Consider the following 57,671-nt stretch of genomic DNA (forward strand, 5'->3'; position numbering starts at 1 on the left):
AAAGAGACAGTAGCTTTGTTAGGAAAACAATAGAAGGTTTTGATGCTATCGAATTACAATTTTGGGATGGGTATGATCTGAAAAGAGATTGTAGATCACTGGTAATTAAGCCGTTGTATATGAAAAGATTCAATGTTCTTCATCGGTGGTTTGAAGCTTACAGCTTCAAATCACTGTCTGATCAGAGAGATAATTATAGTATTGGATTTGACGGAGGGATGATTGATGGTACTCTTCAGTTTTATTTTAGATTAGACGGACTTGATTTTGATCGTGATTTTTGCTTTTTCCGAGATGAGGTTATCATAGAATCAAAAGAGGTTTTCGAAAACTTTAATTCACTGAATAAGCTTTACGATTTTCAGATCAAACCAATTTTAGAAGAAGAAAAAGAACTACCTAATGTCGGAGCAGATTGGGTGTTTCTATATCTAAAGCTTTCCAGTATTGTTTGTCCTGAAAAGTATGATGAGCTAAAGTCTAGGATTTTAATTCAAGTAGAGATCATGAATAATCGAGGTGAGCCAAACATAATCGAATACTACAATGATTTGAAACAAATATTGACCAATATAGAAACATCGATTTGAGAATAGAGCCGAGTTATAGACATAACTGGGAAATTGACAGGCTGACAAAGACTAAATATGGGCATAAATAGGAAGAGTGTCAATTTTATATCTCAAAGTGATTTAATTTTCACTGTATGGGGTTCTACTTTAAACTTTATCCGTATTAGGTTTAAACTATCAGAGCTTATTCACAACGAGTAGGTATTTTTCAATTTGACTTTAACTTATAATTTATGGTATAGGGGCTAAATGATCTATATCGATTCAGTTCTAGTGTATATATGAGACGCTATCGGCGTCTGTCGGAATGTCTTAGTTTTCAATGATAGTGACCTTAAGTCGTCAATAATGATTTCATCTTCTTGGAAATCAGTGATTATTTCTTCTTGAATGTTTGCATAATCCAAAGAATCAATTATTTCACCAGAGGGGATATCGAAAATATATAGCGTACCCCCGGCGTACGCAGTTTGGTCACTCGAAGGCATAAATCCGTGAATACACGCCAAATTGCTCTCAGTAGTTATGATATTGTAACAGCAAATTCTATTATCTTTTTTAAGTTTCGAAAAATTTGTTGTCCATATTGGTTTGACAAAGTTGTCGTGTGTAAAGCAGTGTAATGAATTTTTTTTGTCACTTACCAATAAGTAGGTTTGGGTATTATCAAATTTGATCCAACTCATACCGCCTACATTTTCAAGTTTTATTTCATCGAAATAATGATCGTCAAAATGATATCTCAGAATAGATTTTTTTTCTGTTGGGATATAAACAATGTTGCTTTTAAGATGTAAATCTGCATTGTAAAGATTTTTGTCAATTTTATCTTTTTTGAAAACCACCTCACCGTTTTTAATATTTACACAACATAATCCAGAATAATATTCGAGTAAAAAATAGTTAGATGACTTATCAATTATGCTTCTATATCCCAGAAATTTGTCAGTAGAAAAGAGGTGTTGTTTAGTTTCAATGTCAAAAGCTGTAATTGTCGTTTTATTTGCATTACGTATTGTTAACCAATTTTTGGATTTCAAAAGTATAATGTGGCCATTAGGGGCAAAATCTAAGAGACGGAATTCTTCGAAACCAAGATTATTTAAAAGATTTAGGTTAGAATCTGTTAAGATTAAGCCTTTTTTATCATCCTCTACAATAGCCTTATTAAACTGTCTTCTATTAACAACTCTTCTATTTTCGATTCTCATATTGTAATGGGGCTAAGATCCGGTGTTGTTATATTTTTAATACTTGGAATTTTTATACTAGATGTTCGTCATTTCCTGATTTGAGCTTATTAGTTTGGAATAACTAGCTTAGCTTGGGAAAAGTCAATGGCTTTGTACCTATCTTTCATTTTCTTGTCGAGTATGACTTTGTCATCCGTGAATGAAACAGGAGGGGTTTTAAAATGCCAGGTTCCCAGATAGTTTAATGAGTTTTCTGTGACCTTAAAAGTAAAGCGTTCTAATTCATCTATATTTATCTGACCAGCGTTTACCTTATCTTCAAAACCATCCGTTGTATCCGTATTCTTAAAAATATATTCTGTAAACATTTTGCCACCATACCACTTACCATGGGTCCACCAATAATTTAGAATAGCGTAGTTACCCGGCTCGATGGTATATATGAAGATATTTTCCTTTGATGATTTGAATGTTGGTTTCACTCTAAATGCACAAACCTCCTTTGTATCTGTATTGATCAAACGTATGTCCTGCGGAAAACCGCCACTGCTGAATCCTAATCGTTGTATGAAGTTGCCATAGATAATAGCTTTCCCTTTCGGTATACCTTCGTTACTTGCGACATCATTGAGGTTTTTAAGATCTTGAGCAATAATCTGTATTGATAAAAAAACTAAGCATACTGTTATTATACGTTTCATTTCTATAGGAGATATTGGCTGACAAATATTCTTTGCAGACTGTATTAAGATTAACTAGCTGGAGATAAATCTACAATAAATAACTCATATTGTATATATCAATTATGAATTCTACGAATGATGACATCGGGAAATTTGATTCCTAGGCTTTATCACGAAAAATTTGCCATTAGCTGATAAGTCAATTTGACATGCCATTTATCTAAGTTTTTTGGGTAAATTGGATTTTTCTCAAAATCCCGATTTTAAAGCAACAAAAATTTTTCTTTATGATGTACACGAAACGTAATCTTAGCTACTTCTTAACCCTTATTTTGTTTTTTTGTATCGTGACTTTAGGAAAGGCTCAGGTGCTACCATTCTATAACGTTACACCCTTGGATGACGATGATTATTTTACAAAAACTGTTTTTTCATTCAATCCTACTTTTATGAAAAGCAATAAAGTAAAAAGCATTCTACTGCAGAGTGAAGAGAAGGTTGGTATGAAATATATTTACAATTTTAACACCGACGGCATGGTGGTAAGTATGACGAGTATACGATATAATAACGAAAAACCTGATACTGCTTTTTATACCAGATATTATTATAATTTAAACGGACTCATCGATAAAAAAGCAAGGATAGATTATTCCAATGGCATCGTAAAAGTGAGTAGCTTCCAATACAATAAGAATAATAAAATTGATATCATCAGAATCTTCACATTGAATGCTCAGATGCCAAATAGGCCACAAAACAATGATTGGCAGGGAGCGCAATTTCCCGGAGTGGACAACATGATTTTAGAAGGTGCTTTACCGGACGAAAGCCTTTGGAAGAAAATGACAGCGAATAATGATTTTTCTTCCATGCAATATCGTTACTATACCTTAAACGAATTCGAGGCAGAAGAACGTACCGAATATTTCAATTTTAGTAAAAATAGCGGCAGTTCAGATACGTGTTATCAAAAAAAGACGTATTACTATTTGAAAGGGCATCCGGTAGTGTTGTTTCTACATAATGGCTGTGCTGTCGAGAAAACACCATCTGAATTGTATCAATTCAAAGACGGACTTTTGGTACAGCTCACTGATGCACCTTCTTCCCCTGATCCCAAAACCGAAAAGTATGTCTACGACCAAAACCGAAACCTGAAACTAATGGAAGATAGTTGGAACGGACGAAAAGTAAGTGAGCTGGGAATGAGTTATGATGAAAAAGGCTTTTTGCTTTACATACAGCGAAAGTCGGATGCTGCTAAGGCTCATTATTTTGAAGATCATATTTTAAAGGCAATTTATAGTTTTTACTAACTCAATAACCATTGCTTCTTTTCCATATTCCATTTTCATCGAGAATTTTTAAATAACTTTTAGGTGACTCGTCTGATTGAAAACATTGAACCAGTTGATCGGTTAAGGCAGTCAAAAAGTCAAAGCAAACAGAAAAGTAAGAAATAGGCGATTGAAAAGATATCTTATCATGCAAATTTTTCACGGATTTAGGCTGGTGTTTTCGGGGGTCATCTCTATGGCTAGCCGTATCGTTGCAGGCAGTTTTAGTTTATTTCCCATTTGCAAAATCTACGCTATGGTTAACAGACAATATGCATCTGTTGTTCAGTAATATTCATAATAATTGCTTTGAAAATATTGCGCTCTCCTCAGCGATAAATTATCCGTAATGAGCTGATTTATGTTATCTATTACTTTGTTAAGCCGTTTGATTTGACTTAATTTCCATTGAGGTTCAATACCGTTATTATTTGCTGTTTCATCAGCGACAAGTTGTCTTAGCCCCTGAATATACAGTTGTTTTTGTTTATTGATAGCATATTTTTTTCGAAACTCGCTCTTATCTTTTGGCATTAGGTAAATCGCATATTCTACTTCCGCCAGGAGCCTTTTATGCTGATGTCCAAAGTACGTACCTCCTTGTTCAATTAATGCAAATAATTCATTTATTTTTGAAAATAGCTGAAATAACCTTTTACGCTGTGCGGCATATTTTTGCTCACCATTTACCTGCATTAAGAAGTAGGAATAGAGCATACAATAATTATCCTGTCCAGCCTCACTACTAAACTCCATATCGCTTTGGAGATGATAGCTCAATGTAGGATCAAATGTCTCTTCAAATAGAAATTCAGGATGATTACTTAAGATAGTGTCAAAATCCTCCCGACTGTATACCAGCGAGTCATTTGTCTGAAAATGCAATACGATTAATGAATCTGTTGCCAGTGGTATTGCAATAGCTTTTGCCAATGCCCCGTCTTGATATCCCAACAAAAGTAATATAACAATACAGACCTGAAATATTTTCACAACTAGCTTCACGATATGGCTTTACTGGTTTTTGAATTTACAAAACTGGATGTAAAAAAGCAAAATAAATAGCTCAATAATTATAATTTCCATCTCCATTTTTTATCTTGGTACCACATAGCCCAGCTATAGCTAAAGTGTAAGATTTTAATGAGCTTTTGTAGAAGAAGATGGTACAATGAAATTAAATATTATTTATGTTATGCTGGTTATTATGATAACAAGCTGCACAAAACAACAGTGTGGTTATTATCAAAATAATAAATCAATTGCATATATTCAAAGAATTATAGCTAATAATCCACAACAATTCTTTAATAATTCTAATATACCAAAGTCTTATTTCACAAATAAATACAAGGACCGGTATGCAAATATGGATGAAGATTTTAAAAAGAGATTGAGTGAAAGAGATTTCAACAGTTTGAAAAATTACTTTAACCAATTATCTATTGATGAAATTCTTTTTTTTAACTCAGATAATATGCTATTTAAGGTTGGGCAAAATGAGGGCTACTTAAATACACATGTATACTATTTGGGATTTCTTAAAAATATAAAGGAACAGGATCTTGCTAAATATTACGAAGTTGAAGATTTTAGGAATTGCAATGGAAATTGGTATTCAGCTACTGTTATTCATTCACCAGCCCAGTAAGTCTCCAATACTTTTTAATCCTAATCAGGTCAGTAAAGGAATTGGTCAATTAGAAAGATATAGGGCTGTTTTGGAAAAACATTTTGGGGAAAGTTTTAATATGTTTTTAGCGTTTTATTAATTATGAATAAGATTAAATTTAAGCAAGCAATAGATCAAATTCTTTTACCACACAAGTTTGTTAGAAATAAAAATACTTGGATATTAAAAAGCCCTGAAATAAATAAAGTAATCTCAGTATATCAATCAAATTACGCTAATACCTATTATATTGACTATGGATTTATTATTAACAATCTTGAATTGAACGATCTTAACATGCACGTTTTTAAACGCCTAGGATCGTCAGATTATAATGAGCAAATTTTTATTAACAGCGTATTAAGTTTAAACAGCTCTATGTCAGAGCACGAAAGAGTTAGTCAATTAAAAGTCATTATTGAGGATAGAGCCTTGTCAGTTTTAGAAAAGATAAATACAGCATCTGATTTATCGGAGTATATTCAGGGATTTTCCAATTTAAATATGATTCCTCTTGTGGTTAAGAATTATTTCCATTTAACCAATCGTAAAAATGTTAAAATATGGGTTGCTAAAATTTTATCAATTTTCGGTTTCAATAAAGTATAAAAGTCGAAATACAAATCAGATCATAAAGATCTTATCAGTTCAGGAGTCAGGGTAATAGGTCTCAGACATCTACCCTGAGCATGGCATCAGTCAGGTACCATTCTATTCATGGAAAAGTATTATCTTTCGTCTCTAAAATCTATTTGAAAATATGGGAACTTCGATCATTTTTGTCTTTATTTTATTATATATCTTGGCCATCTATTATTTTTTTTTACGGAAGAAAATGATCCGGATTGCAGTAGATGAATATATAGATTTTGATTTAGAGCAGCATAAATTCGAGTTAATATCCTATCAGGTACTACCGTCAATGTCTATCGGTAATTTTGCGAAACTATATAGCACTACTTTGGGCTATATGTTCGCCCTTACGAAGCTTCATGATCCTCTTCAGATTTATTTAAATCTTAAAGTAAAGAACAAGTTCAATGAAATCCGTGTTATTACAGCTAAGGTATCTTATGGTCTTTTTGATGGCATACATGACATCCAATATGAGCCGGCTCTACTGTAAATTTGTCGAACCAATTTTAACTCTATTAGCCCAAATCAAGCATTAAAGAGATGGTAGAATTTGGATAATGACATTCTTATATTGTTGCAAAAATTGATATCTTTATTTCCCATAGACCATTTCATATTTTTATTTAAATGCAAAAGTTGAATCAAGATCCCTTTTTATGGACTGAATTGCGGTATGCAATTGTATTCGATCGAGACCAGCTTGCATTTAAAACTTTATTTAAAAAGTTTTATCCTGATTTATATGACTTTGGCCATGCAATTATTAAGTCACCAGTTCCAGTTGAGGATATTATTTCGGAAATTTTTATGAAATTGTGGCTATTGGAAGATAAGTTAATGGAAATTGAAAACATCAAAACTTATCTTTTTAGGTCTGTAAGAAATAATGCCATAAAATACCTTGAAAGACAGCATACCCATGTGGATATTTCAGAAATTATTGACTTTAACTATCAATATCCAAGTGTAGAGCAAGAATATATTTCCAGCGAAAATCTGAAAATTATACAGCAGATCATAGACGAATTGCCTTCCAAGTGCAAAATGGCTTTTACTTTAGTCAAGGAGCTTGGCTTTACCTATCATGAAACGGCCGCCATTATGGAAATTTCTACGAATACCGTTGACCGACACATTCAGCTGGCGCTCCGTCGTTTAAGAGATTCTATTACTTGTAGAAAAATAAACAGCTAGAAATTAGTGTTTTAAAATTATTTTAAACTTATATTGGTGAGATTCGTCTGTAATTGGCTCTTATATTAAAGACTCAAGCGTAAGATGGATCAAGATCAACTTCTAGCATTATTGAACAAAGAAATTCAGGGAAAACTAACACCTGAGGAGAAGTTACTGTTTGAGAAGCTGCTCATTGATAATCCAGATCACCAACTCCTTTATCATTTTATTAAAAATCAGCAACGAACTCCGTCATCAACCATCGAAAAAACTGAAATGGCATTTGATCAGCTATGGAAGAAATTGGAAGACAGTACCCCCGAAAACATTCCAATAAGGAGTAGGGTAAAAAAACGTTACCTTTTTTATCTAGTAGCGGCTAGTATTGCAATCTTCTTTTTTGTTGGTATGTGGAGGTATTTGTCTCAACAAGAAGTTGTTGAGTATAGAATGAGTTATAGCAGCAATAAGGGCGAGAAACGGATAATTAGCCTGCCTGATGGGAGTACCGTTTGGTTAAATGGTGACAGCAAACTCTATCTGGCTACAGATTTCAATAAAAAAGAACGTCGGGTAAAATTGGTGGGAGAGGGCTTTTTTGCTGTTGCCAAAGATAAAAAACACCCATTTATTGTCTCATGTAAGGATTCCGAGGTAAAAGTATTAGGAACAAAATTCAATATCAGGGCCTATCAGGACGAGAATAAAACACAGACTTCACTTGTGGAAGGGGCTATCGAATTGAAAAGCCAAAATAGTGGCGAAACGTATAAGATGGTACCCGGAGAAAAGCTAATTATAGCCCACAACTCAATAGGATCCAAATTCAGTGATGAGAGCAGCGTAAATGGGGTAAAACGGACAGCACTTATTGTTCAGGACGGAGAAAAAATGCCCTCCGAAGCATTGTGGCTTGAGAATAAACTTTCTTTTGAGGCCGATCCGATGAATATTGTTGCGTCCAAAATAGGCAAATGGTATAACAGAAATATCGTAATCGACAATACCGAACTAGAAAAAACCACTTTTACCGGGACGATGGAGAATTATAGCCTCGAGATGGTTTTAAAGACTATTTTATTGGCCAATCCAAAGCTACATATCAGAGAAGAAAACGAATCAATTATTTTATATTAACCCTAAATAAACGATAATGAAAGACTATACATAAAGTTTCAAAAAAAGGATACACCCAATGATGTATCCTTCATGTTCATGAAATAAGAGTGCGAAGTCCCTGAGAAAGATAAAGCACTCTATGGTTCCATAATCAATTTAAAACTATGAAAAAAAATTTACATGGTCAGGTATTTTTTGCACGAAAATCTAGCACCATTAAATATGCATTAATGACAAAATTAACATTAGCGCTCACTTTTGCATTTACCGTAAAGGTCTTCGGAATAAGTACCAAAGCACAGGAAAAGGTATCCCTAAAAATAAAGAACACCGATCTTAAGACTGTTTTAAAAACCATTGAAAAGCAGACTAAAGTCAAATTTATATATTTTGACAACGTGATCGCCAATAAAAGCCTTCCCCTTATTTCTGTCGAGAACCAAAATTGGACCAACGCTTTAGCGCCATTGCTGAATAAATTTCAGCTCCGAATGGAGAATATGAATGAAAACACCTATGTGATCACTGTCAACAATAAAGAAGTCCAAGGGCTTGATATCAAAGGAAAGGTTTTGGATCGGCAGGGCTTACCTTTATCGGGGGTCACCGTAGTCGAAAAGGATAAGGATCGCGGTACTAGTACAAACGATAAAGGCGAATTTAATCTAAAAGTAAGCGGGCCAAATGCCATTTTACTTGTCAGTAATGTAGGCTTTATCAGCCAGGAGATTCCGGTTAGCCAATCATTTATGAATGTTGTCCTCCAAGAAGATCTGACCTCCTTAGAGGAAGTTGTTGTTGTTGGTTATGGTACACAACGGAAAGCAAATCTTACAGGGGCCGTTGCCTCAGTTGATATGGAAAAAGTGTTGGGAGATCGACCTGTAAGCAGCAGCTCTCAAGCATTACAGGGGGCTTTACCTGGTTTACAAGTTACTTTTGGTGGAGGACGTCCCGGAACATCGACAGAACTAAATATTCGGGGCGTTACTTCCATAAATGGTGGTAGCCCCTTGGTATTGGTCGACAACGTTCCTATGAATATGGACGATATAAACCCCAAGGATATCTTAAATGTCACCGTATTGAAAGATGCGGCCGCATCTTCTATTTATGGCGCTAGAGCAGCCTTTGGAGTTATTCTGATCACCACAAAGAAAGGATCCAGAAATCAGCCGACCAGCATTAATTACTCAAGTAATCTGACTTGGAGCCGTCCTTCAACGCTCCCTGAGAAAGCGACTCCACTTGAATTTGTGCAGGCGTTAAAAGACTTTGGAAATACTTCGAATTGGGCCGGACAAAATGTCGATACCTGGCTTGATTTATTAAAAGACTATCAAACGGATCCAACAAAATATCCTGATGGAATAGCCGAGGTAAATAACACAAAATATCCCCTAAAGGAATACGATTTATACAATGAGGTATTCCAGACTGGATTTGAACACTTGCATAATCTTTCTATCAGAGGTGGTTCGGAAAAGATTGCGTATAGGCTTTCTGGTATGTATAGCAACGAAGACGGTATTATGATTACCAAAAAAGATAGTTATAGCAGATATAATTTCAATGCTTATGTAAACGCCGAATTGTTCAAGAATTTTAATGCGAGCGTCAATGTCTTTTATAAAAAGGACAATCGCCTTACCCCGGCCAATATGGGGGAGATGTTTTATCGGGCTCTGACATTCGGGTCGTATCTTAATCCCGGCGAGACGATAGATAGCGATGGGAAAGCTATACCCTACGGTACACCCAACAATTATCTAAAATATGAAGATCCTTCGCGCAGATATGAAGAGAATCTTAGACTCTTTGGTAAACTGGAGTATAATCCTTTACCGGGCTGGAATATCACAGCTGAATACACCTTCAGTAAAAATAATCTGAACAATAAAAATGCGCAGAACCGAAATAGGTATATGAACCCGAATAATTTTAATACGGAATACCTGTTCAATCAAGATTTTTATACCCGTTCTAATTCCCTGACAGACTATAATGCCTTAAATCTCTATACGAGTTACAGCCGTGCATTGGATGACCATAATGTGAAAGTTTTGGTGGGAACAAATTATGAGAAAAGTTATAACGAATCATTTTCAGCAACAAGATATGGGATTTTAAGTCCTGATTCACCATCATTGGGGACAAGTACAGGGACACAAAATACATCCGACAGTTTTAGTCAGTATGCTATCTTAGGTTATTTTGGTAGAATTAACTATGATTATAAGAATCGTTATCTATTGGAACTGAACGGTCGACTAGATGGTTCCTCCCGTTTCCTCAAAGGTAGTAGGTTTGGCTTTTTTCCATCCGTTTCTGCCGGTTGGAATGTTGCTGAAGAACAATTTATGACGGGGTTAAAAAATAGTATCCCAATGTTGAAGTTCAGGGCTTCTTATGGGGAAATCGGTAACCAGGTCGTATTTGATACCAATAAAAATCAAGTTTATTTTCCTGCAATACCTCAGATGGGGACAGGCAATGCAAATTGGATTGATCCAAATACTGGCATCCGCTACCTGACGATAAATCCACCAAATTTAATCAGTTCTACTTTTTCCTGGGAAAAGGCGCGTACTTTAAATTTCGGTGTTGACATTGCTTTGTTCAATAGCAAATTGAACGGAAGTTTTGACTGGTTTAGACGTCAGACAATAGGCATGCTTTATCAGGGGGCCGACTTACCTGCAGTTCTGGGGTCACAACCTCCATTCCAGAATATTACGGATCTTGAGTCAAAGGGATGGGAGCTGGAACTTTCCTGGAAAGATAAGATTAAAGATTTTAAATATTCATTTACATTCAATCTTTCAGATAATAGAGGTTTCATTACCAAAATCAATAACAGTGCTGGCTTGATCGATGGCTTCTACAAAGGAAAAGAACTCGGTGAAATATGGGGATATGTTACAGACCGTTATTATACGGTAGATGATTTTCAGGAAAATAGTTTAAATGCCAGTTTGTTAAATGGGAAGCTAAGAGAGGGAATTCCATATTTCAAAGGTGTTGCTCAGAATCCCGGAGATATTAAATATGCTGATTTAAATGGTGATGGTATCATCTTCAGTGGTACAGGCACTGTCTCCGATCCTGGTGATATGAAGGTTATAGGCAATAATAACAGGCGGTTTCAATTCGGTCTGAACAGTAATTTCTCCTACAGGAATATTGATTTGAGCGTATTTATACAGGGCGTAGGAAAGCGGGATCTATGGTTGAGCAATTTCTTGATGTGGCCATATAATAACGAATTCGGTACGCTCTATAAGGATAATCTAGATTATTGGACGCCGGACAATACTGATGCGACCTATGCGCGCGTCTATGCAAATGCAGGTTTAAATACATCAGCGAATCGAAGAACACAGACCAAATATCTTTCGGATGGCTCCTATCTTCGGGTGCGAAATATTACACTTGGCTATACCCTCGACAGAAAGACTTTACGGAGCAAAGTGATCGACAATATCAAGGTATTTGTTTCGGGCGAAAATTTATTTAAAGCTGATCACATGCCAAAAGGGATGGAGGCCGATGGTGAAAACATAGGGTCGGGAGGTATTTATCCATTCCTGAAAAAGTACAGTTTCGGTGTTAATGTCACGTTTTAAATCTTCAAAAACCGCAGAATATCATGAAAAAGAAATTTATCCACTATATCCTTTGTCTGGGGCTAGCCACATCGTTAACAAGCTGCAGCAATTTACTGGATCTCGATCCGGAAGGTACATTGACAGAGCAAAGTACTTTCACAAACTATAACAATTTTATTTCCTATGCTTGGCAATTCTATGGCACGTTTCCTGGCTATAGCAATGCTGTGCCCGATGCTGAGGTCAATGGCGACCTTTTTGCCAAAGCTCAGGCAAACGCCACTTCTGATTGGGCTTGGCAGCGAATGGTCGTCCCATCAACAAGTAACGATTACAGTAATCCATTTGTGCAGATACGATCTATCAATGTTCTTTTGGATAATATTGAGCAAGCAAGCCAGCTATCTGAACCGGAAAAGAAGCATATCCGTAGTATTGGCTACTTTTTCAAGGCTTACCAATATATGGATCTTCTTAACAAATTCGGTCAGGCGATCTGGGTAGAGCGTACGATTAACGACGGCGATACCGATGTTCTGTACGGTACCCCTGGAACTCGTGATGAAATTGCTGCCCACATCGTTGAAATGCTCAGCTATGCCGGAGAAAATATCAAAGAAAATGGAGATGGACCCAATACCATCAATCGTAAGGTTGTCATGGCACTGACAGCACGCTTTGGCCTAAGGGAGGGGACTTGGAGGAAATACCATCAACTTAAAGACGCTGAGAAATACCTAAAATTGTCAACTGCAGCAGCCGAAAAAATTCTATCCAGTACGATACCGCTACTGAGCAATTACGACCTGCTGTTCAACAGTGAATCATTGGCGAATGTCGCTGAGGTTTTTCTTTATAAGCAGTATGAGTTGAATCAGATTACCCATGGTCTAGCATCGCTGGCGCGTAATTCCTCAGGCAGATGGGATCTTACCAAGAAAGCTGTGGATATGTATTTGATGAAAGATGGGAAAACACGCTGGGTGAGTCCAACATTTGCTGGTGATGAAAGTGCATATACTGAATTCCGGAATCGTGATACCCGTCTATACTTTACCATTCCACCTCCTTATAAAGTTAAAATGGGGAAAACAAATATGCTTTGGGAGTATTCGGATGATCCGAAGGACCGGGAGTATATCGATTTGATGGCCACATTATCAGACGACAAACATAAAACTTTACCCTGGATGAACTGGGAAGGTCTCATATTGAAAGAGGAGCCGCATTATGTTGATTTCACCAATGGACAGCCTTATAGTGTAAGCTATACCGGATATCGGTTTTACAAATTCAGTAACAAGATCAATAGGATCCAGAATGTTGATATCAACGATGCTCCTATATTTAGGCTCGGGGAATTGTTGGTCGGATATGCCGAAGCAAAATATGAATTGGGAGAAATCAACCAGCAAATTATCGATCAAACCATAAATAAATTAAGGTCACGTGCAGGAGTGGCCTCTCTGGAGTTAACGGCAATTCCAACCGACCCCAAACGCGATGAGACGGTAAGCCCGGCGCTGTGGGAAATACGTCGCGAGCGTGCTGTTGAACTGATGGGTGAAGGGTTTCGTTTTGACGATCTCAGACGATGGAAAAAAATGGATTATGCCATTACCCAAAAATTAGGACGATATATAACCAAGGGAGTCGATGTACCTGCTAATACGCCTATTCCAGTTGAAAACGGACAGACAAAAGGCTATATCGCCTACGAAGGTAAAGCACCATCTCCTTTTCCTGAATACTATTATTTATATCCGATACCTGCTGCAGAACTGGTACAGAATAAAAACTTAAAACAGAACGAAGGCTGGTAAAATAATTTATAACACATGAAAGTATTAACATTGATCGCGCTAAAGAAGACGTTCCTAGTTGTCTTAATCGTGACGTTCACAAGCAGCATTTTCGCGCAAAGTGGTAACAAAAGACCGAATATTGTATTTATTATGGCCGATGATCTTGGTTACGGCGATTTGGGGGCCTATGGCCAAGTTAAGATTGAAACCAAACATATCGACTCATTGGCCCAATCGGGGATGAAGTTTGATAACTTTTATGCCGGTACTTCCGTATGTGCACCCTCGCGTTCATCCTTGATGACAGGACAGCATACAGGACACACTTACGTCAGGGGCAATAAGGAAATTGAACCGGAGGGGCAAGAGCCATTGGCCGATTCAGTGCAGACCATTGCGATGTTACTGCAAAAGGCAGGTTATACCACTGGTGCCTTTGGTAAATGGGGATTGGGTATGGTAGGTACAACGGGTGCACCTGACCAGAAGGGATTTGACGAGTTTTATGGGTACAATTGTCAGCGTCAATCACATCGTTATTATCCTACCCATCTTTGGCATAATAAGCAGCGTATTGAACTTGAGGGCAATGGCTTGATGGCAGAGGGCCAGTATGCACCGGCATTGATTCAGGAAAGAACCCTTGCTTTTATCGATGCCAACAAAGATAAACCCTTCTTTCTTTTTGTTCCCACTGTGCTACCTCACGCCGAACTTGCAGGACCTGCAGACGAGTACTACAAGCAATATGCCGATAAGTTTGATGAGAAGCCTTACCGAGGCAACGATTATGGTCCCAAAGCAACAGTTCCGGGGTATAACAGTGTCGAAAAGCCGCATGCGATGTACGCTAGTATGGTAAGTCGGATGGATGCGTATGTAGGACAAATCGTTGAAAGATTACGTCAAAATAATCTGCTAGATAACACAATTATTATATTCACCAGTGATAATGGGGCACATAAAGAGGGCGGAGCGGATCCTAATTTTTTCAATAGTTCGGGCGGATTACGGGGTACAAAACGCGATCTTTATGAGGGCGGCATAAAGACGCCGTTCATTGCTTACTGGCGAGGTAAAATTGCGGCGGGAAAAACATCAGATTATTTAGGCGCTTTTTGGGATATTATGCCAACGATGGTCGAATTAGCCAAAGCAGATAAGCCAAGATATACCGATGGAATTTCTATAGTTCCGACATTGTTGGGTGAACGTAAAAAGCAAAAGCAGCACGGCTATCTATATTGGGAATTCCATGAGGACGGAGGACGTCAGGCTGTCCGTAAAGGTAATTGGAAACTTATTTTACAGAAAGTTATGAGCGGTTCGCCAATCATGGAATTGTTTAATCTTAAGCAAGATCCAAAAGAGCAAAATAACATTGCTGCCGATAATCCCAAAAAAGTAACGGAATTACGTCGTCTGATAGAAAAAGCGCATGTTGAAAGCACTATTTTCCCTTTGATTAAAAAGGTCCAATAAGTCAAGATCTTTTAATATGAAATTAGCCCGATCTTTTTATAAAAAGATCGGGCTAATTTTCTTTGTAAAATTCATCGATCAATTTTTCAATTACGGATACGTTTTGTTCCTCAATTTTCAGTCCGCGCCATTCATATTCTTTGAGATATCTACAGTTAGTCCATTCAATTTCAAATGCTGCTTCTGTGATAGTTTTAGTGTTTTGCCCCGTCTGTGGCTTGTTACTATAAAAGCATAATTTGTTTTCGATCACATCCAGTATTAATATAGGTTTACGTTTTAAATAGAAAATCCGAATGCCTAAATCCGAATTTTCTTTCATTCTGATATACTTTTTATTCAAAATATATTGCGCTAGGTTATCGAATTTAGGCACGACCGGTGTTTTAATTTATGAGAGATACTATGAATGCTATTAATACAAATTGACTTCGGCTAAGGTTGCGAATGTTTTGCCTTCATAATCATTGAAAGACGTTATTTTAAAATATTGGAAAGTTTTTGGGCTGTCGAAGGTGAAGTACTGTCTTCCATTGATAACCATTGTACCTGTATACGCCTGAGTCCAATTGGCTCCGTCGTTACTGATTTCAATTTTAAAATCTTTGATTTTTCCGCCATTTCCAGTATTATCAAGTCTTGTGTCTATTGCTAAACCCGCTGCCGTCACAGCATTTGCGCCCGTTTTTACAGCAATAAAATGGGGATGTGGGGTCGCGTTTGACCAAGACGTGTGCCAGTAAGAATTTTTGTTTCCATCTAAAGCATTGGCTGCAGCATAGCCGCTCTGTTCAGATGAAACTCCCACAATGGACCAGCCTGTACGTGTAAGTAGGTCGCGATCTCCAAAATCTACTATAGGTTGATCATTTACAAATTTATAGGCATAGTTGTTCCAGGTATTGGTTCCATTTTCATGATGAAAGAATATCTGCAAGGTATATTTCATGCTTCCTTTAACGTTAAATTCCGAAACGGGCATGCGCACACTAAAGCTATTGTTGCCGCTGGGCAATGTCGTGAAGGTGACGGATTGATAACCTGCAGCGTCGGTGTCTAGGATATTTCTAAAGGTGATATGTTTTGCAGGTACTGAGGATGTGTAGGTACCGGATACGACGATTTCATTGTTTTCCACTTTCGCTAGAATGGAATTGATTGTTGTTGTCACAGCACCATAAAATGTTTTGTTTACTTTACTGAATACCTGGCAATTGTTTAATGTTGCAGCATCGTAGAAGCTCAGGAAAGTTGGTGATTTGCCATAGGTATAGTTTCCACTGCCCATTAACGTCATTCCAAATTGTGGATTGTTTTTTTGCGATGCACTAGGACCGTTGTGCGGCAAATTAATTCCATGCCCCATTTCATGGAGCAAGCCACCGATATAAATTGTCGCTTTATCCCCGACGAGTCCAGGATTTCCAAGGTTTTCATATTTTAAACCTGGATAATCTACCGCATAGCACCATCGACCAACGCCATAGTATGGGATGGGATGATCGTCGGTTTCGCCTTGGTCATACTTTTTATTGGAAGCTGTGATGATTAGATAATGATCACTTGTTTTTTCTTGTGGATTCTGTTGAAAATAAGCATCTACCAGTGCTTTTATTGGTGCGTCTGTCGAATAATCACTTGAATTTCCTGGTCCATGTATCGTGTGGATTTTAATTTTCGTATTGGCGGCATTTTTCAGAAGGCCGAAAGTTGTTTCACCAAATCCCCAATAGTTCATCCACTGTTTGTAAAAATTCTGTCCTTCGATCATGATTTTGCTTAATCGTTGTTCATAGTCGGCGTTTGGCGTAATGTTGTTCGGTACAAAATAGATAACGTTTAGATTGTAGGCGTAATCGGAAGCTAAAATTGTATCTGCCACTGGATCTGTTGGCTCTGCGGTGGTAAGGGAAATTGGTTTGGAACATGCCCCCAAAAATAAGAGCATAGAAAACCAGAACATCCTTTGGATGTTAAAAATTAAATTTCTCATAATAAAAAGTTTTAGTGGTTTAAGGAGGGGTAGCCTTTCGACTACCCCCGATGTTTAAAGATTACCAACCTGGGTTTTGTACCAGATTTGGATTGATTTTGATGTAATTTACATTGATTGGAACCAAATATTGTTTTGCTTCGAAGATTAGTGGGCGGCCACTCAATGTTATTGGTTTGTAAAAGTCTGTAGCGGTCTTCCCCACTGAAGTAAGCCCTTTCATCCCTTGTCGGTCGGGCGAATAGTCAGAAACAGCCGTCTTCCACCGTTTCCTATCGTATAAGGAGTGGCCTTCAAACATAAATTCAATTAACCTTTCTCGATGGATTGCTTCAATCAAAACTGCTCCTGTCGGTAGGCCTCCATAGGAAACTTCGAGGCCAGGAATTCCGGCGCGTGTTCTGATTTTATTGAGATAGCCCAGCGATGTTGCATCCAATGTCCCATAGTAATTGGCATAAGCCTCAGCATAGTTTAAATACAGCTCACCTAAACGGATAATCGGAAAGGGGTATGCAGTCACTGTAAATGCGTTAGTAGCCACGTTTGTGCTCGGGTGAATTCCCTTTTTGATAGCATATCCCGTATAGAGATGGTCCACATTTAAATTCGGCGTTCCGTTTGTTAAGGTGGTACCGTTTAATTCTCCGGCTCTCAATTTAAGGATACGAGTCTGATCATTGATTTCATATTCTCCTCGGTCAAACCCGATGTAGGCATAGAAACGTGGCTCGCGGTTGCGGTGAAATTGTATGGTAGAATCACCATTGGCGATGGTAAATCGATTCGAATAGTTATACGCAGGATCCTTATCCGTTGGAACACCGTTTTTAGAATAGAAAAGTTCTACGGCATCCAATGTAGCTCCAACACCTCCCACAGGACTTCCCGAACGCCATCCACGAGGAACAGCAAGCGTTTGAAAAGAATATTGTGCATTATTGTCTTCTTTATAGCCTGAATAGCCCCAAATAAGTTCAGAGTTCCACGCATCGACCATTTGCCAGCGTGTATTGAGTACAGCTTTTTTAAATGGGTCGGTTACAGTAGTTTTATTATATTCATATAATTTATACCCCGCACCCTCTGCTTGATCTATAGCCTTTTTAGTTTCGTCTAAAGCTTTTTTCCATTTTTCTTTGTCATATGATTGCGCTGTGAGCTGTTTGCCATCGGGGTTTTTAAAGTTAGTGTAATCAACATTGCCATTAAACAATGGACTTGCAGCATACAGAAACATACGTGATTTCAACGACTGAGCGGCTATCCTGGTCACCCGGCCTAGATCTCCATTATTTACAATGGTATTGGGCAGGTCTGCCGAAGCTTCATCAAATTTATTAGCAATAAAGGTCACACACTCGTCGTACGGACTTCTGGGTTTAAAAAATTCTGTTCCCGTTGCATCTGTAGGTATAAGCTTGTCCACTAAAACAATAGGACCATAGTTTTGCAACAGTACATAGTGAAAATATGCAATCAAGTATTTAGCCTCGGCACGCCAGACCTTTTTCTTTGCCTCCAGTTCTTCTGCAGAAATGGTAATAGGTTTAGTTTTATCTACGTTATCAAGGAAAAGATAACATTGTCTGATTCCCTTGTAACAGTTTTGCCATATATCCAATACAGGATTGTCGGCGCTATACTGCGCTTGTTGTATCTGTAAAAAGGTGAAATATTGTGATCCCCAATGGTAAGATGCTGCGGTTTCATTGGACATGATCCATGAAAAATTAGTTCTTGCATCATTATAGCGGGGGATATAAGAATAACAGGTATATAAAAATCCTTCCGCTGTGGATTCGTTTTTAAATGCATCATTCATATTAGGTGTGGCATCAGGGACAATGTCCATGTACTTACAAGATCCTAGTGTTAATGTGAATGCGGTTATATAGATTAAAAATTTCTTTTTCATAATTCCATTAAAAGTTAAATTGGGCACCAACTGAGACAATACGGTTGTTTGGATATTTCAAACCATTTCCACCCCCTAATTCGACATCCCAGTATTTAAATTTGGAGAAGGTTAACAGATTTTGGCCCGCTACAAAAATCCGCGCAAATTTGTGTGTAAATCCAATCTCCGCATTTTTTAAACGTATAAAACTTGCATCGCGCATCCAATGGGTAGAGGTTTCAAAGTTACTATGGTAGGCGACATTGGTGATCATACGAGGGTACATAGCAGTTGTATTGTTTTCGGTCCAGTAATCGTCTGCAATGTATTGCAGCAAGGCTGAGCTTTCAGGGCTGAAAGGATGTATTCCCGATACGAACAAACTTACTTTTGCTGTACCCTGGAAAAACAACGAGAAATCCACCTTTTTATATTTTGCCGACGCTCCAAATCCATAAACAATCTGGGGTACCGTAGGATTGCCGATATAGGATTTGTCGAATGCATCAATTTTGCCATCATTGTTTAGATCCATATACTTGATGTCTCCTGGTTTAAGATCTTTACTCAGCGTATTTTCGGGACTGTTGGCGATATCAGCATCATCCTGGTAATAACCAATTGCTGTGTAACCATACCCTACGTTTAACGGCCTTCCTATAGCGGATTGATAGGAGAATAATTGAGTAGGTTCGTCCCTGTCAAGCAGCTTATTTTTGGAGTAAGTGAAAGTACCGCGAAGATTAACATATAGATCTGGTGTCAATTGTTGTTGGTAACTTAAATTACCATCGACACCACTGCTTTTTACCTTACCGATATTAGCATATGGGGTCAGCCCAACAACTCCGACTTCGGCAGGTACAACCTGACGCTGCATAAAAATATTGCTTCTTGTTTCGGTAAACCAGTCTGCTGTTAACGATAGCTTATCGTTGAACATGGATAGATCCAAACCGGCATTTATTTTTGTTCCTTTTTCCCAAGTTGCGCCGGGATAGCCTAGCTTGGAGATAACAGCGCCAGACTGTGTCGTCTGCCAGTTGTTTCCGAAGGTATAACTGGCACCGTTGAGGTTAACCTCCTCTAGGTAAGGAAACCTAACTGCAGCACCGCTGCTGTTATAGACGCTGGCATTTCCGACGATACCCCATGATCCACGGAATTTCAAACTGTTGATCGTTGCTTTTAATGGTTCCCAAAAACGTTCATTTGAGATCATATATCCGGCTGCCAATGAAGGGAAAAATCCAAAGCGCTTTCCTTCTGCAAAGGCTTCGGATCCATTGTATCCGAAATTTCCCTCGAAGAAATAAGTGTCTTTGTATCCGTAGGTCAATCGACCTGCAATTCCTTGATTTCTCGTTGGTAAGGAAGCGACGAAGCTTGAAGGATTATTTGGGCTGTAATCGCGACTTAAGTAAGCCAGCATCGCACCCACTTTGTGTTCTTTAAACTGTTTCGCATAATCAACAACAAAGTTGATGTTCATCAGTCTGTCTCCTTCTGAACTTAAACTAGTTGACAACGCCGTTGTTCCTCTTGTAACATTCCGGTAAGTATAGTCGTACTTACCATCGGTTTCCTTAAAGTCACTGACTTCATAGTAAAATGGAGAACTAGTTCTAAGATTATTAGATTTCGAAACGTTCGTGAATGATAAAAGCCCCTTAATATTTAACCCATCCAATAGGAATTTCATATCTTGGTTGAGCTCAATGGCTCCCATATTCGTAGCTGTGAAAGAGGAACGGTATCCACTGACCATATTTGCATAGGGATTGTAATAGATGTTATTACCCGTACCGGATGGAATGGGGCCACCATTTAAGTTCCCGAACATGATGTGGTCAGTAGCGCCTGCATTGGGAGGTAATACAGGTGTAAATAGGGCTGGGGGAGCCAGAAACAAGCGGCTATATAATTCTCCTGAGGTCACTGCTGAACCATTGTAGTCATCCAGTCTGGAATTGACACGTATAACTGCTTTTGTTGTGTTTGATAAACTCACACCAACGTTTGCAATCAAATTATACTTTCTAATTTTAATGTTGTTGTCGAAACTGTTAAATGGATCTTTCTTCAAGAAACCATTATCGTTGTTGAAGTTGGCACTTACGAAATAATCTGCTTTTTTCCCTCCACCGGCAACATTGAAGTTGGCATATTGATTCATGGACATATCTTTAAATAAGGTAGAATACCAGTCTACATCCGGATAAGCTATCGGATCAAGATGATTTTGGGTATTCGTTATTTTTTCGTCCGAAAAACGTGGTGCCAATCCTCTGTTGCTTAATGCGTAATTAAATGCATTCATGTAATCTACAGCGTTAGAAAATTTGACCGGGCGAGTAGGCGAGGCAAAGGTATTTTCAATTCTAAAATTTACTCTTGCTTTATCAAAGTCACCACCACGTTTTGTTGTAATCATCAAAACACCATTGGCACCCCGTGCACCGTATAGTGCTGTCGCTGAGGCATCTTTCAGTAATGAGAAATTATCTATTGCTTCCGGTGGAAGATTGTTCATGTCCGTAATAGAAGATTCTATTCCGTCAATAAAAATCAATGGATTGCTTGGTCCTGCAAAAGTCGATATCCCACGTACCCAAAAGTTCGATCCGTCTGCCCCGGGTTCAGCTCCGCGCTGTACGGCGATAATACCCGCTACACGGCCAGCAAAAGCATTACTTAAAGTAGATGTCGGTACTTTAAGGTCCTTGGCTGATACCGAAGATATTGCCCCTACCACAGATTCCTTTTTTTGCTTTCCAAAACCGACTACCACAACTTCATCCATTTGGTTTGAAGTAGTGTTCATTACGACCGACACAAGCGAATTTGAATAAGCAATTGTTTGGGTATCATATCCCACAATATTGATTCGAACTTTTGATAAGGTGCTGGAGACTCTCAGCGTGAACTTTCCGTCTGAATCCGTCTGTGTATTGCGATTGCTGCCAATTTCAGCTATTGTTACATTGGCGAGAGGCTTCCCTTCACTATCGTGGACGACACCCTTTAAAGTTAGTTCCTGTTGAGCAATAACGACATTGTTGTTGCCATTGCTTTTAATGACTACGGTAGTACCGTGGACAATATAGCTGTATTTGCTATTCGAAAAGATCTTATTTAGGGAGACTTCGAGCGGTGCATTTTTGAGCACTACGCTTGTCCTCAAGTTTTTCAGAAGACCTTCCTCATAGATAAAGCGTACACCGGTTTGCCCAGTGATGTTCTTTAGGACGCCTTCAACTTTTGCATTATTTACATTTACAGTTACTTGAGCTGAAGTGGATGCGTATACTCCTAAGCTTGATGCAGCAAGTATAAATCCTGTTAATTTCATCTTGATGAAGTTGTTCAATAGCCTTTCCTTGTTTTTAGGGCATAAAAAGGCTTTTGAATAAAAAAATTTATTCATAAATTGGTAGAGAATTAATGGTTTGCAATAATTTTTAATTCATAGACTTTGCAGGGGTACGCCAATACTCCTGCTTTTTTTTGAAAAGTAATCTGTGTAAATTTAAATCATAACTTTTTGGGTTTAAATGTTTTGGTTATTTTTTGTTTTCGATTAATAATTTGTTGCCTTCTATTTTGAAGCTATAGTCGGTGAGGTCGTTAAGCGCACTACAGACCTGTGCCAATGTCGAATTTTTATTTATTCCTCCCTCATATCGTTTTTGACTAAGTGTACCGTTATAAACGACATCTATTCCGTACCATCTGGTCAGTTCGTCGAGAATCTGTGCAACACCCTTACCGTCGAAGGAGAAGAAACCATCTTTCCAGGCTGTAGCTTCTTCGGGATTATCAAGCTTGGAAGTTTCCAGTTGACCATGTTTCGATAGTACTTCATTTCCTGCTGAAATTTCGATTTCTTGCCCATTTTTTCTTACCTTAATTTTTCCTTCCGTAAGCTGCACCTTGGGTTCGGCATCGTAAGATTTTACGTTAAATGCTGTTCCCACGGCCTGAATATCCATTCCATGTGTTTCTACGATAAATGGACGGGAGGGATCTTTTGCTACTTCGAAGAATGCTTCACCTTCTAATTTTATTCTCCGTTCATTTTTGCTGAAATGTGCCAGATAGAATAATTTCGAATCCGGATTGACCCATACTTTAGTTCCGTCGCTTAAAGTAATGGTATAGGTCGATCTTTTAGGGACCGATAAGATGTGGGTTTCGTTATCTTTTGCAGCTGATATAAGTTCTGTGTATTTAGCGTCGTTTTTTAATTCAATCCTATTTTGATTTCCAATAGCAAGTTCAGCATAAGGTACACCGGGGAGTACATCGTTTTTTTGTCCAAATTTTGTGTCAGCAACAATATAGTCTGGTTTCGTGTTTTTTTGATTCCAGGTCCATAATGCTCCAGCCAATAAGAATACAACAATCGCTGCGGCGGCATAACGAGCGAAAACTATATTTCTTACATTGGATCGATTGCGGTTTAGTTTAGCTGTAAACTTGTTGAGTTCATGATCTGTATCAATATGTCTAATATCAAATGGGGTCTGAATTTCTCCTTTTTCAAAGAGCGAGGAGATCAAAGATTCTGCTTCAGGATATCTGTTGACTAATCTATTCCAGTCTTCCAGTTGCTGCGGAGAAAGCAATGAGCCCTTCGCTTTGAGCGCGACCAATTCTGCCAATAATATTTTATCAGATTCTATCATAATTTAAAACTAAGTAACTTGAGAGGGTAAAAAGGGTGGGTGAAAAGTTTATTTTTTTTTAAAAAATTACTAAATAACTTAAAATGAGTGTAATAATTGATGTTAAAAAGAAGAATGATGTTAATTTTTTTCTTAAGATCCGGAGCGCAAGTATTCTTTGGGATTTAACGGTATTAACCGAAATCTGCATTTCAGAAGCAACTTCTTCATATTTTTTACCCTCCATGTATATCAAACGGCAAACATGTTGACATCTTTCAGGCAGTGCATCTAATTCTCTGTGCAATGTACCAATTACTTCAGATTCGATAAGACCTTTCATAAGGTCGACATCAGCTAAGTCATAATTCCCCAATGAGTTGGTGTATTTCTCTTCCAGTCGATTTTTTCTTTGGTGGTTCATGGACAGATTCTTTACGGTTGTGTAGAGGTAACTTTTTTGCACCAAAGGATCTTTTTCCAGTAATAGTGGATTGTCGATGAAAACCATATAAGCATCATGTACAATATCCTTAGCAATCTCCTCCGACTTAACGAAAGGATATGCAAAAGTACATAACTGTACAAAGTAAGATTTAAATATGTCATCAAATGTTGTCACTCAACTATATGTAGATGATGTTAAAGAAATAAAATGAGCCTATTGTTCAACAGCTAAATATATGCAATAAAAAACAATAGTAACAAATCTGTCACTGACCTCTTCCCGAATTTAGACGTGTTTTCCTTTAAGCCTGCCCGACCTCTTCCACACGCGTACCTGTCTCAGACTGTTTGATCGCAAAGTCTATCTGTGCTTCGGAAAACCTTGATTTTTTTATTGGTTTTCCACCTTTTAAAATTAGTAAATCAAGCACAAATTCTCTACTTTTAAATGCTCCAGTTTTTGGGGAAGAGGTCAAAAAGTGAATACTGATTTACCGAGATCTTTAATATTTAGAAGAAATGATAAATAGATGTTTTGTGATGCTATTTCTAACATTTTTATTTGTGAGATGCGACTTTGAGACTAATATCGTAGATCCTCAAGCTTCACATGCTATACAAGAATCTGCAAAATCAAAAGTGCTGGTATCAATCGGACGCCCCACAAATCATGATAGCAGGTTAATTAAAGAAATATGGGTCGAAAAAGCATGGAAAAATTCTATAAAGCATGGTAAACATTATAAGGAAATTTTTGATTCTAATCAAATTGTGTTATCCATCAATGAAAATCCAAAATACAAAATAGAGGATTATGGTTTACTTTGGAAAATGTATAATTCCAAGGGCGATGTTTTTGGAAGTGGAAACGGGGCTTTGATTTTGGATGACGTTGGAACAAGTGATTCAGTTAATCTTACTTTGTTTAATATAAGCGATTCAACAAGGACTGAAATAGGAAGCTTTAAGTTTTATAAAAATCAATAATGACTTTTGTGTCTAATCCATGTAAATAGGAATGAAAATGGTTCTAATAAATAGCTATCGTTTTACGCCTTTTAAGCCATTTGGAAATCCGAGTTTTACCGTCTTAGTCGGAGTAGAGGTAATGGATAAAAATAAATCGGCAAGATATTTTGAAGTTAGCGTAAAGTTTTTGTTCAATAGCGTGCAAAAAATAGAATTCTTCGAATAAGGAATAGGTCGGATAGACTACAAATAAATCTTGGGAGATAGTACGATTCGAGGGCAAAATGCGGTGTAGTTGTTCAAAAAAGCTTAGTTGCTAAAAGAAATGAATAAAATGAGAAAACTATATATACTATTTTGTTTAATATTGGTCAACTTATTTGCATGTGATAATTTGATAAATAGTTCTTTTTCTAATCAGAATGCCTCTCTTAATGATACAATCAAAGGTGGTGTTTTGATTATTAATGCTCTGTCTATTTTTGAGAATCATGATGTAGTCAAATTACTGAATGAAGATGGAAGTGTTTTTACTGAAATAAAGAGAGTAGATAATCAGGAACCATCTTCAGATAAGTTGAATGAAAACAATATACTGGCTTGTTATCCGGAGTATTATGTTATTCATTTAAATAGTGCTATAATATCGGATTCTCTCTATTCGGTTAATATCGGAGGGGAAACTAAGTTTGTAAATAGAGATCGTAATACTGAGTACCTATCATGGCCAGATTATCTGATGCGATATTATATCACATCAGATAAAAATAATCCGCTCAGACTTAGCCCGTCAGATGTAGCAAAACGGGTGGAAAATATTGATTATTCGGACTTAAGTTTTGTAGGTATAGAAATATTGGGTGATTGGATAAAGGTGCAATGTAATAAGGAATGTGAAGGTTGTGGCAAAGGGCCTATAGTTTCAGGTTGGATAAGATGGAGGCTGAAAGGAAAAGTTATAATTAAGCAATATTATGTTTGCTAACACTGTTTCATAAAGTTGTAGGCTATAATAATGTGATGTTTGAATAGACTTCACATTTTCTATTTATTTAATTAATTCAAGATCGAATTCTCTACTTTTAAAATGTCCTGTTTTGCGGAGGGGAGTCAGTTCTAGATGAATTTTAAAGTTATTGTTGCATAAGAATCGGGGTTGAAACCTAAATTGAATTATTATAAAAATTATCAAACAGGACGATGAAAAAGATTCTTTTGTTTATCATACTGGTATTTTTTCTTAGCGGTTGCTTTCAAAAGCCTGGCCTTGAAAAATCACGAATTGATTATAGAATAGGAAATAGTTTTATTCGGCTTTATATTGATCATTCAGGCCACGCTACCGCTCAATCCGGACGGTTAATTTAAAAGGGCGATAATAGCTTTGTCATAGATCGTATTTTAGATAGCACAAAGTTTACTGTTAAAGCTGGTGGTGAATTTATAAGTAGGTTGAGAAAAATTAATAAACCTGTAGTTGAAGCCGGGAATGGTTACAGTCGAACCCAAATATCTCTCGGTGACTCTTTGTGTTATGATACTAAGGTGTATAGTTCGAATTTTTGGGAATTATATTCCATAATTTCTGAAGACATACCCAATGAATTTAATCCAATTAAAACACATCAATTTGATTAGTTTTTTCAATTAGACTATTGGTATGAATGATCTAATTAGTAAAAATGCAAATTAAAATAATTTTTCCTGTACCGTATTTTTTTAGAATGGATCGATTTGTTTATATTTCTTTATTTAAATGGCCGAGTAAAAATTGTATATGCAAAATATTAAAAGATGAGATCAAAAATTTTTAGACCTATTTTATTTGTTGCCGTCAGTAGTATGCTGTTGCTGGCATGCCAATCACCATCCATAAAAGATAAAATTGAAAATGATGATGTTATTGGTTTCCGCTCTGATGATGAGGCAATGAACGCAGCTATAGTAAAGGCGAAAAACTCACTCAATCTGTTTGTACAGGCTGTTGAAAAACCGCAAGAAGGGTATGAAGCATTTGCACTTAAAATAGCATATGATACTCCTGATAAAAGTCTCGAGCATATTTGGGTCGGCGATATCACCTACCAAAATGGTCAATTTACTGGCATTGTCTCTAACAGCCCGGTCTCTACGAAAGAGGTCGCCCTTGGTGATACCGTAAGCATTGATAACCAAAAAATATCAGATTGGATGTATTTAGAGAAGGGAGTATTACGAGGAGGTTATACGATCCGTGCCATGCGTGATCAACTGTCAGGATCAGAAAAGGAAGAATTTAATAAATCGATCGATTTTGTTATAGAAGATTAGGTGTTTTTTTACTACATAACAAATAAAGTCACATACTGTGCAGAAGCATATATGTAGCAGATATATGAAGTGAAAGTGACTGTTTTTTTTACTAAGTTAGCTGCCGTGGAAACATATACGTCGGGTTCTCGCTCCGGGTTCTCGCTCAATTTAACCTTTTATTTAATTTATCCAACGTTTTCGTTGATGTATTGTTTCTCTGTAACTAATTATAAAACAATATGTAAAGAATAATAGCTATGGCATTCGGATTTACACCTAAGCACGTTGAAAACTTTCCACTTAATGACTTGACACAACAGCAATTCCTTATTCTTGCAAACGAATCAGCGAGAAAAGTAGGTTGGCAGATTAGTTACTTGAGTGACAACGGACTTATTGGATATACAGATAACGGCATGTTTTCTATAGATGCGGAAATCAAAATTAAAATAGAAGACGGGATTGCAACGATTCGGAGTGCATCCATTGGGAGTGAGCTGATGGATTGGGGGCGGAATAAGAAAAACATTACCAATTTTATTTCTACTTTCGAAGCATTAAAGCCCACGTTAACAAAAGAAGAGCTCAATGTTAAATATCTAGCACTAACGGAACAGCTTGTCTCGCCGGAAGATGATTTATTAAAGTTAAATCAAGGAACTACACAAGAGGAAGTTAGCGGTTTTTTCTCTATTTTCAAGCCAACTCAAGGATTTTTTGTTACGCCGATCCTTTTAGATATCAATGTTTTAATTTTCATTTTAATGGCAATGAGCGGTGTAAATATCCTGCAGCCAACGAGTGAAAGCCTATTAAATTGGGGGGCAAATTTTAAGCCTATGACATTAGATGGTGAATGGTGGCGGCTTATAGCAAACTGCTTTTTACATATCGGGATTTTCCATCTCTTAATGAATATGTATGCTCTTCTTTATATTGGTGTATTATTGGAGCCACATCTGGGGAGGACACGGTTTATTGTCGCTTATCTACTCACAGGAATTACCGCAAGTATAGCAAGTTTGTGGTGGAACGACCTCACTATTAGTGCTGGTGCATCGGGCGCTATATTTGGAATGTACGGCGTTTTTCTCGCCATGCTAACAACTAATCTCATCGAGAAAACAGCACGAAAGGCGTTAATGATGAGTATCGCGGTGTTCGTTGGTTACAATTTAGTCTATGGAGTTAAAGAAGGCATAGACAATGCCGCTCATATTGGGGGACTAATAGGCGGCCTTGTTATCGGTTATGCATTCATTCCTAGTCTAAGGAAGCCTGAAGAAGAGAAACTGAAATTTGGAACAATTGGTTTGTTGTCAATTGTGATTCTTGTTTTTTCTTTTATTGTTTACAAAAAGCTACCGAACGATATTGGAATATATGATGCGAAAATCAAAGACTTTGTTTCCATGGAAGAAATGGCACTGGAGGTGTTTAATTTGCCATCGAGTACGCCCAACGATAAGATACTTTACGGGATTAAAGACAAAGGAATTCATTATTGGAACGAAAACATAAAGCTTCTTGAGAGTTTTAACGACTTGGAGCTACCTGTTGAAATCAGAACCAGAAATAAGCTTTTAAAAGAATATTGTGAATTGAGAATTAAGAGCTATGAATTACTTTACAAAGCAATATCCGAGGATACAAATCAATACCAGTCACAACTGGAAAATTATAATAAGCTCATTGAAACAAAAGTTAAAGAGCTCGGTGCTGGACAACAGGGCGAATAAATGTGTGTCGTCGTGAAATGGCTTTACACTAAATCTGTAAAGAATGCTGATCTTCTTTAACCCGTATTTATTATTTAGACAATTATGCTTGTGTTTACATTTTTTGTCCTGAGTCATTTATTAAAAACTACTAATAATAAATAACCGCGCATAATAAAGATGGAAAAAAATGCTATCTAAGTCATCACAGAGATCAAAGCAGGAGGAAGATCTTATGAAAAGAGGAATCACACAAATGTTAAAGGGTAAGTCCAGTTTTTTTAAGTATTGCTTTTCTTGCATCCTTTATTGCCTGCTTGCCTTATTGCTTGTTAGCTTTATGGGAGGTATAATTGCCATTTTGCTAATTTGTTCGTAGTAAGAAAGCAAATTCAGACTTTCGATTGCCGTCATATGAAATGTCTTTCGTTAATTATTGAATTAAAAAAGATAAAGTACTTCTTGGATAAATTTTGATGCTCTCGCTACAAGTCAATAATTGAAGTATACACTTGAAAGATGTAAATGATACAAAAAAAAGAAACAATCGCAACGCTCAGTAAAAAGTTATCGTTGCCTTATACAGGTACGGAGCAGGGCTGGGATATTGAGATGGCAGACTCCAATTGCATCAATGAATTTATCGATTGGTATCATCAATATGATTTACGTTTTGAGGAAAAAGTGGCATTAATGTATCTAATCATTGCATCTTATGATGATTTTCTAAATGCAAATAATGTAGAGATAGATTACAGATGGGATATCATTAAGGCGATGTTAGCAAAGGATAGAATACACTTTGTGGAGTTGATAAATTATTGGTCACTGCGTATTCAAACGGATATTTTCAGGATAACACCTCTTATGAGAACTGTTTGATTTTAATGACTTATAAAAGCAAAAAAATGGATCTTAAATGTCAATTCAAAAAATGATAAAAAGTAAATAGAGAAATGAACTGTGGTCAATTGTATTTTCATCTTGAAAGGAAAGAGAGTCCTTATGAAGAAGAGTTGCCTCCCAATGAAGTTTGGGGTATAATTCAACTATGTTATGAATCTGATAACAAGGTTGAATATATTCTAGACTGGCAGTGGGATATTATTGAAATTGTAGAATGGTTTGATGAATCTAAAGATTTATTGGCTGTCAAAAATATAGATGTCTTAAATGATGAAAATAAATCCATTGCTGAATTAGAGGCTCTCGGTTATGAACGTTCGTTTTTCTTCACTGAAGATGAAATGTTTTCCTATTACGATGAGTTAGATAAGTGCTTTTCCAGTTTTAAATTTCATTTGAGGGGGACACCTACTCCTATGTATTATATTGGCCTGAATAATGGCAATGGGGAAATATCGTATTATTCTAGTGAACAAGAAGTATATAAACGTTACTGTTTCAGTATGGAAGAATTTCTAAACAATACTAATAAGGTATTGATGGGTTTTCGACAAACTTAGTTGGCACATAGTCCGTTTGGTGCCACTGCCAGTATTTCCATCGTTGCCCGTTTTCTGTATTTTTGTAACAACCGTAGACTGCCGATCCTCTTGCCTTGTTGTCAACTTTTCATCACTAGAGTACTAAGCCCGTAAATCCTATTTAAAAGTGATTCATACATATTTTTTCAATTATTTGAATTCATTCTAAATAGCGTTATCTTTGAAGACTGAAAACAAAGAGACGATGGTGAGCAAAAAAAACATATCAATTCTTACACTGGATGAATCCAGTTTTGAAGAACTGTATAAAACCTATGCTCCCAAAATGTATCGCATAGCATACAGCCAGATAAATGATCAAGATATTGCCGGAAATATAGTTCATAATGTTTTTCTTTCTATTTGGGAGAGGCGTGATACGTTGATTATAGAAAAGCCCGAGCATTTTCTTACCCACGCAACGAAACTCCAAATTATTAAGAACTTTAGAGATGCCGCCAACCAAAAGCAGCATCTCCAAAGTTCTTTACTTGGCTATAACGAGGCCGATTATAGCACACAACATGAAATATACTACAACGATCTCTCCGATCGAATACAAACGCTTATCAATAAGCTGCCACCACAATGCCGCCGGGTTTATATGATGCGGGATCAGCAGGGATTGGATAATTCGCAAATCGCTTTTCAACTAGGTATCTCGCTCAGTGCCGTTAAGCAGCATATTGGTAATGCCCTCTCTTTCCTTCGCGCCAATTTGAATGATATAGATTCTGAATAATCTTTTTTTATTGATATACAGTTCGTTGTGTTTTTTTTGTAGAAAGCAGCTGTACTTTTAGCTGCGTTATGGAACTGTTATTATAGAGTGTATTATTTAGACTGAATAAATTTGTGTAAGGCTGCTCTTAGGTAATCATAATGAAAATTACGGAAGAAGAAATAAAAAGGTATGCAAGCGGTCATTCTTCTTTGGAGGAAAGAAGACGCGTTGAGACTTGGTTAAAAGAGAATGACCAAATGGCTGAGCCAGCACCCGGAGAAGCGGAGCAACTGCAGTCAGAGTGGAATAGGCTTTCAATTAACATGATAAAGGACGTAAAACTTGTCGATACTCCTATTAGAAGAGTTAACTCCAAATTATTGTCTTCTATTGGAGCGATTGCAGCAAGTCTGGTTATGCTTATTGGTTTAGGCTGGCTGGCCTACCAATATGTAACTCCCGTTCCGACCCTGAAAAATGCGGTGTTAAAAAAGGTACATACAGAGGCGGGACAACGTTTGACAGTAACACTATCTGACGGTTCGATTATTGTGCTGAACGGGATGAGTGAACTTGAGTATCCAGAAAAATTTGATGGTCAGCAACGATTGGTGAAATTGCGAGGAGAGGGATTTTTTAATATTGCACATGACGAAAGTAAGCCATTTATTGTTAACACGGACTCTTCTTTCACCCAGGTACTTGGAACGCGATTTAATTTAAAGGCTTATGCCGATGACGAGCAAGTTGTGATGACGGTAGAAAGAGGGAAGGTACGTTTTGGTCGATATGATCAAAGAGATCAGGTCGTGCTTACAAAAGGTATGCAAGGAATTATGGACTTTCACAAAGCAGTACGAAGTAATCAGGTACTGCCTGAGGACGCCATAGACTGGACAGAAGACTCATTTGTGATAAAGAATGAGCCATTGGCCAACGTCGCTAAACGTTTAGAAAGACGTTATGCTGTAAAGGTCAATATTGAATCTCAATCCTTACGTTCACTGACAGTGACAGGGACATTCAAAAATGCTGAACTTGAAGAAATCTTGCATAGTCTAGCCTTTAGTACCGGAATAAATTATACGATGAAAAATAAAACAATCACAATTAGAAAATAGATGAGGAAGTAAAAAATAAATAAAAAAAACCGGTATGCTGTCGACCAAAACTACATACCGGACTATGAAAAATCCTAACAGTATTTATCCATAATTTTTGCAAAATATGAAAATATTTTTAGCGCAGCAACCTTATGCTTTTTTGTTGCGCATAATTTCCTGTGCACTACTGTATACATTATGTTTACCAACCTTTACATTAGGCCAACAAAGTTCGCTTCTAGAGAAAAAAGTGACTATTGATTTTGACGATGTAAAAATATCCCAGGCACTTCAGCAGATTGAGGAACATATACAATGCACATTTGTATACAGCCCTCAGCTTTTGAATACTGATCGCAGGATCTCAAAAAAGTATAGACATGAAGAGTTGGATCGCCTACTTACAGATTTATTTTCAGGTAAGAAACTCAAGTTAAAACAGAACGGTAATCAAGTCTTTATTGGTTTGTCAAGTGAAAAGAAACAACGAGTTTATGGGCGAATAATTTCAGCTGAGGGGCCACTTGCAGGTGTATCGGTTTCGCTAGGAACAATGAATACTACCACAGATCATCATGGACAGTATAGTCTCTCTGTTTTGGTAGATCAGGACTATGTTCTGCGTGTCAGTAATGTAGGGTATAAGGCGATTTACCGCTCATTTTTTTTAAAGGAATCGTCTCCGATGCTTATTAATCTAGAATTGCAGCCCGATCAACAAATATTGGAACAGGTCGATGTTGCCGCAAAGACTGCGAGTCAGGCGGTCAAAGAAACAGGATTTAATGTCAATGCGATTGAAGTTAGTAAATTCAATAACAGCACGCGTGATGTCAATCAGATTCTTAATACCACGACCGGGGTCCGAATTAGGGAGTATGGAGGACTAGGGTCCGATTTTAATTTTTCACTGAATGGTCTCTCCGGTAAGGCGATACGTTTTTTTATCGATGGAATACCTATGGAAAACTTTGGTATCGGTATGAATTTTAATAATATTCCCGTTAATCTGGCTGATAGACTCGAAGTGTACAAAGGAGTAGTGCCTATTGAATTAGGTTCCGATGCGCTGGGAGGTGGTATCAATATGGTCACCAATAAGGGCGCGAAGAGTTATCTAGATGCGAGTTATAGCCTGGGATCTTTCAATACACATCGTCTTTCGTTGAATGCACAGTCCGTCAACGATACAACCGGGTTATTGCTAAAGTTGACCGGATTCTACAATTATTCGGACAATAACTATTGGATGCACAGCAATCCAAAGTATGATGCGGCAATCTTGGTGCCCGATGGACCCGATAGTTTTGTTGAGAAGAGCGTTAGGCGTTTTCATGATCAGTATAAGTCGGCTATGTTACAGGGAGAGGTTGGCTATGTAAACCGCAAATGGGCCGATGCATTTGTTCTCGGTATGTTATATAATAACCATTACAAGGAGTTTCAGACTGGTCAGAGCCAAAATATTGTTTATGGTAAAGTCAATCGTCACGGTGACTATTTTATGCCTACCCTACGTTATAAAAAAGATAATTTGTTTTTAAAGGGCTTAAATGTATCTGCTTTTGCAAGCTATGCAGTAGATAAATATACTGTCGTGGATACATCTAGAACAACCTATTGGTGGGACGGTTCGGTACGGAGCAGCCAAAATAATTATGGCGAGTTTGGAGCCTCCATTAACAGATCGTATACAAATTATCAAAATTCATTTTTATTGACCCGCTTAAATCTGAACTATCGTTTCGACGACAATAATCAGCTTGTATTCAATCAAAATTACAACGACGCCAGACAGAAATCCGATGAAGAGCTGAGCCAAAAGGTGTTTAGCCCCTCTGGCCAATCCAAATCAGTGTCGGGGCTATCGTGGCAGAATAAAGCTCTTGGAAATGCACTACATACTACTGTTTTTGCAAAACTTTTTCATTTTAGAGTAGAATTGGGCGAGGTGACCGGGGGAAAAAATCCCAGGGAGGCACAGAAACGGGGCTATGATAATTTTGGGTATGGTTTGGCAAGTCGCTACCGTATTGATAAAAATACAGGATTAAAGTTTTCTTATGAACATGCCTACCGTCTGCCTGAGCTCGTCGAAGTACTTGGGGACGGTGTAAATATTATTGCTAATCCAGATATTAAGCCCGAAAGTAGCCATAATCTAAATCTTAGCACTGACTATATCTTCAGAAATGGTGCGCATTTCTACAGTGTCGATATCGGTGGTTTTTTCCGTAATGCCAAAGATTTTATTTATACCATTCCGGCCGGTAATAACACCTCCCAATTTCTAAATGAAGGTAAGGTGGTTGTGTTTGGAGGGGAGGCCGAGCTACAATATAAATATGCGCGGATTTTAGAATTTACATTAAACGCCAGTTATCAAAAGTCTAAGCAGAATCAAAGGTATGTCTATGGAACACAAACGCCTAGAGCCAACTATGGTAATATGATCCCCAATCAGCCTTGGCTATATGGTAATCTCTATTTGTCTGTAGGCAAAAGTGATTGGTTGGGAAAAGGTACAAGGTTACAGTTTGATTGGTCAAGCCAATATTACCATAGTTTCTATCTGACATGGGAAGCTTGGGGCAGTACGCAATCCTTAAATGTAATTCCAACACAGCTGCTTCATCATGCTGGTATTACTTATTCTTTAAGAGATGGCCGTTATAATATTTCTGCCGAATGCAGAAATCTCGGGAATGAACTCGCCTATGATAATTTTCGCCTGCAAAAACCGGGGCGCTCTTTCAATCTCAAACTACGCTATTTTATCCAATAATATTCACATTTAACATAATTAATTATCACATATGAACATGACCAAATTTACTATACTGGCGCTAGCTGCGCTTTTTATAGGCACTTCAGTCCAATCTTGTAAAAAAAGTAACACCACAGACAATCCTGATCCTGAACCCGAAACCGAAAAAACATTTGCTGTAGGTGGGCTTGTGATGGATCCGGACGGAACTTATCTTTTTCAAAATAGTACACTTTCTACGGGGGAAATCTCTTTTTTGGGAAAGGGTGCAAATGTAACTAGTCAGGAACCCGGATTCTTGGCCTTCATGGCAAAAGACGGTTATTATTATTCCTATAAATCTGCTGAAAATACGTTGACAAAATACAAATATACCAATCAGAAATTGGAGACCGTGAAAGTAATTCCTTTTGTTTTAGCGGAAGGCTACCGCTATAATCATCAGTGGATTGACAATACAAACTTGTTGGTATATGGTTATCAGGGGGCTTATAAAATTCTTAATGTCGAAAGTATGACAGTGACCAAAGAAGGTAAGTTCGATCTTCCAACAAAAGCTGGATTAACTGGTCCTATCGTTGGATTTGCTGAAGTTAAAGATGGCAAAATGCATGTGGGGTACTGGTATGGTGACGAGAAATATCCGGTTGCTGTAAAACCTGGTAAAACCAATTATGCGACAGGTACAGCCTATTTTGCAGTATTTGACTACCCGGCGATGAACAATCCTGTATATAGCGAAGATAATCGATCGACGAGCCCAGGAAATGATCGAAATGGCGTATTGAAGACATTTCGATACAATGATGATTTGTACATTCTTACATCTCCTTTTGAAATGGTTGCCCAAAATTGGGACAAGCCTCATGGTATCTATCGGATAAAAAAGGGAACAGCTGTGGTAGATCCGAATTATTTCTTTAATCTATCTGAAAAATTAAATGGTGATCCTGTATTAGGTGGAGGCTATGCCGGAAATGGAAAACTCTTGATCCGTAGAATACGTATGGATAAGGCGCTGACTTGGGGTTCTTATGGATTTGGTAACGTACAGGAATTTCATGTGCTAGATATGGCTACAGGAACACTAAGTAAATTGGATTTACCTTTGGCAAAAAGTCAGCCTACAGCTCCAAATATTTTGGCAGATGATGGTAAGGTTTATTTTCCTGTAAATACAAAAGATATCGATGGGAATTTTTATATCTATAGCTACGATAGCGCAAAAGGAAAGCTGGAAAGAGGAATCAAAGTGAATGATGTGGATGGTGTAAATGGTCTTTTTAGAACAAAATAAATAGCATATAGTCGCTATGTTACCAAATGGTAGTATAGCGACTATTTTATGAAAAATATGGCACAATCTAAGAAGTCTCTATTCAGAAGGATCAGCAACTGGTTTCATCTCTGGCTAGGGCTTATTTCGGGAATCGTCGTTTTTGTGGTTTGTCTTACTGCAGCAATATGGACCTTTAGGGATGAAATTGTACTTGTTTTTACGCCGGGACAAAAAGTTGAAAAGATGGACAATGTGTTTTTGCAGCCATCTGAATTAAAACGAGCCGTGGGAAAATTTGAGAAAGAGATTGCTCCAAAAGGTCTGGGAAAACTCTATTCTCTGGATTACAGGGATAAGGATAAAAGTTGTTTACTGACTTACGGACCCGACCCAGATGGCAATTACCACGATCTATACCTTAATCCTTACAACGGTCAACTTCTTTATCATCGGCTAAATGAGGATAAAATAACCAAATTTAATGATTTTCTTCGTGCCGGACATCGCTTCTTTTGGCTGCCAAGGCCCTTTGGAAGCTATTTTGTAGGGACCAACTGCCTGCTATTTCTTATTACTTTGATTACTGGTTTTATTTGGTGGTATCCTACTAAATGGACTAAGTCTACCAGAGATAAGAGTTTTAAAATCAAATGGAAAGCAAATTGGAAACGTGTTAATATTGATCTTCATAATGTATTGGGATTTTACACCCTAATTATAACTGTTATTCTAACCGTAACTGGAGTTGTATTTACTTTTCGATGGTTTGACGACGGCTATCATTGGTTGATTACAGGTGGAGAGACTAGATTGCACCATCCTGAGAAAGGAATTTCCGACACCACATTGCTCAGTACATCCTTTCGCTATCCTGACGATGAAATTTGGCGAAGATTCATACAGCACCAAAATGTGAGAATTAAATACCCCAAAGAAGCAAAAGATGTATATACTGTTTATATCAACCCGACAACAGGGCATAATGATTTGACGACATGGTATGAATTGGATCAAAACAGTCTGGCAATTGTGGGAGAATCTAAATGTGCAAAAATGTCATTGGGGCAGAAAATTTATCGGGCCAATTTTGATATCCATGTAGGTACTATTGGTGGAATGCCGACGAAAGTTTTGGCTTCTTTTGCCTCTTTAGTGGGAGCTTCATTACCCATTACTGGATGTGTTATTTGGTATAATCGTAAATGGGGTAAAAAGCGAAAACGGTGAAATTTGACGGATTGTTTATTGATCTTATTGATTGTATTTTTATAGGTTCTTATATTTAGCTAGAGGCTTGCATAATAGCATATGCTTTCGCAAAATAGTAATTTTTGCGAAAGCATAACTAGGGGTACAAATTAGATTTTTGTGATTTTTTGAACCGTGTCGCCATTTTCTAGACCTTCTTCGGCTTTGCGAGGACTTTTATTGGTCACATAGACACTGCCATCCTTTTCATTTATAACCAGTGTATTCGGTAAGCCTTTTGTTGCAACGCGCTCAATTACTTGATAATCTTTCATGTTGACAATAGCTACTTCTTTTTTGTTCCTATTAGCAACATAAACCAGGTCATTTTTGCTGTCGTAGACTAAACCGATAGGGGAGGCATCATAACCAAGATAGATCTTATTGATAATATTGCCTGTCTTGCCATCTAGTATGGTAATGTTGTTGTCATTAGACTGGCTTACAAAGAGACGATTATTGGATTTGTCCACGGCGATATTCAAGGGACAGTAAGACCAGGTTTTCCATTTACCAACAAGTTTGTGATCTTTTGTATCGTATACCAATATATTGCCTTCCATTGTTTGGCTGTCACTACTGTAAAGCCTGCCACGTTGTTGATCTACATTTAAGCCCAGAAGAGAGGTGCCAGGTGCTGTAATGGTTTTTTTATAGGTGTTGGTCGCACCATCGACAACCCAAATTGATGGATCACCATGATCTGAAACATAGACCATATTGTTTTTCTCATCAACAGCGATCTCTCTGATCTTAGATTTCTCGCGACCGCTTGGAATTAGCGTTTGTTTCTTTGTTTTTAGATCAATGGCACTGATACTTTGCTGAAGGCTATGACCTACATACAGGGTCTGTGTCGTATTGTTGATGGCAAGGCCAAATGGGGTATTTTTACCGATGTTGATCGAATCGACAACAGCGAGATTCTGACCTGATAATACATACACATATTGGTCACTTTCAGCCTTAAATCCTCCCTTAGGACCTACGACGTAAATTTGGTCACTAGCTGTATTGAAAGCTAATTGGTATAAGCTTGCATTGATTTTTTGATTGGATGCGATCTTATATTTCGGTGCAGGACTTTCTTTCTTGTCTTGCGCAAATGCACTGCCCGCTACGAGCAATGAAAAAAATAGTACGGATGATTTTAATTTCATATCGAGTGATATTTAGGGGAGTACTGAATTGTACTCCCGCAGGTGAATTAATATTGGGCTATAAATTATTGTACTTAACTATTTAATAGTAATTTTATGCAGACCTGAAACAGATCCACCGGCGGTGACGTTAAATAGGGCGCTTGCCTGGGTACCCTTAAGCTCATAGTAACCATTGATATCTCCCTTTTTAGTGGTTGCCCGAAGTAAGATTCTACCATCGATTTCGAGTGCACAAAAGGCTGCACCGGGGTTAGTGACGGGCGGGATCCCGGTGATTTTCGTGCGCTGGCGGGTAGCAATATCAATGTTGTAAAATTCCCAGACATCTTCAAAGTTGATATTACCTGTAGGACCACCTGTCAGTGCAGTATTAGGAATAACAGTAATGATTTTACCGTCTTTTGCAAAAACGGAGACAAATTTTCCACCAGGTGTTATATCGTCCATATTTAATGACCAGCTTTTGTCAATATCAGTTTCACCAGACTTGATACGTACAATCTTAGATTTTCCACCGGTTGCACTGCGACCTTGCGTTACGATGTAAAGATCACCGTTGCTGTCAAAATCATACATTGTATTGTCGTTTATATAAGCGATTGATCCTGTATCTTCGATTTTGATCGTCTTTTCATACTTACTACTAGCAATATCAATTACTGCAATATAGACATCCGGGAAAAAGTCATCAAAAAAACCTTTTTGGGTACCATCTGTCTTGGCATAGGTGACGTTGGCATAGAGTTTACCTTGCTTAACGGCCAAGAATTTCTGCCCGATAGACCTGTATTTTATGGCCGATTCATTTTGACCTCTTTCGTTGATAATGGAACTCAGATCAATGTCTCCGGTGCGGCCCATCGTACCTGGATTGAAAGTCTGTATTTTTAGTGGTGCAGCTGCATCCCAATAAAAGCCCTTATTTTCATCTAAGATTACAAAGTTTCCGGTACCATTGGTTGTATTGTCGCCCGCAATAAATTTTCCGTTCGTTATTTTCCCCGATGCATCCACAGTCAGCTGTTGGATCCCATAGGCATTAGACTCCGTATTAAACATTTTTAAAAGCCAATTGCCATATGGACGCCAGCCACCAAAGCCAAATCCTTGTAAGCTATTTGCTCCATTGTTGATGATATTGCCGCTCGGTAATGCATCAAATGCAGTTGCAAATCCGGGTTTGTTAAGCGTGTTTTCGCTCATACTTATCAATACATATTTCGTGGTCTCTGTTGATGGTGTAGGCTCAGGTACGACGCTGTCTTTATTGCTGCAGCTCGCGGTTATTATTCCGATTGCAGAAAATAATACTAATTTTTTTACTTGTTTTAATGCATTCATGATACTTATGGTATTTGATAACTAAGTTTTAAATAAAAGCTTCTGCCGGCACGTTGGATCCGGTAGTAGTCATAAAGATTTTTATTGAGCACATTACGCACTTCAGCTCCAATCGTAAAACCGCGGTAGGAAGGATTGTAAGTAAACCCACCATTCAACAAATGTTGATTAGGTATGATCAAGTTGGAGTTTATGTTAGTATTACCTGATAGCCCCAAAAATCCGTTTGGTTCCCATGATTTGGGAATGGTTTCCAGGTAAAACTCCCGCATAAAATTGTAGTTGAAAAACAGGTCCAGTTTGTCCGAACCCCGGAACAAATTTTCATAGCTGCCCTGTAGACCAACATTAGCAAAAAAGTATGGCGTATTGCGCAAGCGCGCATCGTTCATCCATTGGTCTTTTTCAGATGTAATGCCATAAAGGCGCAGGTTGGTCCAAGTCGCGTTGGTATTAAATCGATAGTTTTTCCAAAAGCGGTAATTTAAGTCGATGTCGAAACCATACCCCCTAACATTTTCCTGATTTTTGTATTGCGCATTTGGTGCATCTATGGTCACCAATAAGATCTGATTCTTGGTACGGCGATAAAAGACGTTCGCTTCAATATCGAGTGAGGAAAATAGCGTTTGTTGGTACCCAAGATTAACATTGAGACTTTGCTCAGGTTTCAATTCAAAGTTTGGAACAATGAAAATATTGTTGCCAAAAAGTTCTTCGCGCTCAGGAAGACGATAAGTATATTCGCCCCCTAACCGGAATAGTGATGTGGTGCTCAGACGATAACGTATGGCATCGGCTAGACTCCAGTAGTTTCCTCTGACGGTCCGTCTGTCTTTTTCACCGACGTTAGCCGATAGCCAGGTATTTTGTATGCCCGATGCGTTATAGTTGTAGTATTTGGCCATCAACTGGTTTTGGAGCTTTTCATCAAACCAGTAGTTATCAAGACTAAGTCCCAAAACCTGCTTTTTGTAAGTTGATTTGAGCTGTAGCACATCGAGTCCCGTTTCTTCAAGTTTAGGACCGTAGGGGTCTGCTCCGCGTCTGTTCACTTGGGTGAAAACATAATTGAGTCCCAATTGTGTATGTGCATTGATGCGGTAGGAAAGGTTGCTGCGTGATACAACCTGATGTTCGTTGATATGCGATTGGGATGGTAGCCGAGTTTCACCGATAGTTGTTTTTGGTGTAAAATCTCCGTACCAGTCATAGCTACCGCGTAGCGTATCGATGCGCTCGGTCTGTAGATTATTGTATGATACAAATTGATCAAAATGGAGTTTGTCATTCAGCAAGGCTTTCTTATAACGTAAACTCGGAGCCAAGGTATATTGCTTGGAACGGACTGCACCATACGCATCGGTCATCATGGCGGGATGCTGTTGCTCGCGGGCGAGGTCAAAACCGATTAGGCTGATGCGTAACTCGTCTGCCCAGATTCGATTTTGCAGCTGAGCGAATATTTCCCCATAAAGATGTTTGCTGCCGTTATGAAAGAAAGGTAAACGGACCAGTTCAGGATTTTTCGTCAGCGGGTCAGGTACCTCTACTGTTGCCTTGTAATTGTTTTTGGCGTAATTATAATACATTTCGCCACCAAATAACCAACGATTATCTTTGCTCGACTTGCTGCTCTTCACACCAAGCCGATGACTATTGAACGAGCCTATTTCGTAATAGGCATTTGTCTGTGTTCCATTGGTTTTGCGCGGGACGAGATTGATTGCTCCCCCAAGCGCGTCGGAGCCGAGATAAATTGGAAGTATGCCTCTGTAAACTTCGATATGATCAATTGCTTCAAGGGGCATAGTTGCAATAGAGTAGCCATCGCTAAGATAATCCAAAGGGATACCGTCTTTAAAATATTTGATCGCTTTCCCCTGAAAGCCGTTTACCGAAACATCTGGATTACTGCCTGTGCCACCACTCTGGCGAATACGGATTCCTGGTGCCCGATTCATTAGCTCGGTTAAACTTGTAGCCTGTGTCGAAACGGCCCTTGCATCAATCAATGTGGTTTTAATGGGTTGTAAGCGTTGACGCTGGTGCGCACGTCCTTCCACCTGCGCCTCATCAAGCGTAGTTGACGTTTCAATTAATAACACCTCAATGGTAATTTGCTGACCATTTTTTCTCTCCAGTTGTTTCTCCTGAGTTACATAACCTAATGCAGAGACCTTTAATTGGTATTTTCCTGAAGGTGATTTGGCAAATGAAAAATAGCCTTGTTGATCACTCTGTGTTTCTAGCTCCCCAAGGCGTATTGTGGCTGAAACCACCGGCTGCTTGTTTGCATCATAGATGTGTCCGCTCACAGTACTGTGCTCTTGAGCAAATAGGACTGTTGTGTGAAGTGCAAATATGGAAATGCCGGTAAGCAGTGTGGATCTTATCATGTTATTTTTAAAGAATTTCTCGGAATATTTTACATTAACCCTGATTGCAAATATATACTTATTTAGATTCATTAAAAATAATATTTGAATTTTATTTAGAATATGTCTAAATTGCGACAGCTTTTAGGAAGCCTAGTTAGTAAAAGGGAGGTTGATGATGCAGTCTGTAAAAGATGAAAAAAAATATGAAGTTACTGTTGAAGTGCATAACACAAATCCCGATCATATCGGTAAGGAATGCTATTTAACGGGCAATTTTAATGGTTGGGCTATGCCAGGATACAAACTTGGAAATATCCCCAGTGTTGGAGAGAATTTGCATGCAGTCATCGCTGATGTTGCTGCCGGCACGCTGGAGGTTAAACTAAATCGTGGCGACTGGAAGTCCTGTCTTGCTTATGGTGATGGTCGTATCGCAGAAGCAATTTCTATCGAAGTGCCCGAAAAAAAACACCTGCGCATCCGGGCTAATCACTGGCGTGACGAATTCCCCAAATCAACAGCAAGTCCACAGGTACACTTACTTGATCCAGCTTTCTATCTGCCAAATCTTGCCGTCCATAGACGGCTCTGGATCTATATTCCGAAGGGTTATGAAAATACCGATAAAATGTATCCGGTCATCTATATGCATGATGGCCAGCAACTGTTTGACGAAGCAATTTCAATAGGTCGTGCAGGACCGGTAGAATGGAAAGTAGATGAAACGATCGATGCGGCGGAAGTGAAGGCGATCGTGGTGGGGATAGATCATGCGGATTCGTACAATGAGCGACTGGATGAATATCTGGTGAAACCTTTTGATACCGTGGAAGCTCCTCGGGGACTTTTATACCTTCGGGATATCATCGAAGTCATTAAACCATTTATCGATCGGGAATATCGGACGTTGGCAACAGCAAGGTATACGGCTGTGGCAGGAAGTTCTGCTGGAGGGCTTATTACGCTCTATGCCGGTCTTTGCTATCCTGAAATTTTTGGGACTGTAGCCGCTTTTTCTCCTTCCCTATGGATGGGCAACGACCTACTGGAACGCTACGAGGCCATGCCCACTGATATGAAAGCGCATGTGGCTCAACAGGCTTATTATTTCTATGCTGGCCGAAGGGAGATACGTCAAGATAAATATTTGGGAAAGATAGACCTAGCTGCGGATATGGAGAAGTTTGTGTCGTTTTTCGCTAAACAAGATACTGCATCGCTCAAAACTGATATAGATCCACACGGAAAACATGGAGCCCTCTATTGGCAACGTGCCTTTGTTCGGTTTTACGATTGGTGGACAAAGAAATATATAGTTATTTAATATTTATTCATTTCTAATCTTTTGTTTTATGAACAAAAACAATAATAATCTTAGCCGTAAAATGCTGCTTAGTATGGCTTTACTTGGACTATTAGCTACGCCTGCGGCTCAAGTTTTGGCACAGCAGGTCGACAAATCTGCTCCAGCAGGAACGGGTATATATGAGGCTGTGATCAGCAATAATGATGGTCATATCTATGTGACAGCTGCAGGATCCCGAAATACACCTGGGGGAGCAATATACAAGTTAGACCCAACGAGTCTATCCGTCGTCGATAGCATTAGTTTAAAGGACAATCCGCCATTTGGTATAGCCATTAACAACAAAACCCAGACAGTTTATACGACGAATACGCGTAGCAACTCGGTAAGCGCAGTAGACATCCGCTCCGGAAAGCTGTTGGCAACCATTACTCACGGTGGCGAAAAGTCCCATACGCGTGAAGTATTGGTTGATGAAAAAAATAACCTGATTTATGTTTCCGATGTGGGCGATCCGAGCAGTATCTGGGTCATCGACGGTAAAACGAATAAATACCTGCATACCTTAGAAAATATTGGAAAGACTGTTACTGGGATGGTGTTCGCGCCCGGCAATAACAATGTGCTTTACGTAACAGTCATGAGTGATAATGCGATTGCCAAAGTAAATACCAAAACACGTAAGGTGGAGAAAACGTTCCCATCCGGTGGTGAGGCACCCGTAAACATAGTGAGCGACGGAAAGTATCTGTTTGTAGCCAATCAAAAATCAGGAACAATAACTGTATTGGATGATAACGGTAATTTGATACACAGCATCCCGACAGGAGCCGGAGCTATCGGTATTGCATACGATGCTGTAAAAAGTAGAATTTACTCGGCAAATCGCCAGACAGGTACTACGTCTATTATCGACGCAAATACTTTTAAGGTGATCGCTGATCTGCCGACAGGTTCCCACCCGAACAACGTAAAAGTTGATTCTAAAACGGGTATAGCCTATGTTGTCAATAAAGCAAAAGGCGGCCGCCCGGTTGAAGGCCAAGCTGTGGTCAAAGATATAAATGGTGATACGGTAACACGTATTGTGGATTAATAATAAGATATTTCCCTTACAGTCTTTGGGATGATCTCTGATGAGGAAATCCCGAAGACTTTGTTATTAAATGGACTGCGCTGAACGAATAAAAATGAATAGAAATGTGATTGGGGAGAGACCTCGGCGCGGATTAATGACCCTTTCCGCGGTTGTTGTTGTGCTGATCTTGGCTTGGATCTCACTTTTTACTGGGGCTCGCCATATTAACTTTTTGACCCTATGGGATGACCGAGATGGCATGTTAGTCTTCTTGATTAGTCGGATTCCGCGTACCGCGGCACTTATACTCGTGGGTATTGGTAGTAGTATAGCAGGCTTGATCATGCAACAGCTTTCTCAGAATCGTTTTGTATCTCCAACGACCTCCGGAGCGCTCGATGCTGCCAAAATGGGAATCTTAATGGCCATGATCGGAATTCCAGATGCATCCCTACTTGTTCGCTTATTGTCTTCATTAGGATTTACATTTCTCTTTACATTGCTTTTTATCCTTTTTGTGAGTAAAATACAATTAAAAAGTAACGTCTTTATCCCTCTGGTGGGGATTATGTTTGGAAGTATCCTCAATGCACTATCCACATTTTTTGCATTTAAAAATAATATTGTACAAAATGTGCAGGAATGGTTATTGGGTGATTTTTCAGCCATATTGCAGGGGCAGTATGAAGCTATCTATTTTATCCTGCCCGCTGTTGCAATTGCTTATTTCTACGCTGAAAAATTTACTTTGGCGGGAATGGGACGCAGTTTTGCCATCAATCTGGGGCTTTCCTATACCAGTATTGTCAATATCGGACTGCTCACTGTTTCCATGGTAGTTAGTGTATCGGTCATCACCGTTGGCGTGATTCCTTTTGTAGGCCTTATCATTCCTAACTTAGTCCGTTTATTTTTGGGGGATAATATTCGTAAAACCTTGCCGATTATTGCTTTATCGGGAGCTATATTCCTATTGCTCTGCGATATTTTTGGACGACTTATCGTTTATCCCTACGAAATTCCAATTGGTGTTACTGTGGGTGCGATTGGAGGTCTGTTATTTTTGTTTTTTATTTTAAGAAAGCGTGGATGAAAAATCGGACTAAATTGATTGTTCTTACCTGCTTCTTGATCTGTACCATACTACTATTTTTAGGGTACGACCTCAAAGGGAATCTGGAGTATATCTTAAGCCGACGTTTCATTCGCTTGGCGACTATGATCCTAGTAGGGACCAGCGTGGGCATTTCTGCGATTATATTTCAGACCATCACCGGCAACCGCATTCTGACACCTTCCATCATGGGCTATGAATCTATTTTTATTCTATTCCAGACCTTGATCGTATTTTTTTTGGGAGACAGTGCGCTACAGACTATTTCACAAGAAAAGAATTTCTTTTTTGCCGTAACACTCATGTTACTCTTTTCGCTGATCATGTATTTACTGGTGTTTCATAATCAACAGCGAAATATGTTTCATCTGCTGCTCATCGGTATGGTCATGGGAGCACTATTTCAGTCTTTGAGTCAGTTTATGCATATTCTGATCGATCCAAACGAGTTCTCGGTAATCCAGAACTTTATGTTTGTTTCTTTCTCAAAGATGAATACTAAGTTATTGGGGATTGCTGCTGTGACATTATTGATCGCTCTGATTTACCTCTGGCGTTTAATGCCCTATTTGGATGTACTCAAATTAGGAAGGGATCAAGCTATCAATCTGGGTATTCACTATAACCGTTTGATCAAACAGCTGCTGCTGCTTATCTCATTAATGGTATCGGTATCTACTGCATTGGTGGGGCCGATTACATTTTTGGGGATTTTGGTAAGCAATATTACCTATGAACTTTTAAAGACACATAAGCATCGGACGATGCTTGTTTTCTGTGCTATGCTTTCCTGCTTATGTTTGGTACTTGGACAGTTTTTGATCGAGCATGTGCTGAAGTTTTCAACTACGGTAAGTATTGTGATCAATTTTATAGGTGCTATATATTTTATGTTTTTACTATGGAAAGCGCGAAAAATAATCCGTTGATTTTTGACAACATCAAAAAGCTGTATGGAAGGCGAACTGTACTGGACAATGTGTCCGGGGCTATCGCTCCTCAGGCTATAACTTCTTTAATAGGCCCCAATGGTGCCGGAAAAAGCACCTTACTGGGGATTTTGAGTCGCCTCTTACAGCAAGATGGGGGGCGTGTCAGTTTTTATGATTGGGATATAAAAGATTATGGATCTAATGAACTCGCAAAGAAGTTATCCATCTTGCGACAGACCAACAACCTTGATTTGAAGCTGACGATTCGCGATTTGGTGTCCTTTGGTCGTTTCCCGTATTGTAAAGGGAGGTTGAGTGAACTCGATTGGAAAAAGGTAGATGAGGCGATTGCTTTTTCAGATTTGCAGGATATTCAGGATCAGTTTGTAGACGAGTTAAGTGGAGGACAACGACAACGTGCATTTATTGCCATGATCATTGCCCAAGATACCGACTATATCCTGTTAGATGAACCGCTCAATAATCTTGATATGAAACATTCCGTACAAGTCATGAAAACTCTTCGACGGCTGGTAGAAGATTTAGGTAAAACAGTAGTACTCGTAATCCATGAGATCAATTTTGCAGCCCAATTTTCAGATTATATTATCGCATTAAAAGAGGGGCGAATCTGCTATAATGACTGCACCGATGCGGTCATTGCATCACCTATACTAAAAGATATTTTTGGAATCGAATTCGATATTATCGAACGTCACAATAAAAAAATTTGTAACTATTTTAATCTCTAACAAGATATGGTATATGTATCGACTAAGAAAGTAATAGCTTTCATACTGAGTATTGTTTTACTTGCTTTTGTAGGTTGTAAATCAGCGGGAAAAAAAAGCGGAGCGCCACAAGATTCGCTGGAAATTGTGCATAAGCTGGGAAAGTCTAAAATAAAAAAGATGCCCGATAAAATTGTTGTTCTGGATATCGGTGCTTTGGAGACGCTGCACGAACTAAAGGTGAAACCAGCTGGTATACCCAAAAAATTTATGCCCAATTATCTGGATGATCTCAAAAATGACACACAGGTGGCCGATGTTGGATCCGTAATTGAACCTGACTTTGAGGCGATTAGTCTATTAAACCCCGACCTGATTTTGATCTCAACGCGGCAGGAGCGTTTTTATAAGGAATTAAGCGATATTGCTCCGACCATCTATATCGGTACAGATAATAAAGATTATCTAAATTCTTTTGAACACAATACGCTTCTGCTCGGTAGTATTACCGGAAAGGAAAATGAAGCGAAAGCAAAACTTGAACAAATACAGTCCCAAATTCAGAAAGCCCGCGACAAATACGCCAAAGATCAGCACAAAGCATTATTTCTATTGTTTAACAATGGACGTTTTAGTGCATTTGGAAAAGGATCCCGATTTGGATTTATCTATGATGTCTTGCAGTTTAAACCAGTAATGGATCTCAAGGATGAATCTGTACATGGTCAGAAACTGTCAAACGAGCTTATCGCACAGGCCAATCCAGATTATCTTTTTATTGTAGACAGAAATGCGGCAGTACTTGGTAAAGTTGCCAATAAAGCCGATGTTGAAAATCCACTGGTCAAACAAACGAAAGCATATCAAAATCAGGCAATATACTATTTGGACCCGAATGTTTGGTTTATTTCCGGAGGAGGACTTACTTCAGTAAAGTTAATGACGGACGATATCTTGCGGATGGTCAAATAACAGTTTTTAATTCCTGTCTGCATGAAAATGCTTGACGGATACAATGAGAAGAAATTCCCGCTAAAGTTTAGCGGGAATTTTTTTTAAAATTGATATTTTACTGACGCAGCAAAGTTTCTCGTTGGTAAAGGATTATCATTTATTCCCCAAATCTTTTGGTTACCAATATTGTTTATCTTGAAAGCCAATCTTACTTTAGACTGCTCATAGAATAGTGTTCCGTCGGTTAGAAAATATGCATCTGTTTTTGGATCAAGCGTATATTTATTGATTTCACCAACATAATTTGTTCCGCCGCCCAGACCAAAGTTTTGGAGGATACCAGTTGAAAATTTGTAGGTTACCCATAGATTACCATAGTCTGCCGGCAGGTAGTTTCTGCTGGTAACGGCATTGCCATTTTCATCTTTGTTGGTGAAGGTATTTTTATTGTAGCCATATCCAGCTGTAAGATGTAATCCGGCCAAAGGCGTTGCCTGTAGATCGATTTCATAACCTTTACTTTTCTGTTTCGAATCTTGGAAAGTATACCCTTGTTGGTTTGTCCGAACAGCATTGTCGATGGCAATATCAAAGAAACTGACCGTTGCACTCAACCTATTGTTAAACAAATCTGTTTTCAGCCCGAACTCCAATTGATTTCCGGAAGTAGGCTTTACGTTGAACAGTGTTGCGTCAGGCTGCCTGACAGGAGCATTATTCTGAAAACCATTGGTGTAATTTCCAAACACACTAAATTGATCTTTGAGTAATTGATAGACAGCTCCAAATTTTGGCGATATGGCAGTCTGGTTGTATCCGCCGTCGAAATCACCACGCATCACGGCTGTTCCCTTATTGTTCAGCCGGTCTACCCGCAGCCCGAGCAGTACAGACAATCTATCTGTCAAGTTGGTGACACTGGAGGCGTAGGCCGCATAGACCGAACTTTGTGTTGTCTGATAACCGTTTATCAGTGTCTCACGTTTTGCTTTGATTTTTGCTAACGACAAAGGGGAGTAAGCTTCAGTGATGGTAATAACATCTTTATATTCTTCGCCCAAATATCCCTTGTCGACAGACCTGTAGTGATATACATCGAGTCCTAGGACAACCTTATTCTTTAGACCAGCCAGGGTGAAATCACCATTAAAAAATTGTTGAAATTGGTAGACATTTTCATCAGTAGCCGAACTACTTGCCGTTCGCTCCACTTGGGTTGGCGATAAAAAACGAGCTCGTGTATAGACGCCTTCATTGATGGTATTACTATTTAACGAAGCAATGGTCGTGGACTTCCAATTGTCCGAAATCTGATAATCGGCTTTGGCGAAGATATTTATCCCACCACCATCAAATATGGCATCGTTACTTCCAAGCGATTGGTTATGCTTGAGTGGCAGCTCTTTAATATTCTTCAACCCCAATGCACTGTAATCGATGTAAGGTAGCATGCTCATTTTGGCATTTGTCAGTTCCGTATTAAGCGAAACATTCAGCTTTTCATTGATCTTAAACAGAAAGGATGGTGCCACAACATAGCGTTTGTTGAAACCCCAGTCCATAAAAGTGTTTTCAGACTGATAGGCCGCATTTAAACGAAATAGTACAGATTTATCGCTTGTTAGCGGAGTGTTTACATCCGCAGCAAGACGATGGAGATTGTAGCTTCCAAGGGTGTAATCGATAGCTGTACGTGCGGTTTCAAAAGGCTGTTTTGTAACAAGATTGATAAGCCCGCCAAAGGAAGTTGTACTGTTGCCATATAGCGTACCCGCAGGTCCTTTTATAGCCTCCGAACGTTCAACAACGGCAGGGTCAATACCCGACCAATTTGAGGATGCAACGCCGTTCCGCATACGCACACCAGTCCAAAACCCACGGAGTACAGTATAGGCAAATCCGTTATTGACGAATCCATAAGCAACCCCTCCTCCAGCAATATTACGTAGCGATTGCTTATAATCTGTCGTAATCTGCTGTTCCATAATCTCCTTACCAACGATGTTGTACACTTGGGGTGTCTCAATATCTTTTAATGGCATACGGGATATATAATCCGATTCCTTTTTCGTCGCCTTGTAATTCCCATTGACGATAATCTCATCTAATGCGCGACTATCCTCTAAAAGAACAAATTCAATTCTCATATCGGTATCCGAAAGTGTTATATTTTGCTCTTGATTTTTTAAGCCCACATAAGACGCAATTATTGTATAATTTCCGGGAGCAAGGTTATTAAACCTAAATTGACCAGCCTGATCAGCGACGGTAGATTTTTTGTGGTTTTTTAATGTGATGGAAACTTGCGGTGCAGGTTTTCGGTCAGAGGTACTGACTTGACCACGGATCGTCAGCTTCTGGGCTAATGAAATCTGTGATACGAATAGAAATGCTATAAAAGCAATTGTTTTCATGATGGTTGTTGATTGAATTAATATGAATAGATATATTGGTGGATGCTTACCACGTGTTTAGTGTGGTAGAAGTCCCTGTTTTTGAAATTTACCTGGAGGTAAACCGAAATGCTTTTTGAATGCAGCGACAAAATTTGTGGTCTCTGTGATGTTTAAAAAAGTCGCAACTTCATTGATATTCATTCCTTCCTGAAGTAGTAATATCTTTGCCAATTTCATGCGTTCAGCATGGATGTACTGGTGGATTGAAACACCATAGCATAGCTTAAAATGTTTTTTTAAGTAATACTCACTGATTCCAGCCTGATCTGCAAGTTCCCGGAGGGGGAAGAGTGTTGTAATATGTTTATCAATGTACAATTTAAGCTGGTATATGCGATCACGTTCTTCACTGTGGAGTGCTCTATATAGCGGGTGTGTACCATTTTGTAGTTCCATGTATTGTCGAAATTGCTCACTCAGAAGTTCAATTACTTTGCTCTCAAGGTACATATGTCTCAGTTCGGGATAAGCTTCCATTTTAAGGATCTCATTTAGTAAATGATGTATATGTAATGTAATAGGAGCTGACTGTTTAAAAAGAGTATTGGTCTGTCCGCTCATGATATGTTCTTTAAAATCAAAGAATGCACTGTCGTTGGGTACATAACGCATAAATAAATCGGTCGAAATAATGATCGATACAAGTTCCTGTGCCTCACCAAGTGGCCAAAAATTCTGATAAGGGAGTGTCGGAAAATGGAAAAGATTGTGATGTCCTGTATCGATCGTTATCAATGTACTCGAGTCAGTAGCTTCATAGCTGGCACTGGTCGATAGGTAAAAGCACATTTCTACACATGGCCTTGTTCCCACTATTTCAAATCGAATAGCCTTTTTTGCCGAAATAAGGATATGTGTGACAAGAATATCTGCTGTGGCAATCAGCCTATTTTGATCAATAACGCCATCGAGCTCCTGGGATCTGCAAAAATCTTTTAACTGATTACGCTCCGTATTCGTAGCATCTTCTAATGTGCTTACAAAATTAATTCCCTTTGGAGACATGCTATTGATCGATACTTTCATGGTTAATATTGTTTTTTTTTAATCAATTTTTTCGCACAATTCATCATGAGTTCCTATATCCTATTTAATAATTTTGTGCTCGTCAAATATATTTATAATTAATCTAAATAAGAATAATAATTTATACTTCCCACTATTCCATGGAAAAGACAATCCACAAAAACAGCATAGCATACCTAAGGCATATTCATTTTGCATTTTTTACGATATTTCTCCTTTGTACGTCAGGCCATACGCTCTTTGGGCAATCCTTTAGGCTAGGAGGTACAATAACGAATACAACCGGTGAGCGTATTCCCAATGCTTCCGTGTTTTTAGGACCGGGTAGGCAATCTCAGCACGCAGACAATGAGGGGAAGTTTTACTTTTCACATTTGAAATCGGGAAGTTATACGCTTAAAGTGACTGCTTTGGGCTATAAAACTTATCACTTCGCTTTTAAAATCGGCGAGGTACAGGATCAAAATCTCCGTATCCAGTTGGAAGCTGCAGATAACTCCCTGGATGAAGTCAATGTTTCTGGAAAGACCGAACTGCAGCAGGCGAGGGAACAGGCTTATCAGGTTTCGGTGATTGATGCAAAGAAATTACACAACACCACCCTTAATATAGCTACAGCTTTAAATAATGTGCCTGGTATTCGGGTTCGTGAAAGCGGAGGCCTTGGCTCCAACATGGAATTTATGTTGAATGGGTTCAGTGGAAATCAGGTCAAGTTTTTTATTGACGGCATCCCGATGGAAAATATGGGAAATGCGTTTCGAATCAATAATATACCGATCAATCTCGCCGAAAGGATTGAAGTCTATAAAGGGGTGGTACCCGTAGAATTAGGCTCAGATGCTTTGGGAGGAGCGATCAATATTGTGACAAATTCGGGTAAGACAAGCTATGTTGATGCTTCCTATTCCTATGGTTCGTTCAACACACACAAAACATCTGTAAATGCCGCAATAAATACAAAAAAAGGCTTTCAATTTTTGGTTAACGCGTTTCAGAATTATTCAAAGAACAACTATTGGGTGGAAACCGAAAGTACAATTAATGCCAGTGGACAATTGGAAATGGTACGAACCCGCCGTTTTCATGACCGCTACCGTAATGAGATGCTGACATTGGGTGCTGGCGTGCGTAATAAGACCTGGGCAGATCAGTTTTTAGTCGGAATAGACCTCGGAGAGTATGCAAAGGATCTTCAAAATGGAGCTACTATGGAAGATGTATACGGTGAGCGTGAATCAAAAGGTTTGACAATTTTACCTTCCATGAAATATCTGAAACGCAATCTGGGTCTTAAAGGACTCGATCTAAATCTCAGCGGAAATTTTAATCTAGGGCATGATCAAACCATAGACACAGCGAGTAGAAGGTACAATTGGTTGGGGCAGGTGATTAATCCTAAAACCAGTCAGGGTGAACGCGATCGCATGAACTCCCGCTACAGAAACAATGACGGGGTTTTTACCGCCAATCTGAGTTACCGAATCAACCCGAAGCATTCGTTGGTTCTCAATAACAGCTACACGATTTTTAGACGTGTTAGCAAAAATCTTTTAAATGATTCCGATCCTTTTTTTGATAAGCGCCCGAGTTCGTTGCAAAAAAATGTTTTGGGCCTCTCTTACCGATTTGATTATTCCAAAAAGGGAAATGTATCGGCATTTGGCAAATTATATTCACAGCACAGTAAAGCCTTCGGTGTGGTCAATGATGTCGATAATCCTTCCCATCAGGATTATGGTTGGATGCAAAATAATTTTACGACGCAAGGTTATGGCTTCGCAACTACCTATTTTATTCAGCCAAAATTGCAGATTAGAGGATCTTACGAGCATGGAATACGGGTACCTACAAGCGGTGAGTTATTCGGCAATATGGACGCTTTGGATCAAAATGTGAGTTTGAGGCCTGAGAATAGCGACAATTTGAACCTTGGGATGATCTACAGCCCATCCTTTAATGATATTCATTTCTTGACGTTTGATGTGGCGGCGCTCTATCGATATTCGAGAGATTTCATACGTACAGAACTCAAGCGCAGTATGAATTCTACCCGCGCCCGTACAGTCAATCTACGTGATGTTAACAACAAAGGGGCGGAAGCCACAATACGGTATAGATATAAAAATGTGTTCAATGTTGGTGTAAATATGAGCTATCAAAATCTCATCAATCAAACCAAATATGAAGGCGGACAAGAAGATATGGTGAGTATCGTCTATAAGGACAGGCTGCCCAATATGCCTTACCTTTTTGGCAATATGGATGCCTCTTACACCTTTAACAAACCTTTTGGTGGAGATGGATCCCTCACCTTTGGATACCAACTTTATTATACGCACGAGTATTATGAAGGCTGGCCGAGCCTTGGAAACGCAAGCACTAAAATCACGATACCAACACAATGGAATCACAACGCAAATATGATTTACAGCTTTAAAGGAGGAAAATATAACCTGACGTTGGAATGCATGAACCTGACTGATGAATTGCTGTATGATCACTTCAAATTGCAGAAACCAAGCCGTTCATTTAATGCAAAATTCAGGTATTTCCTATTTAACATGTAAGTACGGTCAAAATTATAAAATGAAATATTAATGTTTAATCAAAATAGTGTTTTATGAGAATCAATAGATTATTAATTCAGTTAGCTACCTTTTCATTATTGGGCTTAGGAGCCTGTAGTAAGGACAATGTTAATGGCGGAGGAACTCCTCCAGATGATAGCAGCTCAAAAAAATATGTCATTGCGGGGATGTCTGCAACAGCAGAAGAATCCAAACAATATCTTTTCCTTGCAGATCGTCTCGATGAGGGAGAAATCACAGTCAAAGGAAATGGGTATGAGACAGCAGGTGGTACAATGTATGCATTGAACAATAAGGCTGTAACATTTAAATATAATCGGGGTGATCCTGGTAACGCCGAAGTGTTTCAGTTGGGTACAGACAATTTATTGAAAAAGACAGGCGCATTTAATATCAAATCAGTCAATGTATTTTTACCTTTCAAAGCTCAGGATCACCTTATCGCCTATAATATCGGGCGTTCGTTGACCACACCTGGTACAGCCTATTGGGTAAATATTGCTGATAACCGTGTTGACAAGACCTTGGAAGTAGATCAGAAACTGATTTATGTAGATGGTAAGCATGTTGATAATTATTTTGGATGGCCCTACGCGATGTTTGAATTTGGAGATAAAATTTATGCACCACTTTCTCCGGCATATGGTGGAACCGGCGTTCAGGATAAAGCTGACTATAAGGACCATGCTTTCGTGGCAATTTTTGATAAGAACCTAAAGTTTGAGAAAACAATCGAAGACAAACGCATGCCTTTTATTGGACAATATTATAATACCATTGGATTGGGACAGGTTTCTACGGGCGATATTTATGCTTTTTCAAATGGTGATGTGGAGTCTAGTAATAACCACTCTGCATTTCTGAAAATTAAAAATGATGCTTTTGATAAGGATTATTATTGGGATGTTGAAGCGGTTGCTAACATGCGAATTCGTGCCGGTTTCTTTATTAAAGACAATAAGTTTGTGTTGGTGATGGTGCCACGGGACGCGAAACAAGCCGAAGCTAGTGGTGTGAAACTGGCCATTGCAGATGTTGTTAAAAAGGAATTCAAATGGATTTCGGGTGTAGACACTAAAATTACCGATCCAGGTTATGGATTCCCGCTCTTTACGACAGATGGCAAATCTTACTTACCAATGCAGGAAGGACAATCATCAATATCCTACTTATACGTGATCGATGCGGATAATTACACGGCTAAACGTGGACTTAAACTTACCGGTATTAAAGATATCACAGGTGTAGGTATGCTAAAAAAATAATAGTTATATGTGCTGATTAAGAAGGAGGTGGCCCAAAAAGGTCACCTTCTTTGCTTAGGGAAGGATTGGATTTAGGGATTGAAAGAGCGTAGTTTTCCCTTAATCTTCGTCTATTTTCTAAATATCTATATTGAAATACATTTTATAGACCAATGCTGAAAGATTGACTACCCTTTCCACATAAATTTCAAGTGAATTTGGGTTGTGAATCGCATACAGTGGAATTTACCAATTACGTTTATACCATAGATAGGTACCTGTCAGAGCAAGTAATGCTGGTGTCAATCCGATTAAAGCATAGATAAACTTTACGAGGTAACCACCAAACCCGCCAATATGCAATTGATAAATTGCCCAAGAAATTTTTTTTGAAAAATCTGCCTTTTCAATATCAAATTGTTTCATAAAGGTTGCATGAACAGGGTCGAAAGCAAAATTGCTCGCCTTTCCACCAAACAAAAAGAATGTGGTACTTGACAGGTGACCACGGACCAAAATAGGAGATTTGTCATCTTTTGGAATATTTATCGCAATGGGTTCAAATCCCGGAGCAGCTACTTTGCAGTAGTCCAGTAGTTTATCTAAATTTGGTTTTGCCGTGAACGAACCCTGTTTTTGTTCCATGGTTTGGTGGTCAGAAAAAAGGGGCTGGAAAACGGGAATATTCATCCATACACCTGTTATCAGTAAAACTATATTGATCAAGGCCGACCAAACCCCCACTACCCGATGCAAGGAGGAGTATAATCGTCGTCCCTGCTTGTACAGTGGAACCTGAAATAAAATAACTTTCCTTATATATTTCCGATAGACAACCAGGCCCGAAACTATAGTCAATAAGAGAAGTATGCCGAGTATGGCGCAGATAGCCTGTCCGATGCGACCGAATAAAAAACTGTAATGCATGGCATATATCCATCTAATAAATGAACCGCCAAGGTCCTCGTAATTGCCTTGGCGCAGTATTATACCCCGATGTGAGTCTACAAAAGCAAAACTCAAATGATTATTGAAAGGACTTTTGGTCTTTCGATAAAGCATAAATTCATAAGGTTCTTCCGATGATAGCGGAAAGTCGTGCAGGACAATTTTCTCGAAGCCCGGAGAAGCTTCTGCGACGATTCTATAGGCGCTGTCTGCAGAGATCATTAGCCCGCTGTCGGGCCTATGATAGATATCTGGATTGAGAGCTCTATCTAAATCGTGTCGGAATAGCAACAATGACCCTGTAATACCCAAGATTAGAAAGAATAGCCCCGAACTTAGTCCCAGCCATCCATGCCAACGGAATGCCCACTTCGTTATCGTTTTCATGGTTAGAAATTATAAGATACGTTCAGTCTGAACTCGCGCGGGGAATAGGGCACATAGGCGTAGAGCCCTATTGGCCTTGTCCAGGCACTACCATAATTGAATCGGTTTGTCAGGTTATTGATAAGACCATTGATTGCTA

The 57,671-nt window shown here is 38.6% G+C and carries 47 protein-coding genes (2 of these 47 running past the window's edge); 30 read left to right on the top strand and 17 right to left on the bottom strand.

Features of this window, described 5'->3' with window-relative positions; all coding sequences use genetic code 11:
- Positions 1-590: the 3' portion of a hypothetical protein gene (locus ACHWSC_RS05155; protein WP_394676011.1), read on the top strand. 76 nt of this gene lie to the left of the window's left edge; the window shows 590 of its 666 coding nt (coding positions 77-666); its start codon lies beyond the left edge, outside the window; the stop codon is at positions 588-590.
- A 236-nt stretch (positions 591-826) separates the two neighbouring features.
- On the opposite strand, the gene ACHWSC_RS05160 is transcribed toward ACHWSC_RS05155, so the two are convergent.
- Positions 827-1,783 carry a hypothetical protein gene (locus ACHWSC_RS05160; RefSeq protein ID WP_394676012.1) on the bottom strand — a complete coding sequence of 319 codons (957 nt, stop codon included), beginning with the start codon at positions 1,781-1,783 and terminating at the stop codon, positions 827-829.
- Between the two features lie 89 nt (positions 1,784-1,872).
- Positions 1,873-2,466: a hypothetical protein gene (locus tag ACHWSC_RS05165; RefSeq protein WP_394676013.1), complete on the bottom strand. Its 594-nt coding sequence runs from the start codon at positions 2,464-2,466 to the stop codon at positions 1,873-1,875.
- Between the two features lie 269 nt (positions 2,467-2,735).
- Between ACHWSC_RS05165 and ACHWSC_RS05170 the strand changes: the two genes are divergently transcribed.
- Positions 2,736-3,767, top strand: a complete 1,032-nt coding sequence (locus ACHWSC_RS05170; RefSeq protein WP_394676014.1) for a hypothetical protein — start codon at positions 2,736-2,738, stop codon at positions 3,765-3,767.
- Between the two features lie 306 nt (positions 3,768-4,073).
- Here ACHWSC_RS05170 and ACHWSC_RS05175 read toward each other — a convergent pair whose 3' ends face one another.
- Positions 4,074-4,793 (bottom strand): hypothetical protein, encoded by a 720-nt coding sequence (locus tag ACHWSC_RS05175; protein ID WP_394676015.1) that lies wholly within the window; start codon positions 4,791-4,793, stop codon positions 4,074-4,076.
- Between the two features lie 166 nt (positions 4,794-4,959).
- On the opposite strand from ACHWSC_RS05175, the gene ACHWSC_RS05180 reads away from it, so the two are divergent.
- The 8 genes from ACHWSC_RS05180 to ACHWSC_RS05215 all read left to right on the top strand — a co-directional run bounded on the left by ACHWSC_RS05180 (position 4,960) and on the right by ACHWSC_RS05215 (position 15,286).
- The gene (locus ACHWSC_RS05180; protein ID WP_394676016.1) at positions 4,960-5,439 is read left to right on the top strand and encodes a hypothetical protein; all 480 of its coding nucleotides are present in this window, start codon (positions 4,960-4,962) and stop codon (positions 5,437-5,439) included.
- 123 nt (positions 5,440-5,562) lie between these two features.
- Positions 5,563-6,069: a DUF4304 domain-containing protein gene (locus ACHWSC_RS05185; protein ID WP_394676017.1), complete on the top strand. Its 507-nt coding sequence runs from the start codon at positions 5,563-5,565 to the stop codon at positions 6,067-6,069.
- A 151-nt stretch (positions 6,070-6,220) separates the two neighbouring features.
- Positions 6,221-6,586, top strand: a complete 366-nt coding sequence (locus ACHWSC_RS05190; RefSeq protein WP_394676018.1) for a hypothetical protein — start codon at positions 6,221-6,223, stop codon at positions 6,584-6,586.
- A 137-nt stretch (positions 6,587-6,723) separates the two neighbouring features.
- Complete coding sequence (locus ACHWSC_RS05195; protein WP_120336435.1) at positions 6,724-7,290, top strand: RNA polymerase sigma factor; 567 nt, start codon at positions 6,724-6,726, stop codon at positions 7,288-7,290.
- An 84-nt stretch (positions 7,291-7,374) separates the two neighbouring features.
- Entirely contained in the window at positions 7,375-8,409 is a 1,035-nt protein-coding gene (locus tag ACHWSC_RS05200; RefSeq protein WP_394676019.1) for a FecR family protein, read from the top strand.
- 482 nt (positions 8,410-8,891) lie between these two features.
- Positions 8,892-12,017: a SusC/RagA family TonB-linked outer membrane protein gene (locus ACHWSC_RS05205; RefSeq protein ID WP_394676189.1), complete on the top strand. Its 3,126-nt coding sequence runs from the start codon at positions 8,892-8,894 to the stop codon at positions 12,015-12,017.
- Positions 12,018-12,040: 23 nt separating this feature from the next.
- On the top strand, positions 12,041-13,822 hold the full coding sequence (locus ACHWSC_RS05210) for a RagB/SusD family nutrient uptake outer membrane protein (protein ID WP_394676020.1): 1,782 nt from the start codon (positions 12,041-12,043) through the stop codon (positions 13,820-13,822).
- A 15-nt stretch (positions 13,823-13,837) separates the two neighbouring features.
- Positions 13,838-15,286, top strand: a complete 1,449-nt coding sequence (locus tag ACHWSC_RS05215) for an arylsulfatase (RefSeq protein ID WP_394676021.1) — start codon at positions 13,838-13,840, stop codon at positions 15,284-15,286.
- A gap of 52 nt (positions 15,287-15,338) precedes the next feature.
- Here ACHWSC_RS05215 and ACHWSC_RS05220 read toward each other — a convergent pair whose 3' ends face one another.
- The 7 genes from ACHWSC_RS05220 to ACHWSC_RS05250 all read right to left on the bottom strand — a co-directional run bounded on the left by ACHWSC_RS05220 (position 15,339) and on the right by ACHWSC_RS05250 (position 24,724).
- Complete coding sequence (locus ACHWSC_RS05220) at positions 15,339-15,608, bottom strand: hypothetical protein (RefSeq protein ID WP_394676022.1); 270 nt, start codon at positions 15,606-15,608, stop codon at positions 15,339-15,341.
- Positions 15,609-15,701: 93 nt separating this feature from the next.
- The gene (locus ACHWSC_RS05225) at positions 15,702-17,279 is read right to left on the bottom strand and encodes a discoidin domain-containing protein (RefSeq protein WP_394676023.1); all 1,578 of its coding nucleotides are present in this window, start codon (positions 17,277-17,279) and stop codon (positions 15,702-15,704) included.
- A gap of 61 nt (positions 17,280-17,340) precedes the next feature.
- Complete coding sequence (locus ACHWSC_RS05230; RefSeq protein ID WP_394676024.1) at positions 17,341-19,197, bottom strand: RagB/SusD family nutrient uptake outer membrane protein; 1,857 nt, start codon at positions 19,195-19,197, stop codon at positions 17,341-17,343.
- Positions 19,198-19,204: 7 nt separating this feature from the next.
- Positions 19,205-22,531: a SusC/RagA family TonB-linked outer membrane protein gene (locus ACHWSC_RS05235; RefSeq protein ID WP_394676025.1), complete on the bottom strand. Its 3,327-nt coding sequence runs from the start codon at positions 22,529-22,531 to the stop codon at positions 19,205-19,207.
- 211 nt (positions 22,532-22,742) lie between these two features.
- On the bottom strand, positions 22,743-23,867 hold the full coding sequence (locus tag ACHWSC_RS05240; RefSeq protein ID WP_394676026.1) for a FecR family protein: 1,125 nt from the start codon (positions 23,865-23,867) through the stop codon (positions 22,743-22,745).
- Between the two features lie 58 nt (positions 23,868-23,925).
- The gene (locus ACHWSC_RS05245; protein WP_394676027.1) at positions 23,926-24,468 is read right to left on the bottom strand and encodes an RNA polymerase sigma-70 factor; all 543 of its coding nucleotides are present in this window, start codon (positions 24,466-24,468) and stop codon (positions 23,926-23,928) included.
- 127 nt (positions 24,469-24,595) lie between these two features.
- A complete protein-coding gene (locus ACHWSC_RS05250) occupies positions 24,596-24,724 on the bottom strand; it encodes a hypothetical protein (RefSeq protein ID WP_262707367.1) in 129 nt (42 codons plus the stop codon).
- Positions 24,725-24,830: 106 nt separating this feature from the next.
- Here ACHWSC_RS05250 and ACHWSC_RS05255 point away from each other — a divergent pair, with 106 nt between their 5' ends.
- From ACHWSC_RS05255 to ACHWSC_RS05310, 12 genes are all read left to right on the top strand, one after another.
- Positions 24,831-25,280, top strand: a complete 450-nt coding sequence (locus tag ACHWSC_RS05255) for a hypothetical protein (protein ID WP_394676028.1) — start codon at positions 24,831-24,833, stop codon at positions 25,278-25,280.
- Between the two features lie 37 nt (positions 25,281-25,317).
- Complete coding sequence (locus tag ACHWSC_RS05260; protein ID WP_394676029.1) at positions 25,318-25,488, top strand: hypothetical protein; 171 nt, start codon at positions 25,318-25,320, stop codon at positions 25,486-25,488.
- A 108-nt stretch (positions 25,489-25,596) separates the two neighbouring features.
- Entirely contained in the window at positions 25,597-26,247 is a 651-nt protein-coding gene (locus ACHWSC_RS05265; protein WP_394676030.1) for a hypothetical protein, read from the top strand.
- 809 nt (positions 26,248-27,056) lie between these two features.
- Positions 27,057-27,572, top strand: a complete 516-nt coding sequence (locus ACHWSC_RS05270) for a YegJ family protein (protein WP_394676031.1) — start codon at positions 27,057-27,059, stop codon at positions 27,570-27,572.
- Positions 27,573-27,811: 239 nt separating this feature from the next.
- Positions 27,812-29,293, top strand: coding sequence for a rhomboid family intramembrane serine protease (locus ACHWSC_RS05275; RefSeq protein ID WP_394676032.1), 1,482 nt, complete (start codon positions 27,812-27,814; stop codon positions 29,291-29,293).
- A 504-nt stretch (positions 29,294-29,797) separates the two neighbouring features.
- The gene (locus ACHWSC_RS05280; protein ID WP_394676033.1) at positions 29,798-30,154 is read left to right on the top strand and encodes a hypothetical protein; all 357 of its coding nucleotides are present in this window, start codon (positions 29,798-29,800) and stop codon (positions 30,152-30,154) included.
- Positions 30,155-30,228: 74 nt separating this feature from the next.
- Positions 30,229-30,738, top strand: coding sequence for a hypothetical protein (locus ACHWSC_RS05285; protein WP_394676034.1), 510 nt, complete (start codon positions 30,229-30,231; stop codon positions 30,736-30,738).
- Between the two features lie 226 nt (positions 30,739-30,964).
- Positions 30,965-31,501, top strand: a complete 537-nt coding sequence (locus ACHWSC_RS05290) for an RNA polymerase sigma factor (protein WP_394676035.1) — start codon at positions 30,965-30,967, stop codon at positions 31,499-31,501.
- A gap of 140 nt (positions 31,502-31,641) precedes the next feature.
- Positions 31,642-32,604: a FecR domain-containing protein gene (locus ACHWSC_RS05295; RefSeq protein WP_394676036.1), complete on the top strand. Its 963-nt coding sequence runs from the start codon at positions 31,642-31,644 to the stop codon at positions 32,602-32,604.
- A gap of 106 nt (positions 32,605-32,710) precedes the next feature.
- Positions 32,711-35,371, top strand: coding sequence for a TonB-dependent receptor plug domain-containing protein (locus ACHWSC_RS05300; protein ID WP_394676037.1), 2,661 nt, complete (start codon positions 32,711-32,713; stop codon positions 35,369-35,371).
- 37 nt (positions 35,372-35,408) lie between these two features.
- Positions 35,409-36,650 (top strand): hypothetical protein, encoded by a 1,242-nt coding sequence (locus ACHWSC_RS05305; protein ID WP_394676038.1) that lies wholly within the window; start codon positions 35,409-35,411, stop codon positions 36,648-36,650.
- Positions 36,651-36,707: 57 nt separating this feature from the next.
- A complete protein-coding gene (locus ACHWSC_RS05310; protein WP_394676039.1) occupies positions 36,708-37,859 on the top strand; it encodes a PepSY-associated TM helix domain-containing protein in 1,152 nt (383 codons plus the stop codon).
- Positions 37,860-37,990: 131 nt separating this feature from the next.
- On the opposite strand, the gene ACHWSC_RS05315 is transcribed toward ACHWSC_RS05310, so the two are convergent.
- The 3 genes from ACHWSC_RS05315 to ACHWSC_RS05325 all read right to left on the bottom strand — a co-directional run bounded on the left by ACHWSC_RS05315 (position 37,991) and on the right by ACHWSC_RS05325 (position 42,783).
- The gene (locus tag ACHWSC_RS05315) at positions 37,991-39,040 is read right to left on the bottom strand and encodes a YncE family protein (RefSeq protein WP_394676040.1); all 1,050 of its coding nucleotides are present in this window, start codon (positions 39,038-39,040) and stop codon (positions 37,991-37,993) included.
- A gap of 78 nt (positions 39,041-39,118) precedes the next feature.
- The gene (locus ACHWSC_RS05320) at positions 39,119-40,384 is read right to left on the bottom strand and encodes a hypothetical protein (RefSeq protein WP_394676041.1); all 1,266 of its coding nucleotides are present in this window, start codon (positions 40,382-40,384) and stop codon (positions 39,119-39,121) included.
- Positions 40,385-40,389: 5 nt separating this feature from the next.
- Complete coding sequence (locus tag ACHWSC_RS05325; RefSeq protein WP_394676042.1) at positions 40,390-42,783, bottom strand: carboxypeptidase-like regulatory domain-containing protein; 2,394 nt, start codon at positions 42,781-42,783, stop codon at positions 40,390-40,392.
- A gap of 154 nt (positions 42,784-42,937) precedes the next feature.
- Here ACHWSC_RS05325 and ACHWSC_RS05330 point away from each other — a divergent pair, with 154 nt between their 5' ends.
- From ACHWSC_RS05330 to ACHWSC_RS05355, 6 genes are all read left to right on the top strand, one after another.
- Positions 42,938-44,089: an alpha/beta hydrolase gene (locus ACHWSC_RS05330; protein ID WP_394676043.1), complete on the top strand. Its 1,152-nt coding sequence runs from the start codon at positions 42,938-42,940 to the stop codon at positions 44,087-44,089.
- A gap of 28 nt (positions 44,090-44,117) precedes the next feature.
- A complete protein-coding gene (locus ACHWSC_RS05335; protein WP_394676044.1) occupies positions 44,118-45,167 on the top strand; it encodes a YncE family protein in 1,050 nt (349 codons plus the stop codon).
- 94 nt (positions 45,168-45,261) lie between these two features.
- A complete protein-coding gene (locus ACHWSC_RS05340; RefSeq protein WP_394676045.1) occupies positions 45,262-46,242 on the top strand; it encodes an ABC transporter permease in 981 nt (326 codons plus the stop codon).
- The gene (locus tag ACHWSC_RS05345; RefSeq protein ID WP_394676046.1) at positions 46,239-47,192 is read left to right on the top strand and encodes an iron chelate uptake ABC transporter family permease subunit; all 954 of its coding nucleotides are present in this window, start codon (positions 46,239-46,241) and stop codon (positions 47,190-47,192) included. The genes ACHWSC_RS05340 and ACHWSC_RS05345 overlap by 4 nt, the downstream gene beginning before the upstream one ends.
- Positions 47,165-47,947, top strand: coding sequence for an ABC transporter ATP-binding protein (locus ACHWSC_RS05350; RefSeq protein WP_394676047.1), 783 nt, complete (start codon positions 47,165-47,167; stop codon positions 47,945-47,947). Before ACHWSC_RS05345 ends, ACHWSC_RS05350 begins: the two co-directional genes overlap by 28 nt.
- Positions 47,948-48,106: 159 nt before the next feature.
- Positions 48,107-48,898, top strand: a complete 792-nt coding sequence (locus ACHWSC_RS05355; RefSeq protein WP_394676048.1) for a siderophore ABC transporter substrate-binding protein — start codon at positions 48,107-48,109, stop codon at positions 48,896-48,898.
- Positions 48,899-48,981: 83 nt separating this feature from the next.
- On the opposite strand, the gene ACHWSC_RS05360 is transcribed toward ACHWSC_RS05355, so the two are convergent.
- Positions 48,982-51,294 carry a TonB-dependent receptor domain-containing protein gene (locus ACHWSC_RS05360; RefSeq protein WP_394676049.1) on the bottom strand — a complete coding sequence of 771 codons (2,313 nt, stop codon included), beginning with the start codon at positions 51,292-51,294 and terminating at the stop codon, positions 48,982-48,984.
- Positions 51,295-51,351: 57 nt separating this feature from the next.
- Positions 51,352-52,362: a helix-turn-helix domain-containing protein gene (locus ACHWSC_RS05365; protein WP_394676050.1), complete on the bottom strand. Its 1,011-nt coding sequence runs from the start codon at positions 52,360-52,362 to the stop codon at positions 51,352-51,354.
- 140 nt (positions 52,363-52,502) lie between these two features.
- On the opposite strand from ACHWSC_RS05365, the gene ACHWSC_RS05370 reads away from it, so the two are divergent.
- Both ACHWSC_RS05370 and ACHWSC_RS05375 read left to right on the top strand, forming a co-directional pair.
- Positions 52,503-54,932 (top strand): TonB-dependent receptor plug domain-containing protein, encoded by a 2,430-nt coding sequence (locus ACHWSC_RS05370; RefSeq protein ID WP_394676051.1) that lies wholly within the window; start codon positions 52,503-52,505, stop codon positions 54,930-54,932.
- 53 nt (positions 54,933-54,985) lie between these two features.
- The gene (locus ACHWSC_RS05375) at positions 54,986-56,218 is read left to right on the top strand and encodes a DUF4374 domain-containing protein (protein WP_394676052.1); all 1,233 of its coding nucleotides are present in this window, start codon (positions 54,986-54,988) and stop codon (positions 56,216-56,218) included.
- Positions 56,219-56,443: 225 nt separating this feature from the next.
- On the opposite strand, the gene ACHWSC_RS05380 is transcribed toward ACHWSC_RS05375, so the two are convergent.
- Together ACHWSC_RS05380 and ACHWSC_RS05385 are read right to left on the bottom strand one after the other, a co-directional pair.
- On the bottom strand, positions 56,444-57,532 hold the full coding sequence (locus ACHWSC_RS05380) for a PepSY-associated TM helix domain-containing protein (RefSeq protein WP_394676053.1): 1,089 nt from the start codon (positions 57,530-57,532) through the stop codon (positions 56,444-56,446).
- A gap of 2 nt (positions 57,533-57,534) precedes the next feature.
- Positions 57,535-57,671, bottom strand: the final stretch of a protein-coding gene (locus ACHWSC_RS05385) for a TonB-dependent siderophore receptor (RefSeq protein WP_394676054.1). The gene runs 2,005 nt beyond the window's last position; only the last 137 of its 2,142 coding nucleotides appear in the window; its start codon lies off the right edge, out of view — the gene reads right to left on this strand; it ends in the stop codon at positions 57,535-57,537.

It is taken from the genome of uncultured Sphingobacterium sp. (assembly GCF_964277905.1).
Lineage (GTDB): Bacteria > Bacteroidota > Bacteroidia > Sphingobacteriales > Sphingobacteriaceae > Sphingobacterium > Sphingobacterium siyangense.

What these genes read in the sequence shown, in the direction of transcription:
- ACHWSC_RS05380 (WP_394676053.1), bottom strand. Translation starts at nt 57,532, where the DNA reads ATGAAAACGATAACGAAGTGGGCATTCCGTTGGCATGGATGGCTGGGA.
- ACHWSC_RS05160 (WP_394676012.1), bottom strand. Translation starts at nt 1,783, where the DNA reads ATGAGAATCGAAAATAGAAGAGTTGTTAATAGAAGACAGTTTAATAAG.
- ACHWSC_RS05365 (WP_394676050.1), bottom strand. Translation starts at nt 52,362, where the DNA reads ATGAAAGTATCGATCAATAGCATGTCTCCAAAGGGAATTAATTTTGTA.
- ACHWSC_RS05275 (WP_394676032.1), top strand. Translation starts at nt 27,812, where the DNA reads ATGGCATTCGGATTTACACCTAAGCACGTTGAAAACTTTCCACTTAAT.
- ACHWSC_RS05290 (WP_394676035.1), top strand. Translation starts at nt 30,965, where the DNA reads ATGGTGAGCAAAAAAAACATATCAATTCTTACACTGGATGAATCCAGT.
- ACHWSC_RS05285 (WP_394676034.1), top strand. Translation starts at nt 30,229, where the DNA reads ATGAACTGTGGTCAATTGTATTTTCATCTTGAAAGGAAAGAGAGTCCT.
- ACHWSC_RS05235 (WP_394676025.1), bottom strand. Translation starts at nt 22,531, where the DNA reads ATGAAATTAACAGGATTTATACTTGCTGCATCAAGCTTAGGAGTATAC.
- ACHWSC_RS05295 (WP_394676036.1), top strand. Translation starts at nt 31,642, where the DNA reads ATGAAAATTACGGAAGAAGAAATAAAAAGGTATGCAAGCGGTCATTCT.
- ACHWSC_RS05355 (WP_394676048.1), top strand. Translation starts at nt 48,107, where the DNA reads ATGCCCGATAAAATTGTTGTTCTGGATATCGGTGCTTTGGAGACGCTG.
- ACHWSC_RS05195 (WP_120336435.1), top strand. Translation starts at nt 6,724, where the DNA reads ATGCAAAAGTTGAATCAAGATCCCTTTTTATGGACTGAATTGCGGTAT.
- ACHWSC_RS05280 (WP_394676033.1), top strand. Translation starts at nt 29,798, where the DNA reads ATGATACAAAAAAAAGAAACAATCGCAACGCTCAGTAAAAAGTTATCG.
- ACHWSC_RS05315 (WP_394676040.1), bottom strand. Translation starts at nt 39,040, where the DNA reads ATGAAATTAAAATCATCCGTACTATTTTTTTCATTGCTCGTAGCGGGC.
- ACHWSC_RS05190 (WP_394676018.1), top strand. Translation starts at nt 6,221, where the DNA reads ATGGGAACTTCGATCATTTTTGTCTTTATTTTATTATATATCTTGGCC.
- ACHWSC_RS05375 (WP_394676052.1), top strand. Translation starts at nt 54,986, where the DNA reads ATGAGAATCAATAGATTATTAATTCAGTTAGCTACCTTTTCATTATTG.
- ACHWSC_RS05340 (WP_394676045.1), top strand. Translation starts at nt 45,262, where the DNA reads ATGAATAGAAATGTGATTGGGGAGAGACCTCGGCGCGGATTAATGACC.
- ACHWSC_RS05200 (WP_394676019.1), top strand. Translation starts at nt 7,375, where the DNA reads ATGGATCAAGATCAACTTCTAGCATTATTGAACAAAGAAATTCAGGGA.
- ACHWSC_RS05370 (WP_394676051.1), top strand. Translation starts at nt 52,503, where the DNA reads ATGGAAAAGACAATCCACAAAAACAGCATAGCATACCTAAGGCATATT.
- ACHWSC_RS05215 (WP_394676021.1), top strand. Translation starts at nt 13,838, where the DNA reads ATGAAAGTATTAACATTGATCGCGCTAAAGAAGACGTTCCTAGTTGTC.
- ACHWSC_RS05310 (WP_394676039.1), top strand. Translation starts at nt 36,708, where the DNA reads ATGGCACAATCTAAGAAGTCTCTATTCAGAAGGATCAGCAACTGGTTT.
- ACHWSC_RS05345 (WP_394676046.1), top strand. Translation starts at nt 46,239, where the DNA reads ATGAAAAATCGGACTAAATTGATTGTTCTTACCTGCTTCTTGATCTGT.
- ACHWSC_RS05260 (WP_394676029.1), top strand. Translation starts at nt 25,318, where the DNA reads ATGGTTCTAATAAATAGCTATCGTTTTACGCCTTTTAAGCCATTTGGA.
- ACHWSC_RS05165 (WP_394676013.1), bottom strand. Translation starts at nt 2,466, where the DNA reads ATGAAACGTATAATAACAGTATGCTTAGTTTTTTTATCAATACAGATT.
- ACHWSC_RS05360 (WP_394676049.1), bottom strand. Translation starts at nt 51,294, where the DNA reads ATGAAAACAATTGCTTTTATAGCATTTCTATTCGTATCACAGATTTCA.
- ACHWSC_RS05185 (WP_394676017.1), top strand. Translation starts at nt 5,563, where the DNA reads ATGAATAAGATTAAATTTAAGCAAGCAATAGATCAAATTCTTTTACCA.
- ACHWSC_RS05330 (WP_394676043.1), top strand. Translation starts at nt 42,938, where the DNA reads ATGATGCAGTCTGTAAAAGATGAAAAAAAATATGAAGTTACTGTTGAA.
- ACHWSC_RS05170 (WP_394676014.1), top strand. Translation starts at nt 2,736, where the DNA reads ATGATGTACACGAAACGTAATCTTAGCTACTTCTTAACCCTTATTTTG.
- ACHWSC_RS05270 (WP_394676031.1), top strand. Translation starts at nt 27,057, where the DNA reads ATGAGATCAAAAATTTTTAGACCTATTTTATTTGTTGCCGTCAGTAGT.
- ACHWSC_RS05350 (WP_394676047.1), top strand. Translation starts at nt 47,165, where the DNA reads ATGGAAAGCGCGAAAAATAATCCGTTGATTTTTGACAACATCAAAAAG.
- ACHWSC_RS05180 (WP_394676016.1), top strand. Translation starts at nt 4,960, where the DNA reads ATGAAATTAAATATTATTTATGTTATGCTGGTTATTATGATAACAAGC.
- ACHWSC_RS05240 (WP_394676026.1), bottom strand. Translation starts at nt 23,867, where the DNA reads ATGATAGAATCTGATAAAATATTATTGGCAGAATTGGTCGCGCTCAAA.
- ACHWSC_RS05305 (WP_394676038.1), top strand. Translation starts at nt 35,409, where the DNA reads ATGACCAAATTTACTATACTGGCGCTAGCTGCGCTTTTTATAGGCACT.
- ACHWSC_RS05225 (WP_394676023.1), bottom strand. Translation starts at nt 17,279, where the DNA reads ATGAGAAATTTAATTTTTAACATCCAAAGGATGTTCTGGTTTTCTATG.
- ACHWSC_RS05320 (WP_394676041.1), bottom strand. Translation starts at nt 40,384, where the DNA reads ATGAATGCATTAAAACAAGTAAAAAAATTAGTATTATTTTCTGCAATC.
- ACHWSC_RS05300 (WP_394676037.1), top strand. Translation starts at nt 32,711, where the DNA reads ATGAAAATATTTTTAGCGCAGCAACCTTATGCTTTTTTGTTGCGCATA.
- ACHWSC_RS05230 (WP_394676024.1), bottom strand. Translation starts at nt 19,197, where the DNA reads ATGAAAAAGAAATTTTTAATCTATATAACCGCATTCACATTAACACTA.
- ACHWSC_RS05205 (WP_394676189.1), top strand. Translation starts at nt 8,892, where the DNA reads ATGAATGAAAACACCTATGTGATCACTGTCAACAATAAAGAAGTCCAA.
- ACHWSC_RS05265 (WP_394676030.1), top strand. Translation starts at nt 25,597, where the DNA reads ATGAGAAAACTATATATACTATTTTGTTTAATATTGGTCAACTTATTT.
- ACHWSC_RS05220 (WP_394676022.1), bottom strand. Translation starts at nt 15,608, where the DNA reads ATGAAAGAAAATTCGGATTTAGGCATTCGGATTTTCTATTTAAAACGT.
- ACHWSC_RS05335 (WP_394676044.1), top strand. Translation starts at nt 44,118, where the DNA reads ATGAACAAAAACAATAATAATCTTAGCCGTAAAATGCTGCTTAGTATG.
- ACHWSC_RS05210 (WP_394676020.1), top strand. Translation starts at nt 12,041, where the DNA reads ATGAAAAAGAAATTTATCCACTATATCCTTTGTCTGGGGCTAGCCACA.
- ACHWSC_RS05325 (WP_394676042.1), bottom strand. Translation starts at nt 42,783, where the DNA reads ATGATAAGATCCACACTGCTTACCGGCATTTCCATATTTGCACTTCAC.